Origin of the sequence: Paenibacillus xylaniclasticus (assembly GCF_004001065.1) — a bacterium.
GTDB lineage: Bacteria > Bacillota > Bacilli > Paenibacillales > Paenibacillaceae > Paenibacillus_T > Paenibacillus_T xylaniclasticus.
The window spans coordinates 230,686-288,356 of record NZ_BIML01000004.1 but is presented as its reverse complement, the minus strand read 5'-3'; the positions used below and the strand labels follow the sequence as shown (position 1 = coordinate 288,356).

Here is a 57,671-nt window from a genome sequence, read left to right as displayed (position 1 = left end):
ACCAAATCCAGGTACGACAATCCCGATGACGCTTCCGCTTCCAAGAGGTGCTGTTCGAACCGCCAGCTCAATCAGCTCCGCCGCGCCATTGCCACACAGTATTCGATCTTCGTAAAGCCCGTGTTTTCGGGCCAGCTTGCTGCGCAAGCCTCGTACTGCAGGGTCTGGATATCGTTCAAGCTCCCGCCATCTCGCTTCGATAACAGAATGGACCGCATCTGGCGGTCCGAACGGGTTCATATTCGAGCTGAAATCGATGAATTGATCGGCAGGAATGCCGTACAGTCCTGACGCCGTTACCAAATCTCCGCCATGTCCATATCGCTCTAGCATTATCGTTTCCTCCTGCTGTTAGAGATGTGCATCGCTGGACGAGTTCGTTATAACGTCCAGCTTGTACACAACAAACATATGGCTATAAGACCAGCCGCTTCTGACGCTTCATTCATGGCCCCGTACGTATCGCCAGTCAAGCCGCCAAGCTTGCGGCCGAGCCATATCGCAAGCAGCAGACCTACTGCTGCTGCCGCACCTGCGATAACGGCAACAGCCACCACACTTTGAACCACTTCCAGTCTTAACATTGCAGCCACCGCCACGGAGACGGCAATTGCCATAACGGCAGCTCCTGCTGCATGCTTCGAGCTAGCGGCTCGAAACATCGCTCCCATACCGCCTTCTCTAGCACTTGGCCATATAACGATTGCCGCAGTCATCCACCAACGACTCCATACTGGACCAAGCGCGAGCATCATCCATACAGAGGTGCTGTCTGTCCTCTCGAACAGTGTGACAAGCGCGGCGAATTTCACAAGCAGAAGCATGAAACCAGCGATGACGCCCATCGCCCCGACGCGGCTGTCCTTCATAATCTCAAGCATTTGCTCGCGGGGACGACCGCTGAGCACACCGTCCGCCGTATCCATCCAGCCGTCCAGATGAAGTCCGCCCGTGAGCGCAATCCACCAGCCGAGAGTGAGCGCTGCAGCCAGCAGTGGCATGTCCAGCAGTTGAAACAGTGCCGAAGCCCCCGCCGTCAACACGCCAATCAGCAGACCCGCGAGCGGAAAAGAGAGCAAACTGACTGCAAGCGTCGGCGGATCGAATGGAACCTGCACCGGCAGCGGAACTCTGCTTAACAATTGAACGGCAGCTACTAGACCGTTCAATCCTTTTCTTAACATACAAGCCACCATAACGCGAGCACTCCTATCAGCGTCAGAATACAAGTCAGATATAACAGCCTGACGGTCTTCACGATATCGTCCGCTGTAAGCGGACGCAGCGGCCAACCGAGTCGTGCCCGCTCGCTTACCTGCCCGAAATACTGGTTGACGCCGCCGAGCTCGATGCCAAGTGCTCCTGCCGCCGCAGACTCAGGAATGCCGCTGTTCGGACTTGGATGCCTACGGGCGAATACGAATACAGCATGTATCGCACGCTTTCCCGACATGCCGCGAAGCAGCAATGCTGCAAGCGGTAACATAATAGCACTTAGTCTCGCTGGAACATAATTTAACACATCGTCCAGCCTCGCCGAGCACCAGCCAAAAAAGCGGTATCTCTCATTGCGGTAACCAACCATGGAATCAAGCGTATTCGCTGCCCGATATGCCATAGCAAGAGGCGCCCCGCCGAGTAGTGCGAACAGCAATGGCGATAAGAACGCGTCAACCGTATTCTCCGCGACAGTCTCTACGGCCGCCCTCGCTGCTTCCGATTCGCTCAGTTGATCCGTATCCCGGCTGACAATATATGCTGTATATTGGCGTGCCTGTGCCAAATCGCCGGCAGCAAGCGGACGATACACGAGCATCGCCGCATCCTTCAGCCCCTTTACCGCGATTGTCGTAGAAATAAACCAGACATTAACGATGTAACCAAGCCACGGATGTATAGCATCCGCTGTGAATACGATAATCGCAAGCACCGTATAAGCCGTTATTACAGTCGCGATTGTCAATATGATACCACGCAGTCGCAGGCCGCGGCCGGTATACCTGTTACCTTGCTCCACTTTATAGAGCCATCGCTCCAGCAGCTTAATGAGCTGGCCGATTCGGATAACTGGATGAGTAGGCCATCTAGGATCACCGACGATCAGATCGACGAGTATTGCTGCCGCAGCCATCCAGAGAAGCTCCTGCCAGCTGTACATCCAACCGATCATAGCTCGTCCAGTGACACCGCAATCCGGCTCAGATCGACCGGAATGCCGCTTACAACGAGAAAAGTCCGCTCACATGCGTCAGCCATGATGCGATTCATCCGGCCAGCCGCATCTCGGAACGTCCGGCCAAGCGGATAAGCTGGCACAATCCCGCTGCCAACCTCGTTCGTAACCAGCAGCAGCGGATAGCGGTAAGCCGCAACCGCTTGAGCCAGCTTATCGATTTCCTGTTCCAGCCTCTCGATCGGTTCATGCTCATAGGCAAGCAAATAATTCGTCAGCCATAGCGTCAAACAATCAACGAGAACGACGGGCGGCTCTCCTCCCGCAGTATCGATATCACACATAAGAGCATTCAATCGTTCAGCCAGCCGCCTCGGCTCCTCGATCGTAGTCCACTGGAAGCCTGACGATTCGCGCTGCTGCCGATGCCGACCAATACGCTCCGACATTTCGTCGTCTTCCACCGTCGCCGTAGCCACATAGAATCCTCGCTTGGCCAATCGCGCGGCATAACGCTCCGCGAAAGAGCTTTTGCCGCTTCTTGCGCCTCCTGTAATCAGAAATGCCATCTTATTCATGAGCCTCCAGTAGTTCAGCAGTTCAGCCTCGCGATACGCCAGCGCTGTCGAACGTCGCCATCTCCTTCATGATCCGTTGTGCAGCCTCGATAAGATGAAAGCAAAGTGCTGCCCCGGTTCCTTCCCCTAGACGCATCTGCATATGGATAACCGGCGACAGTCCAATTGCGTCTAGCAGTTGTCCGTGGGCCTGCTCCTCGGACAGATGCGATCCGATCATATAATGAACCGAATCCGGCGACATCCTCGCTGCTACTAATGCAGCAGCAGACGATATAAATCCGTCAATTACGACCGGACAACGCTTCGCCGCTGCTCCGATAATGACGCCAGCAAGACCAGCAATTTCGAGTCCCCCTACCTTCGATACCACATCGAACGGATCTTCCGGATTCGGCTTATTCGTATCGATCGCGCGGCTGATGACGTTAATTTTATGTGCCAGTCTCTCATCGTTAATACCGGTGCCTCTTCCAACCGTATCCTCGGGCGAGCAGCCAGTCAGCACCGTCATAACCGCCGAGCTTGCCGTCGTATTGCCGATTCCCATCTCACCGGTCCCGAACAGCCTGTAGCCTTCACGATACAGCTCATCGACGACTTCGATGCCGACAAGCATCGCCTGCACAGTCGTTGCATGGTCCATTGCCGGACCATGCGCCATATTGTTCGTGCCGTACATCAGCTTGCGCTTATACAGGTCCGGATGGTCAAGCTCTGCGTTAACACCGATATCGACGCATCGGACATCGGCTCCTGCATGTCTGGCCAAGACGTTAACGGCCGCACCGCCCGACAAAAAGTTCATTACCATCTGCGGCGTTACTTCGGCTGGAAACGCACTGATGCCTTCCTCGCAGACACCGTGATCTGCCGCCATAACGATAATCGCCTTCCTCGACAAATCCGGATGAACTTCACCTGTAATGCCTGCCGTTTGGCGTGCAATTGCCTCCAGTCTGCCCAAGCTTCCTGGCGGCTTGGTCAAATTGCCCAAATGGATGTCCGCCAGGTTCATCGCGTCCTCGTCCAACGGACGGATTCGTCCGATTATATTGGCAAGTAATAAACAATTGTCGCTAATCTGTGTCATCTTAAACTTCCTCTCTTATGTAACTTGAACGATTAAAACAAGAAGAACGGAAGAGACATCCGTCTTCTCCGTTCATCTCATCATGGATAGCTGGACTGCACGTTCCGCTTGCTGACGCATGAACGAAGCTGCAGGGGAACGACGGAGCACGATTTGCGGAGCTTCCCCATCAGGATGAGCAATAACGTCAGCCTCCGCGCCATATACACTGCGAACGAGCTCGCTCGTTACGATCTGCTCCGGACTGCCAACAGCATACAGCGCCCCTTCCTTCATAACTACCAGCTCGTCGCAGTAAAGCGAAGCGAGATTCAAGTCGTGAAGGACGGTAATGACGATCAAATCTCGTTCTCGCTGCCATTCCAGCACAGCCTCAAGAAGCTGCAGCTGAAACCCAACATCTAAGTATGTTGTCGGTTCATCAAGCAGGACGATCCGTGGATTTTGAACCATCATTTGAGCTAATGCCACCCTTTGCCGCTCGCCGCCGCTAAGAGTGTCCAATGTTCGGCTGCTTAGATGCATAAGCTTCATTCGATGCAATCCCTCTTCAATTATCAGACCAGCGTCTTCCTTCTCGTCACCGAACCAGCCTTGATACGGATACCGGCCCATTGCAACTGTGTCCCGAACAGAATAAGCAGCCGGCGGCAGTCCGCCCTGCTGCACGACTGCCATCGTTCTCGCAAGCTGTTTCCGCGGCCATACGCTGATTGACTTGCCGTCGAGCAGCACCTCGCCCTCCGTTGGGCGTTCTACACCGGAGAGCAGCCGCAGCAGCGTCGTTTTGCCCGCTCCGTTAGGTCCGATAATACCATACATTCCCGGTTTCGAGAATGCTATCGATATATTATGTAATATTACCGAGCCAGCTATCGTCCGGCCTAACCGCTTTGTTTCGATCATGTTTTCAAGCCTCCACGTCCCGACTTGTGGCGATACAGCAGCAAAGCAAAAAAAGGCGCACCGACGATCGCCGTAACGATGCCTAGCTGAATTTCCCGCGGACTTAGCAATGTACGTGCCAGCGTATCAGCCCATAGGACGAAAATTCCCCCGCCTATTGCAGACAGCGGAACCAGACGCCGATAGTCCGAACCGATCAGCAATCGAAGCAAATGCGGAACGACAAGCCCAACGAAGCCGATAACACCTGCTACAGACACAGCCGCTGCAGTCAGCAGCGTCGCGCCAATCAATACAATAAGCTTCGTCCTCTCCACATGAACACCGAGATGCGCTGCATGCCTTTCTCCGTAAGCAAACAGATTGAGCCGATGCGCATGATAGATAATAAGGGGAATTCCGATCATTGCAAAAGGTAGCAGCATATACGTATGCTCCCAGCTTCGAAGCGCCAGACTGCCCATGAGCCAATATAACACTTGGTTCACGACGCCTTGCGACATGGACACCATGAACGAAACGAATGCTCCAAAGAACGACTGCACAATAACACCGGCTAGAATGAGCGTTTCAATCGCCATCACACCTTTGGACCGTGCGAGCGCAAATACAGCGAATAGCGTTACCGCACCCATTATGAAAGCGACGATTGGAATTGTCCACAGCCCGATCAAGGATTGAAAGCCGAATAAAATGATAAATGCAGCCCCGACTGACGAGCCGGAAGCAACACCAAGTGTATAAGGATCAGCTAGCGGATTGCGCAGCACGCCTTGGAAGCCCGCACCAGCTGCAGCAAGGCAGGCGCCGACGAGCAGCGCCAGCACGACGCGTGACAATCGGAGCTCGATGACGATCGCAACATCGCTCGGCGACCAATGTCCGCCTATCGTTATGCCAGTCGCCTCGTGCAGCAGAATGCCCCACACGTCGGACAGCGACAATCCGGCTGAACCGATAGAGACACATAAGCCCACAGAAACGAGCAGGAGGAGCAGCGATACTCCTCCATATACAGCTGACATTGGTCTCATCGGTTATTGGAACAGGTCCGGATGGATCGCCTTAGCCAAATCCATCAAGCCTTCGGATAGTCTTGGTCCGACACGTACAAGCGGGTCATTCGCAACCTCGACGAGTCGATTGTTCTTGACAGCGTCGATCTCTTTCCATGCCGGACGTGCTTTAATGCCTTCAAGAATTGCATTCGGCTCCTCAAACCAAGACGGATAGATAATCACGCTTGGATTACTCGTAATAATCTGCTCGGCGTCAAATTCATACCATCCGTTGCCCGTTGCAACGTTATGCCCACCGGCAATCGTCAGCAGCTCATCTAGAAATTCTCCTTTGCCTACCGTATAACCTGGCGAAAATTCAAGAAATACGCTCGGCTTGTCTGCGTTCTTCACCTTCGCTTCTACCTCGTCCTTCACTTGCTGCATATGCGCCACCACTTCCGCTGTTTGCTTCTGTGTATCGGTCAGCACGCCGATCTGAGTCATTTTGTCCATTACGGCTGCGTACGTTTTCGGCTCCGATGCATATACGTTCAACTTCAACTGTCGCAACTGCTCGATGGCTTGACCGTTCATCGTGACGGAAGCCAGAATCAGATCCGGCTTTAACGCGGCTACCTTCTCAACATCAACCGTCATATCGCCAATCTTCTCAATCGAGGCGACCTGCTCTGGATAATTGCTGTTCGAATCAACACCGACGACTCGATCGCCCGCTCCAACTGCAAAGATTGCTTCCGTCTCGCTCGGCGCAAGCGTAACGATACGTTCTGGAGCCTTCTCGAGCGTGATCGTCACACCTGAATCGTCCGTAACGGTCAATGGGTATTGGGTTGCTGCTGGCTGGCCGTCATCTTTCTGCGAGGTTCCGCTGTTGTCCGTCGTTTGCTGCTGCTCGTCCTGCGGCTTCTCCGTCGTTGCTGTATCACTGCTGCCGCATGCCGCTAACAGAGCGAGCAGGAGTACCGCTCCCAGCAGACCGAGCAGCTTCAGCCATTTCTCTGTTCTCATTACAAGGTTGTTCATGATATGTTCTTCCTTTCATTAGACCATAATAAATATACCCAAAACAAAAAAAGCATTCCCGTCGTTATAGATCGGAAATGCTGGATGACGACTCGCCGCCCATGCCGGCATATCGGCAGACGCCAACAATCGTACGTGCTTAACGCTTATCCAACTCCTCCCCTAATTCCACGTAGGTAGCAGTGTTATCGAGGCAGGCAGGTATCCTGACTTAAAGCCCGCAGCCGGCGTCTTCCCAGTATAAACCAGTGACAAATGCCGAAGCGGTTGCTCGTCTAAGCTTTAGACAAGCGCTTCTTACAGTGGCGGGTCCGTGCCGGATTTACACCGGACTTCCCTTTTAAGCTTGCATGGCTGGAGCAATCGCCAGCTTGCAAAGCACCTGCTCGAATATGCTATTCATTTTTTGACTTTGTTAATATACCACCAGTTTGTCGGATTTGTCCATCATGTTCCTGCCCAATCGTTCCATATATTCGCAGGTTACGAAACGTACTATGTTTGATATCTTTATTACGAGGGTAATACGTTTAACTTGCACTTCTTAGGAGGACGAATATGAAAATTGCGAAAAGTATTGTATCTCTGGCGGTAGCCGCTGCCCTTATTGTGCCCGTTATGCCTGCTCACAGCAGTGCTGTTAAGTATACAGCTATTAACAATGGATTGCTGCAAAATAACCGGATGCTCATACCGCTTCGCGCAGTTGCTGAACAGCTAGGCGCTAATGTCGACTGGAACAATTCTACCAAAACGGTTACGATATTCAAAGGAGATGCAATGATCGAGCTAACGGTTAATTCCGACACCGTGTACATCAACGGCATGGAGATGACTATTGATGTGCCGCTCGTACAACGTTCCAGTGTAACCTATGTTCCGCTCCGGTTCGTCAGTCAAGCGCTCGGTGCGAAGATCGAATGGAATCAATATCTCAAACGGGCGACCGTCTTCTATAACGGTGATCGGATCGACATTACAGCTGAGAAGCGTCATAGCTAAGCCTGCTCGGCTATTGGCCAATCATTCTCAGCTTCCAACGAAGCCGGATGGCATTGCTAACGACAGACAGTGAGCTGAGCGCCATCGCGGTTCCGGCCATCCAAGGCTCCAACTTACCAATTACCGCGCTCGGAATAACTGCGGCATTATAGATGAAGGCCAGAGCAAGATTTTGTCTTACATTGCGCATTGCATGTCTGCTTGCCATCAACGTGTCCGCTACACCGGTCAATCTGCCATGAACAAGTGCGACTTGACCGGCTCCCATAGCGGCGTCTGCCCCGCCTCCGATGGCAAAACCGACATCGGCGGCCGCCAATGCAGGCGCATCATTCCAGCCATCGCCAACCATCGCAACGGCTCCACGCGCTTGCTGGAGTGACCGTATGAGCGCAAGCTTCTGCTCCGGCTTCAACGATGCATGTGCCTCATGAATCCGCACCTTTGCACTAACCGCATTAACAGCCGCTGCTCGGTCACCTGAAGCAAGCAGGACTCGAATGCCGAGCCTTCTTAAGCTGGCGACAGCTGCGGCCGCTTCCGGCCGAATCGTGTCAGTTAACGCGATTGCTCCGGCGCAATGCGCTTCATCAAATACATACCAGATCGTATCCCCTTTCCGCTCCCTCTCTTCAGCAAAGCCGCGAATCTCCTCGGATATGCTCCAGCCTCGCTCTTTGACTAAGTCATATCCACCGACCACAATATTTCGACCGTTCAAATTTGCAGACGCATATGAAGTTAAATCCAATCGATGCGCTCGGCTCGGCCTAGTCCCATAACCGCTTCCTCGATCGCCGCTTGACTTAGCCGCAGCGCTCCGTACGGCTGAGGCGAACGGATGCGAGGCATTCGCCTCAGCCGCAGCAGCAAGCCGAAGCAGTGCCGCAGAGTGCACCACCGGTGAATATACGGCGGACACCTCTGCACGGCCTTCCGTTAGCGTACCCGTTTTGTCGAAGACGACAGTCTTCAATCGAGCCAGCAGCTCCAGCGCATCCGCCTGTTTGATCACAACGCCCCGCTTAGCAGTTGCTGCTGCTGCTGCAGCAAGCGACAGCGGCGTTGCGAGCCCAAGTGCGCATGGGCATGCTGCGAGTAGAACAGCAAGCGCTCGCAGGAACGATGCTTCACTCTGATAGCCAGTCCACCAAAAATAATTTATGACAAACGTGATAGCTGCCAGCATAAGCATAATCGGAACAAAAATTCCGGCGAGTGCGTCCGCTTTACGCTGTATCGATGTTTTGGAGGCGAGCGCCTCCCGCATCATCGCGTTCAAACGAAAAAGCGCTGTCGATGAGCCGCTAGACTCAACGATGACAATTACCGAATTTCGTAAATTCATTGAGCCAGCATAAACCTTGTCACCTTGCTTCTTAAGCACAGACCTGCTTTCTCCGGTCAGCAGCGATTCGTCCGTCTCCGCATCATCACTCCATAACGTACCGTCAGCTGGAAATCGTTCACCAGGGGCGACCACAACCCGATCACCAGGCGTTAGGGCATCGGCTGCTATCTCAGCCGTGGTCTCTCCTCGAACTATTATCGCCGTCCTCGGCTGAAGCGCAGTATATCCGCTTAGCTCCGCAGCCGTCCTGCCTGCCGCCGTGGCTTCAATCCATTTGCCTATTAGCACAGCAGTAATGACGACAGCCGAAGTCTCAAAATATAGCCCATTGGCGCCGCCATGGAACATCATGTAATGACTATACAAATAGGCAGCCGTTGTGCCCGTGACGACCAACACGTCCATATTGGCAGATTTTTGCTTTATTGCGTAGTAAGCTCCGTAATAGAATGGCGCAGCAGGTACGAATTGAATAACTGTCGCCAGTGCAAGTTGAACCCAACCATTCATCAGCCAAGTGGGAATAGGAATGAACGATAACGCTTCATAATGATGAGCCATCGGTAGCAGTAAAGGAACAGTGAACAGCACAGACAGCAGAACGCGGGTGAGCAGCATACGCCTCTCCCGCTCGTCAAAGGCTGAATTCGTCCCTGATACACAGTGGAAGCCAAGCTTGCGGATTGTTGCATGAATGGCAGTCTCTGTCACTTGATCAGGCCAATAGACGATCCAAGCCGACCGTGAAGCATAGCTGACTGCGCTCTGCAGTACGCCGGGCAGTCTCCCGACCGCCTTCTCGATCCGGACTGCACAAGCTGAGCAGTGCATCCCTCCAATCCGCAGGTGAAGCGCAGTTGGTTCATATAAGCCTCCGCCCTGCATACTCTCTACTTCGATATCTGAGCCCTGATCGGGATGCAAATCGGCAGGCGCCTCGAGCATCTGTTTCGTCATGGAGGCCAACCTCCTTTATGGCTTTACGGTGCATCTAATCCGCTTCAACCATTGTATGAGCGTCAGAGAGCGGTCATGCCATCCTGTCCAATAGAAAGAAGCACGTTATCGAAAGAAGCAGCAGTTCTCCCCCATAAAAAAAGATCTTGATCCGCTTGTTTAGCTGATCAAGATCTTTATTTCTAATCATACTATTCGCCTTCAACGACACTTCCATTCCAATTCAGCATGCCGCCCTTGACATTCACAACCTCGAAGCCTTGTGCCGCCAAATATTCGCATGCGCGGCTGCTTCGATTACCGCTCCGGCATATGATAATATAAGGCTCTTCGCCTTTTGTCGTCAGCTCGCCCAGCTTAACTGGAAGCTGCGACAACGGGAAATTGACCGCTTCTGCGATATGGCCGCCCTCCCATTCGTCCGGCTCCCGGACATCGATCAGGTACAGCTTATCCCCTTGCTCCAGCTTGCTCCGCAGTTCGTCTGTGCTGATTTCTGTATACATGCTCATCTCTCCTTCGGCTTGCTACTAGATCAGTATTTCTTTGTCGCATTGTTTTACTCTTTATTGTCGTACCTTGTGAAGTATACATGTCTCAGACAATACCCTCTAGTCGTCGCTACTCGATCACATCCAGACACACGGCATAGTGTTTTCTCAAGTTTAGCGTAATTCTCAGATTCCACAATGCTAAATATATCCGACACAGGTCGATCAACAAACTCAGCCATCTTTACCGCAACAATATAGGATGGAGCTGTATTCTTCAGCTTCATCTGTGAAATTGTCGACGGTGATACTCCACAATACTCCGCAATATCCTCATACATATCACTATATTTCATACCTTGCTGCTCATAATGCTTTATATAATGCTCCGCAAGAACTTGCTTTACATGCGACACAAGCTCATACCGCATGTTTTTCTTTTTAATCTCCGTCATTTCCATATCTCCATACCGACAGGCTATGAATGACCTTCCTAGTCACCCATAGCCTTTCATGTTGATAGCGGATTGGACTATGCAATCCACTCACTGTGATTCTATATACAACTATTAATCTGCCGTTCTATCCTTAAACTTCCGTTTGCGGTTAATGAGCTCATAAACCATAGGTACAAAAATGAGCGTCAGCAGCGTCGAGCTTGCCAGACCGCCAATAACGGTAACGCCAAGACCTTTGGAGATGAGGCCGCCGGATTCGAAGCCAAGCGCAAGCGGCAGCAAAGCCCCAATCGTGGCAATTGCCGTCATCAGAATCGGACGTAGGCGCGTTCCGGCTGCTTCGATCAACGCTTCGCGTACTTCCAGACCTTCCTTCTGCTTCTGGATAACGCGGTCGATCAAGACGATTGCGTTCGTAACAACGATACCGATCAGCATAAGCATGCCGATCATTGCCGTTACGCTAATCGTCTCACCAGCAATGAACAAACCGACCAACGCACCAATAATGGTGAACGGAAGCGAGAACAGAATCGTGAACGGTGTTGCCGCTCCACCGAACGTAATGACAAGCACGAGATATACGATCGCAACAGCCGCTAACATCGCGAGGATAAGCTGCGTGAACGCTTCTATCATATCTTCTGTCGCACCGCCCATCTCCGTCGTAACACCAATTGGAAGCTCCATGGCGTCGAGCTCCTTCTGCAGTGCATTCGCCACCTTCGTCAAATCCGCTTTCACCGCATCAGCCGTTACTTCCGCATACACTTTATCGTCACGGCGTGTAATCGTGTTCGGCGACTCGCCTTCTTCAACTTTTACAACATCCTTCAGTGCAACCGGAACGCCAAGCGGCGATTGAAGCGTCTCGTTCTTCAGATCTTCAATGCCGTTATACGTTTTCTGCTCAACATGAATGTAAACGTTCAGCTTCTCGCCATCCTTCTCAATCGTCGTGAGCTGCTGCTGTTGACGAACTGGAGACAATGCCATAGCAACTTGACCGGCCGTGAGACCATATTGACTCAGCTTCGCTTGATCTGCGACAAGCTTATACTGCTTGTAAGTTTTCGCCAAGCTTGTATCGACGTTCGTCAAATCTGGGTTGCTTCTCCACTTCTCCTCAATTGAACTAACAACCGTTTGCAGCGTCTCCATGTCTGGTCCGTATACGATGAGCGACATTCCGCTGCCGCCAACCGAGCTAGTCCCGCTAAAGTCCTGCTGCTTCCATTCTCCTTTGCCGCCGAGACCGAGGAGCATATCGATGACCGCTGTTTTCTCATCGTCGAACTTCGGTGTATCTTCATCATAGGTCAAAAATACGAGCGCCTGCTTCGATGCACCTGGGTTCATCGGATTGCTGCCGCCAACCGTGTATTGAACCAAATTAACTCCGTTACGTTTAAGCAGCTCGGTCTCCGCCTTCGTGGTCATCTCAACCACTTGCTCCAACGTCTCACCAGGGGCCGGGTTATAGGTGATGATCATCGATTTGTCTTCTTCGTCAGACAGGAAGCTAAATCCGATAAGCGGTGTTAGCAAGCCGCTGCCAACAAGGAGCACGATTGCAATTAATGACGTAATCAGCTTATGATTTAGCGTCCAGCGAAGCAAGCTGCGGTAACCTTGGGCAAGGCGACCCGGTCTATCCTCGTGATGCTTCACATTTTTGAGCCCTTTGCGGAACATCATATGAGCCATCATCGGCACAACTGTAATTGCAACAAGCAGTGAGGCAAGCAGCGAGAATACGATCGTAAGCGCGAATGGCATAAAGATCTGGCCAATAACGCCCGTTACAAAGCCCATTGGCAGGAATACTGCAATCGTAACGATCGTTGACGACAGAATCGGAATAAACATTTCTCTCGTCGCGGACAGAATCAACTCTTTACCCTTCAGCTTCTCATTTACGAGCGACATCCGGCGATAGACGTTCTCGATTACGACAATCGAGTCGTCGATAACGCGGCCAATTGCGACCGTCATCGCACCGAGCGTCATAATGTTAAGGGTAATATCCATACTGTTCAGGAACAACAGCGCAATAAAGATCGACAACGGAATCGAAATAACCGCAATAATCGTAGAACGAATATCGCGCAGGAACAACAATATAATGACAATGGCGAACGCCGCACCGACAAATGCTTTGCTCACCATCGTGTTAACGGAATCCTCGATCGGTTCGCCTTGATCGAATGCCGTAACGATCTCGAGCCCTTCGTTCTCGTCCATCAATTTCTTCGCGATGTCCTTCACGTTGTTCACGACATCAACCGTATTATCATCCGCGCCTTTCACGACGGAGATGCCGATTGCGTCTTGTCCGTTCGTACGGGAAATCGACTCCGCACTGCCAATGATGTCCAGATCAGCAATTTCAGAAAGTTTCACCGTTGGAAGACCTGTCGAAGAAGCTACCTGCTGCCCATCTCCCGCTCCACCAGTAACCGGAAATTCAAGTGCTTTCAGTTGTTCCTCCGTCCAGACGTTACCGTCGACAACGACCGTATTTTCTTCGCTGCCGAATGTGAACAATCCAAGCGGAGCGGACATTGCCGAGCCTTGAATGACACCTTGAACCGTCTCCTGCGTCAACCCGTATTGCATCATTTTATCCGGCTTGAATGTCAGCTCGGCTGATTTCACATGCTGACCTGAGATTTGTACCGATGCTACGCCTTCAGCCCCTTCGATCTTCGGCAGCACCTCCGACTCGACAAGCTTCGTTAGCTGTTCAAGCGTCAAGTTTTTGTTGGAAACAGACAGTGACAAGACTGGGAACGCATTTAAGCTGAGACGGGAAATCTCCGGCTGCTCAACCCCTTCTGGGAATTTCAGCCCGCTTAGCGCCTCAGTGACTTCAGCTTTCGCCTTCTCCATATCTTTGCTGAAGTCATACTGAATAACGACCGACGACGCATTCTCCATGGAAGTAGACGTTACGAGGTCGACTCCGTTAAGATTGCGTGTACGCTGTTCGATCTGCTTCGTCACATCGTTCATCACTTCTTCTGGCGAAGCTCCAGGATAAACCGTCGTTACGCTGACGATCGGAATTGTAATGTCCGGAAGGATCTCCATCTTCATCCTTGTTCCGGAATAAATACCAGCAAACAATACAATAATCGTCATAATCCATAATGCAAACTTGTTGTTTAGTGAAAAACGGATGATACTTGACAAACACTTCCACTCCTTTTCTTTTCTGTTTTTACATGAATCGACATAATATCAGTCTAACGAATAAATCTACTGATATCATAACGTTCATTGATTAGCAATTTCCAACACATTTCTTACAACTTTCTTAACGATTCGATTCGTAAGTAAGGACACGAATATTACAACAACAGAGAGATAATGCCCAGTTAATACCGATCTAGTGTTCAATTGGTGTTAACACTAAACCGAAACGAGCAGCGGCTAATGAAAGAAAATCAAGCTTTAATGCCCACATCAAAGTGAGCATTAGCGTAACAAGTATCAAGCCGAGGCTCAACTGCTGCGCTTTATGGGTTAACACCATGATCGAAATTGACGCCACACCGGCAGCCGCTGCCGAAAATGGTGCAACAGCCCATACATGTAACAGATATGGCGACCACATGCTGCTTAGCTTAACAATCAATACAGTAATCCCGATGATACCGACTCCCGCCCAGTGAGCGATCCATCCATATTGGAGATCGAGTTTTCTCGTCCTGTATGTATCGACTCGGCTCCAATATTCTTTTCGCCAGCGAATCCAGTCCCTATACAACCATGCACCAATTAATCCCGCCCCGATAACGGAAGTCAGATATTGAAGCCATTGAAATATGTAATCCCCCATAATAGGTTGCCTTAGCCATACAATATGCTGGACGAACCAGCCAGACCGATGGGACCAGGCATCCATAAATAAATGGGTACCGAAGCCTGCGGTTGATGTCCGATCTTGCCGACAGCCTCCATCCTCACGAAATATTCCAGATCGGGAGCCATACTCCCGAGCACGATGCCTGGCAGCACCAGCTTGCCCGGTAACAGCCTGCGAAATGGCACTGCGAAGGCAGGGTGGAATAACGTAAATGGCATACTACACGCTCCAATTCGACTTTAATCGATAGGATTCTGCTGTCCAGTACTTTCATTACTATCTAAGCTACCCCATATACGAAAGGCAGGAGCGAAAAGATTCATTTATTCCTGACAATCTGCCATTTCCGTTGTAAAGTATAGGATAGATCAACACTAGGCAGGAGGCATTCATTTAAGATGACAACCGGTAATCGCAGCAGCAATACAAAACAACGGATTTTATTCGGCATAATGACGGTATTATATTGGACATCCATGTATATGTATGTTCCGATATTATCCCCATATCTGTCATCTCTCGGCCTATCTCTCAGCATTACCGGCATCATTCTAGGGAGCTACGGCTTTGTCCAGATGCTCGTCCGTTTCCCAATTGGATTATGGTCGGATACGATTGGTCGACGCAAGCCGTTTATCGTGCTTGGACTCGCTGCCGGCGCATTGAGCTGCCTGCTGTTTATTATTCCCGGGGGATATGGCTGGCCACTGGCAGGCCGAGTAGCTGCCGGGGTATGCGCATCGACTTGGGTTGCGTTCACCATTATGTACGCTTCAATGTTCGAGCCTGGCGAATCATCCACCGCAATGGGCCAAATAAGCGCGATGACAGTGACAGGCCAGCTAGCCGGGATGGCGCTAAGCGCTCCGCTAGCGGACAGTGTCGGCTGGTCCGTACCATTTCTTGTCGGAACCGGTGCAGCTCTAGTTGCTCTTCCGTTCGTGTGGAGCATACGTGAACAACCGGTATCGGCGGATGAACGTCCGCCCATGTCACTCCAATTGCTAGGCAATGTCGTGCGTGAGCCTACATTAGTGCGCGCTTCGATTCTTTCCATTCTGGTGCATATGATGCTGTTTATTTCGATGTTCGGTTTTACGCCGCTTAAAGCGAAGGAGCTCGAAGCAGACGGCTGGCTGTTAACGGCTATAGTATTCGCATTCATGGTCCCGCACGCTTTGGCTTCGCTCATGATGAAGAAGCTATCCGTTAAACTCGGAGAATGGCGTCTGCTGCAGCTTTCCTTTCTATTCGGCGCAGCGGCCACTATTATGATCTCGTACAGTCCTTCTCTCGGATGGCTAGCCGCGACGCAAGCAATCAATGGCTTCATGCAAGGTCTCATTCTGCCGATGCTGCTCAGCCTTGCGATTCGGGATGCACATCCTCGTGAACGGGCTACAGCGATGGGCTTCTATCAAGCCGTCTATTCGATCGGCATGTTCGCCGGTCCGTTCGTCGCCGGCTGGATCAACGACGAATGGGGGATCAATAGCGGGTTTTGGCTGGGCGGATTAGCAGGTACCGCAGCCGCAGTTCTATCCCTCATTTGGGGGATCGCATCACATCGGCAAGCCAAGACGGCAATACGAGCCGAATAGAGCAGCAAAGATTCACGTATCCAACCATAACAGAAGGATCTGCAAAGGCTGGCGACTGCCTTATCGGGTCCTTTTGTGTTTAAGACACTACGGTTTGAAGCATGAACATGAAAGCAAACAATAAAGTAAACAATACCACCATAATATAGTCAGCTTTCGTCCATCTTAGGATGAGCGCTCTTGTCGGCGTAATGCCTACTCGTCCGAAGCCTCTTGCCTCCAGCGCATTGGTCAGCTCATCCGCACTACGAAGCATCCCATGCAGGAATGGCGCTAATACGGTATAAATCATCCGCGCCGGCAGTCTGCCAGGTCTAGTCGCCAATTTCCCCCTTGCAAGCGCAATCCGGACGAATCGATCCCATTCGTTAATGAGCATCGGTACGAACCGAAAAATAAGCGCAATCGTCAAAGCGGCTTGTCTAACCGGAACGCGGAACCGTTCCAGCCACCCAAATGTCTGCTCCAGCGCTCGCTGAAGCCGTAGCGGCGTTACCATTGCCGTGATCGGAAGCCCTGTCACCATAATGACGAACAGCTTGCTAAGCCGGAAGCCGGTGATGAGAGCGGCGTCAACGCTAAAGCTTAGTGGATTAATGTTAATACCAGCGAATAGCACGAAAATCATAATCATCCGAATATACATGACGACGGCTCCACGCCATGGCGCAATCGCTGATGAGAGCGGCCTCCATACGAATAAATAAGCGATAAGGGTGACAGCGAGCAAACCGTACCAGCTCTGCTGAAGCAGCGCTCCGGTTGCGAATAAATAATAACTAACAATAATCGCTCTCGGATCATACCGGTCATCCCGAACGGGAGCAGACGGCCACCAAAATGATCGCCACATACTCCTTCCCCGATCTGGTATGACCTTGGCAGCTTGCGAAGGTTCGGCGGGCGGAACGAAACTCTCCATGGAGTGCTCATCTAGTGATGTTTCATTCTTCGTGATATATAGCTTCTCAGATGAAGCTGTACACGTTTGGTTTCCGTGCAGCTTCGACGCTAACGCTGTTGCTAGCTCACGGGGCGCCGCCCAAGGCGGACCTCCTCCGTGAACTTCAATCCCTGACTCGCGCAGCTGTCGGGCTACCGCAAGTGGCTGGGGCATGCAGGACTCTGCTGTACCTATAATCTTAGCATGCTCGATAGCCGTCCTAATCGCGCGAATTCGTCCCGCTTCCACAATAATAACGGTATCCGCAAGTGGAAGCAGCGCTTCGATATCATGGGTGACGATTAAAGCACCGCCTCCACGAGCACGGTGGGCGGATAAGATGGATCGCAGCTGTGTTACGCCGGCCATATCTAGACCCGCTGTCGGCTCGTCCAGCAGCAGCCATTCCGGCTCCGTAGCGAGCAGCATAGCGAGCGCCAGCCTCTTCTGTTGCCCGCCGCTCAGCGTCCTCGGATCACGGGTCAAGAACGGCAAAGAGGCTTCCAAACCGGCTGCCTCAAGTGCCTTCATCATTCGCTCATGCAATGCTGGCTCTTTCGCAGCCAGACGGTAAGGGCGGAGCGAATACCGAAATTCTTCGGCTACAGTCGGCAAAAACCATTGCGACGACGATTGCTGGAATGAGATTCCTGTTCGGAGCAATACGTCTCGGTTCACTCGGCGTCCCTGTATAAGCGGCAGCCCGCCAAGCGTTATTGTCCCTTCCTCTACTCTTCGCAGACCGGCAATCGTTTCAAGCAGCGTCGTCTTGCCGGCTCCATTCGGACCGATTAGTAGCGATATCGTTCCGTAATCCAATGAAGCGTCTATTCCGTTCAAAATATCAGTGCTGCCTGCTCGGACCCGAAGACCCGTTATGCGCCAGCTGTTATTGACCATAGCTCTTCACCGCTTTCGCTAGCTCGGATGCCGTAAGCGGCATTGACGGCTGCAGAACGATACCCTCGGCCTGAAGCGCCCATACCGTTTCTACAATATAAGGTGCTTCGATCCCAGCCTGCTCGCAAGCGCTTGGCATGTTCACGCTTGGACGGATGAAGAACTGTTCGGCCGAACCATCATAGGTTATTCGTCCGTCTTTGAGCGAGACGATCCGATCGCCCGGGCCAATCTCCTCAAGCCGCTGCGTCACCCATATGACGGTCGTGCCCGAGTGATGAAGCGCCCGAACGGCCTTCAAGACCGTGTCAGATGCATCGGGATCGAGCATCGAGGTCGGTTCATCGAGCAGCAGCGCATCAGCCCCGCTAGCGATACACCCGGCTATCGCGGTCAGCTGCTTCTGTCCGCCGGACAATCGCGCAATGGGCGATGCTTGATGCGCCTCTATTCCTGTCCTCCGGAGCGCAGCCTGAACACGAGGGGCTATTTCTTCTGCCGGTACCCCTAACTGCTCCAATAACAGCATCGCATCCTCGCCTGGTGTCATCCCGACCAATGATGCTTCCGGGTTCTGCATTACAAGCGGAGTGAAGGAAACAGCTTTACTGCTTTCGTATGCATGATGTCGAGCGCGAATCGAGCCTGTCGCTCGCCAGCTGCCATAACCAGCGAGCAGCCGCGCCAACGTGCTTTTGCCGCTGCCGTTCGCACCAACAAGAAACACCCACTCGCCCGGTTTAATCGTTAAGTTGATTTGATGCAAAAGCTGTCGTTCTTCTACCGGCTTTCTGTCCGCGTCTTCTATTCTAGCATTCGGAATAGAACCCTCTATTAGGGACGGTGCATGCACGAATAAATCGACATCTTCCAATTGCCATCGGAAATCGTACAAAAAAATTCACCTAGCCTCTTCCTATATAAGCAAACGTGTGCTATGATTCTTTTTGTTAACCAACAATATAATAAATAGGTTAACATATACTTTGATACTGAGGAAGGTGCGTCATGCAAAACGGATCGATTCGTAGTATTGTTTACACAGCCCTGTTCTCTGCACTCTTCATCGCTTTAAGCTCTGTTTCATTCAAGTTAAGCTTCAGCACCGTACCCATCACGCTCCAGATGCTCGCCGTCATGCTTGCCGGCGCATTTCTAGGTCCCCGGCTCGGCTTTGCCAGCATCTTCATCGTCCTGCTCTTAACAGCTGCCGGACTTCATCTGCTGCATGGCGAAGGTGGAATTGCCTACATAACTGGACCAACTGGCGGCTATTTAGTCGGTTTTCTGCTTAGCACCATTACGATTGGCTGGCTTGTCGGCAAGCTGCTCAATAGCCGATACAGCAGCAATCGCTTAGCTCTGATGGTCGGTCTGTTCCTTATCTTCGAGGTGTGCGGCTCGCTGCTATGCTATGTACCGGCTATACCTTGGCTCATGCATACAGTTGAGACGTACTCCTTTAACAAAGCAATGGTCAAGGGCTGCTTTATTTTCTTACCTGGCGATGCTATCAAATCCGTATTGGCGACGGCGCTCACCATGTCACTGCTGCCCGTCGTGAAGATGATACGTCCCCGTAATTCATACGAACCAATTCCTTACCAAAAACAAACAGGGATGAGCCACTAACCGGCTCTCCCTGTTTGTTTATATACCGGGTGCCGAATTACAGAGACATCCGGTAAATGTTCATGACGTCTTCCTTTGTCAGCTTACGGAAATTACCGCGTGTACCTTCGCCTACCGCTTTAAGAGCCATTTCTTCGAAACGGCTGTCGTCGATATTGTAATCGGACAATCGTGATGGCGCGCCGATCGAATTCCAGAAGCTGCGAAGCGCCTTAATGCCCTCTTCTGCGATCTCCCGGTCGGAACGTCCGTCCTCACGAACACCAAATACGTTAACAGCGAACTGCCGGAACCGAGCAACATTATCGTCAAGTACATATTGCATCCAGTTCGGGAACAAAATCGCAAGTCCGCCCCCATGCGGGATGTCATATACGGCAGATAGGGCATGCTCCATATCGTGATTCGCCCAATCGCCGACTGTCCCCATCGCCAAAATACCGTTCAGCGCCATTGTACCGCAATAGAGAATCGTTTCACGGTACTCTAAATTGCCCAAATCGTTAACGAGCTTCGGCGCTGTTGCAATTACTGCACGCAATATCCCTTCCGCTAGACCATCTTGAACCGGCGTATTGCTGTCATGATGGAAATACTGCTCGAATACATGCGCCATCATATCAACCATACCGTAGACGGTATGATCCTTCGGCGTCGTGACGGTATTCTTAGGGTCCAGGATCGAGAATGCCGGATATACATGCGGGCTTCCCCAGCCTACCTTCTCCACCGTCTCCTCATTCGTAATGACGGAGTTTAAATTCATCTCCGAGCCGGTTGCCGCAAGCGTCAATACCGTACCAAGCGGCAGCGCTGACTTAACCGGTGCTTTACGCGTAACACAATCCCAGAAGTTACCATCATAATGAGCAGCGGCTGCAATCGCCTTCGCGCAGTCCAATGTACTGCCGCCGCCTACTGCGAGCACCCATTCAATACCGTCACGTCGAATTATTTCCGCTCCCCGATGAACGGTCGATAGACGCGGGTTAGGCTCTACGCCTCCCAGCTCACTAACAGTGCAGCCGCTTTGCTCGAGCTGCGCCATTACTTCGTTATACAACCCATTACGTTTTATGCTGCCGCCGCCATAGACAAGCAGCACCTTCTTACCATATTTCTCAACCTCATCCGCGAGGTATCTAAGCGTGTTCGCTCCAAAATACAATCGAGTCGGATTATGAAAGACAAAAGGTTTCATTCTTGATCGTTCGCTCCTCTCCATATCGAAAGCTCAAATCAACTTCCATTATATACGAATTGCTCGGAAAAGCCCAAGCGTTACACTCATCGTTCTAAATTCTACACCCTATAAAAAAGACAAGTCCTGCTCCAAAGGAAGGTCCTCGGATAGAACTCGTCAAGTAATCTTGTGCTTAATTGCTGCAGTCCGCTGGCTCTTCCGCAGCGCTTGCACCTTCGACCTCAAGCTTCTCCGCCACCGTATCACGAACGATGCCGATTACAAGCTGGAGCAGGTAGTTAATGTCCGATTGCGATTGCTGGAACTGGGCAACGACCGGAATGCCGTCCAGCTCATCCTGCAGTTCTTCCATCTCCTGCTCAATTTTTTTCACCATGGCTTCATTCTTGAACGTCTTCTCGAATGCAACAGCTTCCTTCTGCTTCTTCTTCAAGAGCGCCATAATTTCTTGAACGCGTTCGTGACCCTGAATGAGCTTTTCCGCTTTACGGTAACGCGTTACTTCCTCAGACGAATAAATCAAATCGGCAAGCTCCTTTGCCTTCTCCATCACGTCCTTACGGACAATCAAATCCCGCGTATGAAAGCTTGGAATGCCGCATCCGCCACTGTGTTCGTGGTCGTGGCCCCCGCATTGATGCGCATGCTGCTCTGCCATTGATAATCGCTCCTATCGTCGTGTGTCGTATTAGGACACCGCTTCACTATTTAATATTGGTTCAGCTTTAATATACCAAGTTTGCGGCTCCGTCACCCGAACATGGATCAGTTGGCCAATCCATTCCTTCGGTCCTTCGAAGTGAACGAGTTTATTCGTTCTGGTACGCCCCGACAAAACCGCGGAATTGTTCTTGCTCTCGCCTTCCACGAGCACTTCTACGATCTGACCGCGAAGCTTCTCGTTACTTTTACGTCCGAGCTCCGCCATCAGATCGTTCAGACGGGTTAAGCGCTCTTTCTTCACTTCAATCGGTACGTTATCTTCCATACCGGCTGCCGGCGTGCCTTCGCGCGGCGAATAAATGAAGGTGTAAGCCGAATCAAAGCCAACCTCACGGACAAGCGACATCGTCTCTTCGAATTGTTCATCTGTCTCTCCAGGAAAACCGACAATGATATCCGTTGTTAAGACAACATCCGGGATCGCAGCTTTAATCTTCTTCACGAGCTCCAAATAGGTCTCACGGGAATATTTCCGGCTCATCCGTTTAAGTATGGCTGTGCTGCCCGATTGTACAGGCAGATGAATATGCTCCACTAAGCTGCCGCGACCTGCCAGCACTTCGATCAGATGATCGTCAAAGTCGCGAGGATGGCTTGTCGTAAACCGAATGCGCGGAATATCGATCTTCGCGATGTCTGCCATCAGGTCACCAAATCGGTACTCGATATCTTCGAAATCTTTGCCATACGCATTCACGTTCTGCCCAAGCAGCGTAATTTCCTTATAGCCCTCGCGCGCCAGCTCGCGCACCTCGGCGATCACGTCCTCCGGACGGCGGCTCCGCTCCTTACCTCGTGTATACGGCACGATGCAATACGTACAGAACTTATCGCAACCATACATAATGTTGACCCAAGCCCTCAGCCCTTCACGCTTCTTCGGCAAATTCTCGATGATGTCGCCTTCCTTCGACCATACTTCAACGACCATCTCTTTGTTGAAATATGCATTCTGCAGCAGGTAAGGAAGTCGATGAATATTGTGCGTTCCGAACACGATATCGACGTGCTGATGCTTCTCGAGTATTTTGCCGATGACAGACTCTTCCTGAGACATGCAGCCGCATACGCCCAGCAGCAAATTCGGACGCTCACGCTTCAGCGTCTTCAGGTGTCCGAGCTCGCCGAATACTTTATCCTCTGCATTCTCACGAATCGCACACGTATTAAGCAAAATCAAATCGGCTTGCAAACGGTCGTCCGTCTCCACGAACCCCATTTGCTCCAGCATGCCTTTCATGACCTCAGTATCGTGCTCGTTCATCTGGCAGCCATAGGTTGTAATCATGTAACGCTTGCCTGCACCCAGTCCGCTTACTTCCTCCGCAATAGTGAAATCACGGTGCACGAGAATATCCTCTTTGCCCCGCTTCTTCTCTTCACGATAGTTCGGCGCCGAGTTAATTTGAATATTGCGGCCGTTAATTCGATAAGTCGTCGAATGCTCGTCCCGGTTCACAACTTTCGCGTTGCTGAAATCAAAATATTTGGAGTAGTCCTTCGTCGTCTCCTTCGTCATGGTAGGATTCACTTCTCCTCATCTATACAATCATAAATTACGAATATGATAAACGGATTCACCATCATGAAATTATACCATTACGACAAAGGAATATCCATAAAGTTTAAATGACAGTTGTAAAACTCTTTCCAGTGTCCAATCAAAAAAAGCCGCATTAAGGTCATATAACCGTTAATGCGGCAGGTTCGCTGCTCTATGTATCGTGCTAATCGATAATTTCCGCCATCTGTCCGTTCTCTACACCAGCTGCATTCGCTTCATCCGTATCGATATGCATGTCCAATGCAAAATCCGGCGATACGCGCGCGATGACGTTCTCGAACACGACTCCACGATCTCCCCCAACACGGACACGTAGCTTTTGCTTATCTGCAATGCCCCACTTCTCCGCGTCGCTCGTATGAAAATGAATATGGCGGGCTGCCACGATAACGCCTTCTTCAATCGTCACTTCTCCCGCTGGACCTTGTATCGTAATGCCGGCCGAGCCTTTCGTATCGCCCGATTCACGTAATGGCGCCTTCACACCTAATGCAACGGCATCCGTGCGGGACACTTCGAGCTGCGTTGCTTTACGTGCTGGACCAAGAATACGTACTTTCGGGAAAGATCCCTTTGGTCCGATGACCGCTACTGTCTCATTCGCGGCATATTGTCCTGGCTGTGACAGCGGCTTCAACTCCGTCAGCTGATAGCCTTGACCGAACAACAGCTCGACATGCTCCTGTGATAAATGAATATGCCTTGCCGATACGCCGACTGGAACCTGCTTACTCATAGTTATCGCCTTCTTTCTACCTTCTTCATCCATATTCGCCCTCATACAAGTAAAAGGCATACGCCCAACGTAAATGGCCGTATGCCTTATTATACTGATAATTATTTGAACTCGGCAACCAGCTGATCGAATGATTCACGGCTAATATTAAGCGACTGGTGTGCCAACGGCTCTTCCTTGAAGCCTACGATCATGTCCTCATAGCATTTACGATCCTTATTCTGGTAGATCAGTCCAGTCAGCATGCCGCCCGTCTCCATAATCTTCGTCATGGCAGCAATACGGTTCAACGGATCGTAATCTGGGAATTCATTCAAATTAACGATATGTTCTTTAAACCAATCGTACGTATTGATCTTGTTAAACGTTACGCAAGGGCTGAATACGTTGATCAGCGAGAAGCCCTTGTGCGCTATAGCCTGCTCGATAAGCGAGGTCAGCTGCTTCAAATCGCTGGAGAACGACTGTGCGACGAAGGTTGCGCCTGCAGACAATGCAATCTCAAGCGGCGACAGCGTGGACTCGATTGAGCCTTCCGGCGTCGACTTCGTCTTAAAGCCTTCTGCGCTGCGCGGAGAAGTTTGACCTTTGGTCAAGCCATAAATTTGGTTATCCATGACGATATACGTAATGTCAAGATTACGACGGATCGCATGAATTGTATGACCCATCCCGATAGCAAAGCCGTCACCGTCACCACCAGACGCGATTACAGTAAGATCACGATTTGCCAGCTTCACGCCTTGCGCGATTGGCAGAGCCCGACCATGTATGCCGTGCAAGCCATATGCATTAATGTAACCTGAAATCCGTCCCGAGCAGCCGATCCCTGAAATAACTGCAAGATTTTCCGGTTCCAAGCCAACGTTAGCCGCCGCCCGCTGAATTGCAGCCTGAATCGAGAAGTCGCCGCAGCCTGGGCACCAGTTCGGCTTAACGTTATTACGGAAGTCTTTGAATGTTGCCATCTATTTCAACTCCTTGCATGCTTTATACACTTCAGACGGCAGGAACGGATTACCGTCATATTTAAGAAGGTTATGAATTTTGTCAGCGTAACCGGCATGCATCTTAATTTGTGAAGCGAGCTGCGCCGTAGCATTATTCTCTAGGACAATTACCCGTTTGGCGCCGTTCAAATAAGCAGACAGCTCCTCAGCCGGGAATGGTGCAATCTGGCGAATCATCACATGGTTTGACGTAATGCCATCCGCTTCGAGTCTGCGTCGTGCTTCATCAATCGTGCCGCCCGTCGAGCCCATCCCGATGATCAGCAAATCCGGATTCGAATGCGTTGCATCTACCCGAATCGCATCGCGTATACGCAGACCATTCAGCTTGTTAAGCCGTTTATCCATCATTTTCTTCCGGTTAACCGCGCTCTCGGAAGGGCGTCCGACCTCGTCATGCTCGACGCCGGTCACATGGTGAAGACCACCCTTCTCACCCGGAAGCACGCGAGGTGAAATTCCGTCCTCTGTCAGCTCATAGCGTTTGAACAGTGCGTTATCTTCAGACACGGGCACATTCGTTACGAGCTTGCCGCGGTTAATATGAATCGAATCATAATCAAACACTTCACACGATTGCTTACCGAGCGATAGCTGTAAATCCGTCATGACGATAACAGGCACTTGATATTGCTCCGATACGTTGAATGCCTCAATCATGTCATAGAAGCAGTCCTCGATCGACGCTGGGGCGATAACGACCTTCGGAATTTCGCCGTGGGTTCCGTATACCATCGCGTTCAAATCGGATTGCTCCTGCTTCGTCGGCAAGCCCGTCGAAGGCCCGCCGCGCTGCGTATCGACGATGACAAGCGGCTGCTCCGTCATGCCGGCTAGACCAATCGCTTCCATCATCAACGACAGACCAGGACCAGCCGAAGCCGTCATCGTCCGTACGCCGGCATAATTCGCACCGATTGCCATCGTAACAGCTGCAATTTCATCCTCTGTCTGAATGACAGTGCCGCCGAATTTAGGTAGCTTCTTAATTAGATATTCCATTATTTCCGAAGCGGGTGTAATTGGGTAAGCAGACATAAGACGGCAGCCTGCTGCGATCGAGCCGAGACCAATCGCCTCGTTACCGATAATAAACAGCTTCTGCTTACCGTCTGCTTCCTCCAGCTTAAATTCATCCAGCGGTCCGCCCGCTTGCTCAAGTATGAACTCAGCGCCGCGCTTTACTGCCTCAACGTTTTTCTCAACGATTGCCTGACCCTTGCGTCCGAATTCTTCTTCTACCGCTTTATTAAACACTTCAAGCGGCAGCCCAAGCAACGCCCATGACGCTCCAGAGGCCACCATATTCTTCATAAGCGAAGTGCCGAGCTCTTCGGCGATAGCCGTAATCGGCACCGCGAATAAGCGCGCGTCGATGCCTTCAGGTATAACAGGATTAAATTTCGCATCCGCTACGACCACACCACCCGAGCGAAGCTCATGCGCGTTAAGATCAATACTTTCTTGGTCGAATGCGACAAGTATATCAAGATCATCGGAAATGGCACGAATCGGCTGTGTACTGATTCTAATTTTGTTGTTCGTATGCCCACCTTTAATACGCGAAGAGAAATGGCGGTAGCCATACAGGTAATAGCCAAGGCGGTTAAGCGCTGTGGAAAAAATACGGTCTGTACTTTCAACGCCTTCCCCTTGCTGTCCTCCTATCTTCCAAGACAATTGACTAATCAAAACGTCCATCTCCTCTTTGTTAAGAACGCAACTGCATTCAAAAAGTTCAAAAAAATTGTTTATTAATAATGAATATCATTTAAATTTTATGAGAGGTGGAATGAAAATGCAAGTTATGCACTCGAATTAATTTATCATTCTTTTCGATGCTGTTCATATGGATTCGACATCTAACTTGCCCATCACTCCCTTTATCCGTGCGGCAATCGGTCCTCAAGAAAACGAATCGCATTACGGGATGTAACGTCGCGTACCATGCTTTCCGGAAAAGCTCGAAGCATTGCATCAATAAGCTTGGACACATCACCGGGGCTGCGAAGATGATCCACGTATTGATCAATTCCGTCAAAATCAGAGCCAAGCATGAGATGACGAGCCCCACCAAGCGACGCGATATAGTCCATGTGGCGGATAACATCATCAATCGCTGCCCCTCCACCATCCTTCACGAAGTACGGAACATAGGTTACCCCAATTCGTCCGTCTATCGCGATAAGCGCTCGAATCTGATCGTCGGTCAAATTACGAGGATGCGCGCAAAGCGATCTCGCATTGCTGTGAGAAGCAATAAATGAGCGCTCCGCCAGCTCGGTAAGCTCCCAGAACCCTTTCTCCGAAAGGTGGGAAACGTCCAAAATAATGCCAAGCCGCTCACATTCCTCAACAAGCTTGCGCCCCTTTGCCGTTAAGCCGCCCTGACGGGGCTCCATGACGCCATCAGCTGCCCAATTGGCATGATTCCAGGTCAAGCCGAGCGCCCTCAGCCCCAGATGGTATAGCAGCCGCAGCATCGTAAGATCGCCCTGCAGGCTGTCGACACCTTCCAATGACAATAACGCGCCGATACGGCCGCCAGCTACTGCGGCTTTCAAATCAGAGGCTGTTCGAATTAACGTAAGATGCGGATTTCTTAATATTTTTCCATAAAATAAGTCAACGCTTTTCCAGATCGACTCTTTATCCGCAAGTCGATCAGGCACAAAGATGGCAAACGTCTGAAGCACCGTATCTGAAGCAATCAGCCGATCAGGTGTTACATCCAGCAGACCGTTCTCATCTGTCACAAAATCAAGCTCCTCATGCTCAAGCAGCTTCCAGAGCGCATCGCAATGAAAATCGACGACAGGCAGCTGCGGATTGCTCTGGGTAGTCATACGGCACTCTCCTTTTTAATATGCGATATGCGCATTGTCATACATGCAAAAAACCTGCTTACAGCGTACGTAAACAGGTTCATCCATCACACTTCCACTTCCATCCAACTCTATTGACTACCTATTCATCTTGGCTCCACAATCAATTTAATGGCCGTCCGGTCTTCTCCATCAATTACGATATCTGTGAAAGCGGGAATGCAGATCAGATCTACCCCGCTCGGCGCGACGAAGCCCCTTGCTATCGCCACCGCCTTGATCGCCTGGTTCAACGCACCAGCCCCGATAGCCTGCAGTTCGGCGCCGCCACGTTCTCTCAACACACCCGCCAGCGCGCCAGCAACAGAGTTTGGATTGGACTTTGCTGAAACTTTTAATACTTCCATGAAAAAGTACCTCCTCGGGAATGATGGATGGATTCCACTAATTATAAATATTCGAGGGAGGCAGAAAGATTCCTTCTTTTATGGCTTGCACTTTGCAAAGTATTCCGAATTGTTAGACAATTGTCAGATTGAACTAAAAAAACATTAGCGTTTCTTCTGTCTGGCGTATCTTTACAATCGATGTCGCTTTCCCGGTCGCCTCATCCGTCTCTACAAGCACGGCATGGAAATGCCAATCCCCTTCATCGACGATGAAGCGTGAAGGCAGCTGAGTCAAAAACTTACGGAGCACAGCTGTCCGCTCCATACCGAGCACGCCGTCTCGAGGGCCGACCATTCCGACATCCGTTAAGTACGCTGTCCCTTCCGGCAATATCCGGTCATCATTCGTTTGTACATGCGTATGCGTACCGACAACGAGCGTCGCTCTCCCGTCCAAATGCCAGCCCATTGCAATTTTCTCTGATGTCGCCTCAGCGTGGAAATCGACGAGAATATGGTTCGTCTTCGATCGCATCTCCTCGATCAGTTCGTCTGCCTTGCGGAACGGACAATCGATTGGGGGCAGGAACGTCCGGCCTTGCAAATTGATGATCGCAAGCGATTTGCCGTTAGCTTTAATGAGTGCGGCACCTTGCCCCGGCGCTCCTTGAGGAAAGTTAGCCGGGCGGACTAGACGCGGCTCGTCATCGATCCATTCGAACAGATCTTTATTGTCCCATGTATGATTACCCATTGTAATGCCATGTACACCTGAATCGAACAGTTCCTTCGCAATAGATGCTGTAATACCTCTCCCTGCTGCCGAATTTTCCGCATTAGCAATAATAATGTGCGGATTATATTTCGTCTTTAACGCAGGCAACACTTTTTTGACTGCAGCTCGTCCTACACTACCGACGATGTCTCCAATAAACAAGATTTTCACTTGGAAATCCCTCCATAAATATTAGGGAATGGGTCCCCTTAAACTCCTTACTCTACCCTCAGACAAAGCTTCCTACTAGCAACACCTGAGGCTAGTATGTACGAACAAGCGTCCATACAAACGACGAAAGTGGCTGGTTAGCAGCCACTTTCGTCGTTTGCACCGATTCAATTATTTGGCGTATTCGACCGCGCGCGTTTCTCGAATTACCGTAACCTTGATGTGGCCCGGATAATCGAGCTCGCTCTCAATCTTCTTCGTAATATCGCGTGCTAAGCGGAATGCTTCCGTATCGTCGATCTTATCAGGCTGAACCATGACACGTACTTCTCGGCCAGCTTGGATAGCATACGATTTCTCAACACCTTCGAACGATTCGGAGATATCCTCAAGCTTCTCCAGACGTTTAATGTATGTCTCCAGCGTCTCACGACGTGCTCCTGGACGTGCTGCTGACAACGCGTCAGCTGCTCCGACGAGCATTGCGATGACCGAGGTCGCTTCGCAATCACCGTGGTGGGAGGCAATACTATTAATAACTACCGGATGCTCTTTATACTTCTTCGCTAGTTCAACACCGATCTCAACGTGCGAGCCTTCAACCTCATGGTCGAGCGCTTTGCCGATGTCATGCAGCAAGCCAGATCGCTTGGCGAGTGTAACGTCTTCGCCGAGCTCCGCTGCCATCAGACCCGTCAAATAAGCGACCTCCATCGAATGTTTAAGCACATTCTGACCGTAGCTTGTACGATATTTCAATCGACCCAAAATTTTGATCAAATCCGGGTGCAGCCCATGTACACCAACCTCGAAGGTAGCCTGTTCCCCATATTCGCGGATACGTTCGTCCACTTCCTTACGGGATTTCTCGACCATCTCCTCAATACGTGCCGGGTGAATTCGTCCATCAGCTACAAGCTTCTCCAAGGAAGTCCGAGCGATTTCTCGACGGATCGGGTCAAAGCCCGACAATATGACCGCTTCCGGCGTATCGTCGATAATGAGATCGATACCGGTCAATGTTTCCAAAGCGCGAATGTTTCGACCTTCTCGACCGATAATACGGCCTTTCATTTCTTCATTCGGCAACGCAACAACCGACACGGTCGTCTCCGCCACGTGATCCGCCGCACACCGTTGAATCGCCAGCGAAATGATGTCGCGCGCCTTCTTATCCGCTTCTTCCTTCGCTTGCTGCTCGATCTCTTTAATCATTTGCGCCGTTTCATGGCGCACTTCCTGCTCGACGTTGGACAAGATGATACTGCGTGCATCCTCCATCGTAAGGTTAGAGATTCGTTCGAGCTCGGTCACTTGCTGCTTGTAGAGAACATCGATCTGCGATTGTGTTTCCTCGATACGTTTCTCCTTGTTGGCTACTTGCTCTTCTTTGCGCTCAAGCGCTTCTAACTTTTTATCCAACGCCTCTTCCTTCTGCTGAAGACGACGCTCCTGACGCGATGCTTCGCTGCGCCGTTCGCGGATGTCACGCTCAGCTTCGGAACGGAGCTTGTGGACTTCATCTTTCGCCTCAAGCACAGTTTCCTTCTTCAGCGCTTCCGCTTCTTTCTTAGCACTGTCAATAATGACAGTTGCGGCATGCTCAGCGCTTTGAATTTTGGCTTCGGCGATCGATTTGCGAATGAAATAACCAATCCCAAAGAAAATCGCACCAACAACGAGAACGATCAAGATCCATACAGCCGTGTGCATCTTGTTCACCTCCTCGTTGCATACCAAGTTCAACGCTTGGGATGATATTTTGTTTTCTTAGCCGGTTCCATACCGAATAATCGACTAAACTTAGTTGAAATAATCTGTTCGAATCAATTTTTGGAAGGAAAATCGATTCAAAAAGAAAGAATACAAAATCATTTTATCTTTTGACAAAATCAATTGTCAAGCCAAACTGAATCATCGTCATCGAGTTCGGCCTCCGCTGCCTTCATCGCGCGCTTAACAGCTCGTCTTACAACTTCTCCAGGAAATCCGCGCCGAAGCAGAAATTGTGTTATTTTGCGGTACTTATCGGAAGACTCACCTGATATCGAACGCCAACGCTTCTCTGCAATCCGATCGGCGGCCGACTGCTCTGCTTCTTGATCAATATTTGCGACTGCGGAATCCGCTGTTCTTCGGTCCACTCCTCGCAGCGTAAGCTCCTGTTTAATCAGCAGCCTGCCCTTCCCTCCGGCTCTTACACGGCTCCTCGCGAATCGGTCTGCATAATCCGCATCATCGATAAGCTTCTCCTGCTTGAGCCGCTCGATTGCATATGCAATCGATTCTTCTTCGAGCTCTTTACGAGTTAAGTAACGTTCAATTTCTTTGCTTGTCTTTGGACTAAAACCTAAATAATATACAGCAAGTGCATAAGCACGATAACGGTTATCATCCCGGATAATATCGGCCACTGCTTCGGGCGATAGCTCCGTACCTTTGAACAATCGATAACGGATCAGCAAATCTTCATGGATAGACAAAGCCGGCTCCACTCTGCCATCCACATAGATGAGATAACGTTTCCGGTTCTTGCTGTCCAGTTCGACGGATGTAATCGTGTAGTTCACTGCATCCTCCTTGCGAATGTAGAAAAGGCACCTTATACAAGGTGCCATATCTATATCCGTATCCATATCATTCCTAACCCATGGACACAAACTATATTAGACCAGTTCATCAAAAAGTGGCTCTTCCTCTTCTTCACGCTCGGCAGCTTCAGCAGCAGCCTTAAGAACCGTCTCCGACAGCTGCGTCGCTTGACGAATTTGCGAATCGATCGCAGCCGCTACTTCCGGATGGTCCTTCAGGAACTGCTTCGCATTCTCACGGCCTTGACCGAGACGGTCGCCGTTATACGAGAACCAAGCACCGCTCTTCTGAACGATATCAAGCTCAGTACCGATATCGATCAAACTGCCTTCACGGGATATGCCTTCGCCGTACATAATGTCCATCTCTGCTTGCTTAAACGGAGGCGCTACTTTGTTCTTTACAACTTTAACCCGCGTGCGGTTACCGACAACGTCGTTGCCTTGCTTAATCGACTCTACACGGCGAACGTCAAGACGAACGCTGGAGTAGAACTTCAATGCGCGGCCGCCCGGCGTCGTCTCAGGGTTACCGAACATAATCCCAACCTTCTCGCGAAGCTGGTTAATGAAGATCGCAATCGTCTTCGACTTACTAATCGCACCGGACAGCTTACGAAGTGCCTGCGACATGAGTCGTGCTTGCAGACCAACATGCGAATCGCCCATCTCACCTTCGATCTCCGCCTTCGGGACGAGCGCTGCTACGGAGTCAATAACGATAATGTCAACCGCACCGCTCCGTACGAGTGCTTCCGCGATCTCAAGCGCCTGCTCACCTGTATCCGGCTGCGATAGGAGCAATTCATCAATGTTGACGCCAAGCTTGCTCGCATACAGCGGATCGAGAGCATGCTCCGCATCGATGAAAGCTGCCTGTCCGCCAACCTTCTGCACTTCAGCGATTGCGTGGAGTGCAACCGTCGTCTTACCGGAAGACTCCGGTCCATACACTTCAATAATACGACCACGAGGAAATCCCCCGATGCCGAGGGCAATATCTAAAGCAAGTGCGCCGCTCGAAACGACCTCGACTTGCATATGCGTCGATTCGCCTAATTTCATGATGGAGCCCTTACCGAACTGCTTCTCAATCTGACGGAGTGCCATTTCTAACGCTGCGCGACGATCTGACAACTAACTCACATCCCTTTACTATTTATAGATTTATAATAGCTTATTTCGAATCGGTTGCCAAGCATTTTTTCGAACATACATTCGCTTTTTTATTTCCAAGCCCAGCAGACAGTCATTCAGAAAATAAAAAAACCGCAGCAAATGATCCATTCGCCACGGTTCTTCCGTCAACTTCTTCTACTATATCATGCTTGTATCATACTTGTCTAGATTGATCAACACTACGAAGCAAACGCCACAACCGATACAGCGCCGACTTTACGGCGCGTATCCGAATAATCTCTCTTGAACCGCTTAAATGCATCGTATGCACCTCTGCTGATTTGCCGCGCTCCGCAATCGCGTAATAGACAAGCCCGACCGGCTTACCCTCTGATTCAGCAGGTCCGGCAACTCCCGTTATCGAAACGCCGTAATCCGCGTCCGCAAGCTCTCTTATCCGCTCCGCCATTAGCGCTGCGGTCGATTCGCTAATCGCACCAGGCGCCCCCTGCCCTTCGAGCTGTGCCATCGGAATGCCAAGCAGCCGATGCTTCATTGCATTCGTATAGGTGACGACTCCACCCGCGTATTCACCACTGCTTCCCGGAATATTCGTAATGAGTTGCGCGAACAATCCGCCGCTGCAGCTTTCAGCGGATGCGACAGTGCGGCCAGAGGAGCGTAGTAGGCGAACAACCGCTTCTTCGAGCGGAATATCCTCTTGAGCATACAAATACTCCCCTACACGCTGCCGAATCTCTGCAACGGCTGCATCTAACTTAGCCTGCGCTTCTAATCCGTTAGATGCTTTAGTTGACAAGCGTATCGCCACTTCACCTTCCTTCGCGTAAGGAGCGATTGTCGGGTCCGTCTGTCCGTCAATAAGGTCAAGCAGCTTGTCCTCCAGCGTTGACTCGCCAATCCCTGCGAATTTCAATAGTCGCGAATATAGAGGTATAGACTCTCCCAGCTCATTCAAAAGCCACGTAAGCGCCGGACCTTCAAACATCGGCTTCATCTCGCGTGGTGGACCCGGAAGCAAAATATACCGTGTTCCGTCCACGCTAATTGCATTGCCGACCGCCAGTCCTGCATCGTTAAATAAAGCTTGCGCACCAGTAATGGTCGTCGCTTGCCTTTTGTTGCTTTCGACCATATGAACGCCGCGTGAATCGAAGAATGCCACGATCTTCGCCATCGAAGGCTCGTCATAAGTTAGCTCCAGCCCCAAGTAATTGGCCAGCACATCCTTGGTCAAATCATCCTGTGTCGGTCCTAGACCTCCCGTAAACACGAGCAGATCAGCACGGCTTCGCGCAGTTTCGATGGCGCTGCGAATACGGTGCGGGTTATCACCAACAACGGTCTGATAATAAACATCAATCCCAAGGTCCGCCAAGCGGCGGGATAAATATTGCGCGTTCGTGTTGACGATTTGTCCAAGCAGCAGTTCGGTTCCGACCGCAATCAATTCTGCTTTCATTCGGTTGCCCCTTTCACGTACTCCATGTAAAGCTGCATAGTAAAGGAAGGACATCTTCCAATAGGAAGATGTCCGCATTATTTAAGCAATCGGTATCAGATTCTTGTTCTTAATGAAGTAGTCAATGCCGGAATACACGGTAATAACAGCCGCAGCCCAGCTGACAATCAGATCGAACCGCACATCAATGAATGTGAATGGGAAATTGTTGAGCAGCAAAGCGATGATCATCGTAATCTGAACAGCTGTCTTCCACTTGCCCCATTTACTCGCCGCAATAACTTGATTCTCAAGCAAAGCGATTTGACGAAGGCCTGTTACCGCAAACTCGCGGCAAATGATGACAACTGCAATCCACGCATCCAGCTTGTCCATCTCCACAAGTGAAATTAGCACAGCGGCTACAAGCACCTTATCGGCAAGCGGATCGAGCAGCTTTCCTAGATTGGTTACAATCTTGTTCTTGCGAGCAATATAACCGTCCAACCCATCGGTACTGGCAGCGATAATAAATATTAATACAGCCACGATTTGGTTATATGTAATCGAAAAATCTTCAAAGCGGATTGGCTTTACATCCATATTCACCAGCAGAAAAAACATAATGATTGGCACGAGAAATATACGCGCCAACGTAATTCGGTTCGCTAAATTCATGACTATCCCCCAAATCTGACTGCGACAAGCTATCGAATAAAGTATAATACATACCCTATGACGTGTCAAAATCAGACGATCACGCCATCAAACTCAACTCTTGCGCTCATCCCATTAACGAAAGTTTGTAAATTGAAGCTCTAAAGGCAGGTCCGCACCGCGAAGCATCGCGATCACCGCTTGAAGATCATCCTTGCTCTTGCCGGTTACACGAATTTGATCACCTTGAATTTGGCTTTTAACTTTCAGCTTGGAATCGCGAATAAGAATGTTAATTTTTTTCGCAACGTCTTGGTCAATCCCGGTCTTAAGCTTAATTCGTTGTCTAACCGTCGATCCGGCTGCAGGCTCGATCTTGCCGTATTCCAGGTTCTTGATCGGCACACCGCGTTTAACCATCTTCGCAAGCAAAATATCAATCAACGCTTGCAGCTTAAAATCGTCGTCAGAAGCAACGACCAATTCCTCTTTCTCGAGTGCAATGCTGCTCTTGCTGCCCCTAAAGTCGAAACGAGTAGCAAGCTCCTTCTCGGCTTGCGTAATGGCATTATTCAACTCCTGCATGTCTACTTTCGAGACAATATCAAATGCATTCTCATTACTCATGTCCGTCATCGCTCCTTATAACGTTTAACATTAGCTTCATACGTTTGTAAGACCTACACTATTTCTTGTGCCGTATTATAACTGAAACGTACGGCAAAGAAAAGGCGTGCGCTCCTTCGCGGGCGTACGCCTTGTCGGTTGTGCTATGTTAATTAGTAGAAAGTCCTTCATTGCTGTTAACCGTTCCTGTATTGCCACCTTCAGTACCGCTGGCATTGCCCGTCGTTCCCGCTTCAGCTGTTACTGGATTAAACTGCATCTTCTTCGTGCTCGTACGGTTACCATCTTCCACCAAAACACCGTCGATAGTAATTTCAACCAGATCGGCACGGCCGACATTCACGTATAGCGGTTTATCAAGCGTGTACGTTTGTTCTGTGCCATCCGTCGCATTTTTATAAAACAGCTTATTGCCTTGATTACTGTTCTCGCGAACCTCCAGCCAGTTCGTGCCGCCTTTGATCGAAATTTTCAACGTATGTGCTCCAGCAGGTCCAACATCATAATGGTCAACTCGGCCAGACTTATGCGACAGCGTAACCGTCGTCTGCTGCGGAGGGGTTGTGTCGATTACTTGATCGTTCGTAGGCGTATTATTGTCTGGAGTCGTCGTATCTGGAGCGGATGGCTGCTGCTCCGGTTCTTTAGGAAGCTCTGTCGAATCGGTAATTTTGGTCTGATCATCTGCCTTCGATACGTCATCGCCATCGTTGTTCTTGATCGCATATATCCATACGACAGCCGCAATGACGACAATGAATGACAGCATGATGCCTGTAAATCCGAATTTGCTCCAGCGGTCCGAAGATGTTTGCGACGCCTTCCGCGGCTGTCTGACAATCGGTTCAACTACAGACTCAGGCGCAGCTTCAGGTATCTCGTGTTTATACAGTCGAAGCACGTCATCAGGATCAAGACCGACCTCTTCGGCGTATGTCTTCACAAACGCACGAACATAAAAGGTGCCCGGGAGCACTTTATAATCACCTGACTCAATCGCTTCCAAATACCGTTTGCGAATTTTCGTTGCTTCCTGTATATCATCGAGCGAAAGTCCGCGTTGTTCCCTAGCCTTCTTAAGCAATTCACCCAATTCAGACATACCTTCACCTCCTGATGTTCATCTTTTATTCATCTGCCCGACCTTTGCTTAGTATCTATAATCCTAAAAATCATGTATGCTGTTCGTGATCGCCTCATACGATATCTCTTCATCCGGCGTATTACGCAATTCGATAATTGTATCAAAAGTGCTGTAATCAAAATGGGATTCTTGAACAAAGATATCCGGGTGCTCAATAATCTTCGTTGACGGCATGGCCATCAGCTCTTGAATCAGGGCATAATGCTTCTCATTGGAGCGCATTGTGCTGACGATACCATCAATGATGAATATACTATTCGGATTCATCTCTTCTTCAGATAGTTGACTGCGCACCGTCTGTCTTAACAGCGTGGAGGATACGAATGTCCAGCGCTTGTTCGAGCATACGCTGCCCGCAATAATGGATTCCGTCTTGCCTACGCGAGGCATCCCGCGAAGCCCAATGACTTGATTACCTTCCCGTTTAAAAATTTCCCCAAGAAAATCAACAAGTACTCCAAGCTCGTCACGCGTAAACCGAAACGTCTTCTTATCGTCCGAATCTCGTTCGATGAACCGTCCATGCCGCACTGCGATGATGTCGAGAAGTGTCGGAGGGCGTAGTTTATTGACCGTAATATAGTCCATCTTCGCCAGCATTTTACCGAGAAGATCGATCTTTCCATCGTCATCTGTCTCCAAAAGCATACCGCGAGTCCGATCCTCAACACCGTTAATCGTTAAAATGTTAACGCTCATCATCCCGAGTAGAGAAGCAATGTTACCAAGCAAACCGGGACGATTCTTATGTATCTTGTACTCCAAATACCACTGCCGCTTTTCCATCATTCCACCGTCCCCTATGCCTTTCGTACTACAAATTTTAATTCTACAATTTTCGCCACTTTCCTGCAAGTATACTATCGTAATATTGAAAAGAATAAATCAGGAAGTGCAAGCGATCGTCACCGAAAACGGAACCAAAAAACGATTCGCAGAAAAGCCCCCGTGAAGGGAGCCTCTCTGGCTTGCGTTTACTTGTCTACGAGCTTACACATAATTCGTGCAAGCGTTTTGCGTTCATTCTCGTCGCCTGCGTCCCATAAGTCTTTCAGGACTCGCTGCTCCTCATTCTTCGGATCGACGCGTTCATCAAGGAAAGAACCAATCTCATAAGCGAGATTCGCAATCGTATCCTCCGAAAGTCCCATTTTCTTACCTTGTTCCAAACGAGCGGCTAGAAACTGTTTCCACGATTCGAAATTAGAAAGGACGGTTGACACGGTTGTACGCCTCCTTCAATTGTTGAATCACCTTTGGTGTTCGTGAACAACATTTGTAGTGTGCGTAAGTATTCGCCCTTCTATACGACGATTAAACGATTTGTAAAGTTTTGAACCAGTTGCGCCGCGAATCGATTCACTTAAGTCATCCATCCGCCGTTAGGGCTGATGATCTGTCCGGTGATATATGCCGATTCCGGTAAGGATAAGAAATAGACGAGCGAGGCGATTTCATTAGGCTGAGCGAATCTTCCTATCGGAATTTCCTGTTCCAGTGCCTGCTTCTCATCTTCGTCTAGCTTATCCAGCATTACGGTATCGACAGCTCCCGGTGCAACAGCATTTACCGTTACGCCGGATGGAGCCAGCTCTTTAGCAAGCGCTTTGGTAAAAGCGTTCATGCCTCCTTTGGTTGTGGAGTACAACACCTCGCATGAAGCGCCCGACATTCCCCATACGGAAGAAACGTTAATGATCCTCCCGAACCGCTGTCGAATCATGTCTCCCATGAACAACTGTGTTGTTAGAAACATTCCTTTCAGGTTGACATTCATAACGTCGTCCCATTCCTGCTCCGTGACATCCGACAGCATACCATAATGGGCGATTCCCGCATTATTGACGAGAATATCCGGAATCATGCCGTGGTCTGCCAGCTTGTCCTTCATACGCATAAGCTGCTCCTTCGAGCGCAAATCTGCCGATACGGTCATCACGTTCGAGCCGAGCCTCATACAGCGGCGCGCCGTCTCGTTCGCGGATTCATGGGATTGCAAATAATGGATCACAATGTTCATCCTCTCCGCGGCGAAGCGCTGCGCGATCGCAGCGCCTATTCCACGGCTTCCCCCTGTGATGAGCACCGTCATCTCATGAAGCGGCTTGCTCAACTGGATTGCTGCTCCTTCGATTCAACGATAGACACAGCCAGCTGGTTCCAGTCAAAATGCTCCCGAAGACGATCATTAACTTCAGCAAGCGTGACCTGTTCATAATGCTGCAGCTGAGAGAACAGGTCTCCGCCGCGAAACCGGTAACGAGTAAATTCTCCAGCTATTGCTTCAGGGGAATTAAGCATACGTAAGTAACCACCAATTTTCTTACGGCGTGCACGTTCGAATGCAGCCTCTGATATGCCGGAAGCGAGCAGCTTGTCGATTGCTTCGCGCACTTTCTGAAGAAGCGCATCCGGGTCCTTGGTCTCGCCTCCAATAACAGAGAACGAGTATTCAGGAGAAGCGTTGTATTCATGCGAGAATGAATCCGAAATCAATCCATCGTCATACAAAGCTTGATAGATCGGAGAGCTGGCTCCGAGCACCGCATCGAGCATAATACGAGTAACGGCCTCTCGCTTTTGCAGAACCTTTCCTGTAAACCCGACCTTCGTCTCCTTAAAGCCGAACATACATTTCGGCAGGGAGACCGGCAAGTTAATGACTCTTCTTGTCTCTTTCACAGAAGCCGGTTCAGGGTCGAACGAACGAATAATCCTCCCTTGTTGAGGGAACGACTTGCGCGCCTGGTTCTGACGTACAAGCTCCAGCACTTCCTTCGCATTGACGCCTCCGACCACGAATAGAATCATATTCGTCGGATGATAGAACGTTTCATAACAGCGGTATAACGTTTCTTTGTCGATCTTGTAGATCGACTCAACCGTTCCTGCAATATCAATATGGATCGGGTGTGCGTGATACATTGCATCGAACAAGCCGAAATATACGCGCCAATCCGGATTGTCTTGATACATTTGAATTTCTTGCTCGATTATCCCCTTCTCTTTCTCCACGTTCTCATCCGTGAAATACGGGTTCTGAACGAAATTGAGCAGCGTCTCCAAATTAGCTGGAATCTGTTCTGTAGCTGAAAACAAATATACGGTGCGGTCAAAGCTCGTATAAGCGTTAGCGGATGCCCCTTGCTTTGAGAACGTAGCGAAGATATCGCCTGTCGGTTCTTCAAACATTTTGTGCTCCAAGAAATGGGCAATACCATCAGGTACGCGAATGAGTGGAGTCCCTTCGACGCCAAAGCGGATATCGACAGAGCCGTACTTCGTGGAGAAGGTCGCATACGTCTTCTGGAACCCTTCCTTCGGCAGTACGAATACTTCTAAGCCGCCTGGCATCACTTCCCGATACAGCGTTTCTTGAACGCCCGGGTAGGACAAGGTTTCAATTGGCATCGGTTAAGCCTCCTTCCTATCGCGCAAAAAGTAAATCGTATCAAGCTGAATCCCTTTCGCAACCCGTACAACATCGTCAATGGTGACCGATTTCACCTGTTCGATTAGCTGCTCCCTGGTACGAGTGCTTCCAGAGAATAAAGCGTTGAAATCGTAGCCGATCATTTCATAAGCGGAGTCCTGTATTTCCCGCACATGATTAAGAAGCATCGCCTTCGTCTGATCGACCTCAAGCTCGCTAATTTGACCAGCCTTAATATCCTCTAGCTGCTTACGAATAATCTCTACTGCCTTCTCGTACTTGTCGATCTCAATGCCCGATTGAATCGTCATTAATCCCTTATGGCCATCAAGACGAGACGACGCGTAGTAAGCCAAGCTCGCTTTCTCCCTAACATTAATAAACAGCTTAGAATGCGGATAGGCACCCAACACGCCATTATAAACAAGCAGCGTCGCATAATCATCATCCGCATACGCAATACCCGTACGAAGACCGAGATTAAGCTTACCTTGCTTAACGTCCATCTTCTCAACAACCGTCTTCAGTTGACCCGCCTCGGCCCGAACCGGCGCAGCCTTATAAGTGCCAGTCTCACCTGCAGGGAGCTTAAACGATTCCTCAACGAGCGACCGGACCTCCTCGTAAGTCGTATCTCCGGCCACATACAAATCGAATACCGCTTCATTCATCCATTCATGATATCTCTCATATAACGATTCCGCCGTAATACTAGGCAGATCGGCGCGATTCCCAAGCGCATGCAGCCGATAAGGATCACCCTCGCACATCTCTTCAACGCACCGCTCTGCTGCATAACGAATTTTATCGTTAATAATCGATTCCAGACGCTTGCGAAGCGTATCACGCTCCGACTGCACATACTTCGTTAGAAAATGACCATTCTCCAGAGCAGGCTCAGTCACGACCTCTCCCATATACCGAAGCGAAGCGGCGAGCAGCGACTGGTCGGTTTTAACGAACACATCATTAATAACATCCATTCGGAACTGGATAAATTGATTGTCGCCCCGCTTAAATACGTCAAACCCAAAGCCTGCGCCATACAGATCGTCCAGCCTTTCACGCAGGGCGATTGTTTCCGGTGTCCGACTCGTACCTCTGCGCAGCACGAAAGGCAGCAGCGCTGTTGCCGTGACACGATTCTCCTCCAGTGGAATGCCGGCGTACAACGAAATCGCGAATGTTTTGAACCTTTTGGTCGGCATGACATGCAACCGGATTCGGTTCACCTGTCCGCGTTCGAATTTGGTGGAACTCATCCTTCCAGCCCCTTCCCTATCAACAGCTAAATTCAACGGTGTCCAATAGTCAATCTATTCCAAGCAGCCTTATTCAATACCATTCTACCGGATTGGAAAAGGCAGAAGCAACCTGCGCCTAATACGGCGGGCTGCTTCTGACTGTGCTGATCGTTGTTACATACAAAATATATGTTTGCCAATCGTCTTCACCTGCGGCCTCGACCAAATCCATTTGGACGTTGCCGTCGACGGGTTGAAATAATAGATGCATCCGCCGCTCGGATCCCAGCCGTTAATGGCGTCCTGAACCGCCTGCTGCGCTCTCGCATTCGGCGTCAAATAAATTTGGCCGTCAGCTACAGCCGTAAATGCACCCGGTTGAAAGATAACGCCTGATACAGAGTTCGGAAAGCTAGGCGATTTCAGCCGGTTAAGTATGACAGCAGCGACTGCTACTTGTCCCTCGTAAGGCTCGCCTCGTGCTTCACCATATACGGCATTGGCCATAATTTTAATATCGTTAGCCGTCAGCCCAAGCTTGTTAGACTTACCAATTACGCTTGCGCTTCCGGCAGATGTTGCTTTCTCTCCGCCGGACGATTTGGCGGGAGCTGTATTACCCGACGGTGCCCACTTCTTCGTCGCCTCCCACAGCTTGAGCTTCGATTTCGCCCCGACAATACCGTCCGCCTTCATACCGAACTTCCATTGAAACCATTTTACGGCATTAAGCGTAGCTGAACCGAATTGACCGTCGACGGGTCCGTTATAGAAGCCGAGATATTTCAGTCTTCCTTGCAGCTCTAACACATCCTTGCCGGAGGAGCCTAGCTTGATCGTCGCGCTGCTGAACGTTTCTTCGGTTTTGCCATGGTCCGAGAACCGCAGCGAGTAAGTGCCGAACAGCAGCAGTACGATCACTACCGTCATCCAAATCAAGCGATTTCTCATAGGTCGGATCTGCCTTTCTCATGCTAGTTAGTTCGCTTATCAAGCGTATCCTGTCGGTAGTATGAGAAACGGAAGGATATTCTATTCACGGAAACCGAGTGCATTCATAATGTGTCAATGGGACGGCCGAGCAACAAAAATGGTGATGCAGGAGTGAACTCCTGACACCACCATTGAATAAATTGCAGCAGACTTCAAGTGGGTCTTATCCGCCCGTACGACTGCCAGGGTAATCCTGAGATATAAGCACCTCTCGAGGCTTACTTCCTTCATAGGGGCCAATGATACCTTTAGCTTCCATCTGATCAATGAGACGTGCAGCTCGCGTATATCCTACCCGCATTCTGCGCTGCAGCAAAGAAACGGATGCCTGCTTCGCTTCGACGACAATTTGAACCGCTTGATCGAACAGCTCGTCAAGCATTTCATCATGATCGCTGCTTGACTCTTCAATCTCGGGTACAAGCTCCGGCTTATACTCCGCCTCACCCTGGGAGCGCGCAAATGAAACTACCGCCTCCACCTCAGGATCCGATAAGAATGCGCCTTGAACCCGAATTGGCTTCGACATTCCGACCGGCAGGAACAGCATATCTCCCCGCCCAAGCAGCTTCTCCGCTCCAACCATATCGAGAATCGTGCGGGAGTCGACCTGGGACGAGACGCCGAAGGCAATGCGAGAAGGAATATTCGCCTTAATGACGCCTGTAATAACGTCAACCGATGGACGCTGTGTCGCGATAATAAGATGAATGCCAGCAGCCCGCGCCATCTGGGCAAGCCGCGTAATCGAATCCTCAACATCATTCGCCGCAACCATCATTAAGTCGGCAAGCTCATCGACGATTACGACAATATACGGAAGTACAGCTGCTGGATTGGATTCCATCAACGTGTTATAGCCTTCGATGTTGCGAGTACCCGATTTCGAGAACAGCTCATATCGTTTCTCCATCTCGACGACGATCTTCTTTAGCGCCAGTGACGCCCGACGAGGGTCGGTTACAACCGGCGCCAGCAAATGCGGAATGCCGTTATACATATTAAGCTCGACCATCTTCGGGTCGATCATCATAAACTTCACTTCATCCGGCTTCGCCTTGAATAAAATGCTTGTAATGATGCCGTTGATACAGACCGATTTGCCTGAGCCGGTTGCACCTGCTACGAGCAAATGGGGCATTTTGGCTAAATTACCGACAATCGACTGGCCTGATATATCCCGTCCGAACGCGATGGACAGCTTGGAGCTCGAATTCTGAAAAGCCGCTGACTCCATCACTTCCCGCATTGTAACGACCGATACCTCTGAATTCGGAACCTCGATGCCGATAGCCGACTTACCAGGTATAGGCGCCTCCATCCGAATATCCTTGGCGGCAAGCGCAAGTGCAATATCGTCTTGGAGACCGACAATTCTGCTGACCTTAACACCCGTGGCCGGCTGCACCTCGTACCGCGTAACCGCTGGTCCTTGTACGACATCGAGCACTTTCGCTCGTACGCCGAAGCTTTCGAGCGTCGCCTCCAGCTTGCGCTGCGACTCGATTCGGTCTGCACCGTCTGCTCCTTTGGAACCGCCTGACGGCTTAGCAAGCAGCGACAGCGGAGGCAGCTTATACGGCTTCGGCTTCGGAATCGCTTGCTCATCTGCTTCGTTTTGTAATAACGAGGTTGTACCGACATCAGATTCCATGCCTATAGCAGCATGATCCTCATCTTCCGCAACATCCTCTAGCAACTCCGAATCAGCAGTATTTGGCGGTCCCGACGATTCGATCTCATCATCTCCGTCCTCAAAAGCGGGAGACAAGGAAGATGGAGATACCCGCCCTCTCTCGCTGAGAGCTTCGTTCAACTGATCGTCCACATCCGCATCTTCATTAAATTCGCTATGCTCTTGCATCCACGGAGTAGCCTCTTCGCTATCATCGCTATGCAGGTCCATATCATGCGATGCTAGTTGAGATGCCGCTTGCTCTTCACTCTCATTCCCTTGCACAGCTTCAGCCGCTCTTGTCGCACCCGGCTTACCAGCTCGGCGAAGCATACGGCTTAGCAGCGATTCATTCTGTGAATCAGAAGCAGCTTCGTCATCCGTCTCCTGCTCTTCCGCACGACGATTCGACTGCAGCCGAACAACAGGTGTTCTCGTACGCGAGTGCTTCTCTTCTTCCTCGTAATCCAAGGTCCATTCGTTGTCTTCTGACGGCTGATGATTCGGCGCTAGAGGCTGTTCTCTCATCCAAGGGAACAAAAGCGTACGCCGGTTGGACACTGCTGCTTCTTCATCGAAGTCTTCATCCTCATCCATATCATCGATCGTTCTTCGAGCAAGGGACGAGCTAGTCGCTGCGTGACCATTAGACCGTGATGAGACTGCGACAGTACGCGGACGCCGCCCTGCATATTTAGCTCTGAGCAGTATTATCAATCGACCGATGCTTTTACGTACAGCACCGAGTATATCCACATAAGAACGCCCTGTAACAAGCATAAGTGCAATCAAGTACATGACAATCATTATAAACTTCGAGCCGTAGTTGCCGAACAATGTATACAGTATCGTATATTGTACGGCTCCCACATATCCGCCAGCGATGTCTCTATTCATTATAGGACCACTTGGCGCATCAGGAGACAGCAATTGACCTTGAAGATCGCTACCCAATTGATGAAGAATATCACTCGCCTTCAAATCGATTGCGCTTTCAACCGGATCGAATTTGCGGCCAATTTCGGCTATAGAGCTTGATAATGTTAACGCCAATACGAGCACCAGCAAGCCTGTCTTACGATTCGACCAGCCCTTAGGCCATGCTCTCTTCACCATGACGGCAAGCCCTACATAAATGCCGACAAGCGCTATGACAAAATAAAATTTACCAAGCATGAGTCCGAACAGCTTCGACAGCGATCTGCCAACTGCCGCTTCCCCAGATAAAGCAATTACAGACAATGTAATGAGCAAAATGCCGTAAATCTCATACTTTAAGCTTTCGCCGATCGATTTGCTTCGTCTACGTTTATGTTTTCGTTTCGCCATCCTGCTCACCTCTAATATATTATTATATCATAGGTGGACAATTGTTCCTATTGAACGACAGGACTAAAAACCCGACCTCTTAAGGAGAGGCCGGGCTGTAAACGATCATAGACCCTGGCTGAAATCGAGGATTCAAATAATGCTGGAGCGGTGCATGTACAAGCCTGACAACCCGGCCGATACCGGGAGCTAGTGGTACGAGTTGCAGCAAGGCTCCTTCTACTTCCATCTCAACGTATGGCTCTCTTTCCTCATTCATCCCTTCAAGCACAAGCTCTAATGGCATATTCGTATATAGAGTCATGAAGGAAGCGCTCCCTTCGGCATAACTCCCGTACGCGTACGTCTCTCATCCATCAATTTATTGAGAGCAGCTAACGCTTGACCGATACCGCCTACCTCGTCAATCAACCCGTATTTTACAGCATCAGGCCCGATGACGGTTGTGCCAATATCGCGGGTCAATTCTCCCGTCTTAAACATCAGTTCCTTGAAATGTCTCTCCGATATGTTCGAATGAGAAGTCACGAATCTTACGACCCGTTCCTGCATTTTATCCAAATATTCGAATGTCTGAGGGACGCCAATGACAAGTCCGTTCAAACGAATCGGATGAATCGTCATTGTAGCCGTTTCAGCTATAAAAGAACGATTCGCCGACACCGCAATTGGCACACCAATCGAATGCCCGCCCCCAAGAACAAGCGTCACCGTCGGCTTCGTCAGCGACGATATCATCTCGGCAATAGCAAGACCCGCTTCAACGTCACCCCCTACTGTATTAAGCACGATTAGAATGCCTTCAATCTTCGGATTCTGTTCTGCTGCAACAAGCTGAGGGATAAGATGCTCATATTTGGTCGTCTTATTTTGCGGAGGAAGCACGAGATGGCCCTCCACTTGACCAATGATCGTCATACAGTAAATATTCGACTCGTTCGGCGTCGGTGTAGACGTCTGCCCGAGCTGAGTAATCGTATCAACGACTGAGGCCGCTTTTCTCTTCTCGTCTGCTGCTGGAGTCGTCTCTGGCTGCTCGGATCTCATATCATCAAACTCATCATTCATTGTGCTTTACTCCTTTACATGCACTAGATGGGGCTCATCATAGTATGGTAAAAGAGACGACGAATATACTTAGGCTGCATCCGGAAGCACAAAAAAGGATTCGGCTCAGCATTACTGTCAATGCGGAACCGAATCCGTATAGCTCGGAATAGGTTAGACTTCCATAATAATTGGCAAAATCATCGGACGACGGCGCGTCTGCTCATACAGGAAGCGGCCAAGTGCATCCTTCACATTCGTCTTCAATGATGCCCATTCATTTACATTGTCGCTCATCAGTTTATGCAGCGTCGAGGTGACAATGCGATTCGCTTCATCCAGTAAACCTTCCGATTCGCGTACATAGACGAAGCCTCTGGAAATAATGTCCGGACCGGACAAAATCGTTCCGTCTTGCTTGCTCAATGTAACGACGACGACTAGAATGCCATCCTGCGACAGCAGTTTACGATCGCGAAGCACGATGTTGCCTACATCGCCTACTCCAAGTCCATCGATCAGCACATTACCTGCTGGTACCTTCGAGCCTTTGCGTGCGGTTCCGTTCTGGAATTCTACCGTGTCGCCATTATCAAGGATGAAAATATTCTCACGCTCAATACCTACAGCCTCACCCAGCTGCGCATGCAAACGAAGCATCCGGTATTCCCCGTGAATCGGAATAAAGAACTTAGGTCTAATGAGGTTAAGCATCAGCTTCAGTTCTTCTTGACTGCCGTGACCCGAAACGTGAACGCCCGACACGGAGCCTGGTCCATAAATTACGTTAGCACCGAGACGGAACAGCTCGTCCACTGTACGGCCTACATGTCGCTCGTTACCCGGAATCGGCGTTGCAGCGATAATTACCGTATCGCCCGGCAAAATATCGATCTTACGGTGAGTCGAACGCGCCATCCGTGTCAAAGCGGACATTGGCTCACCTTGGCTGCCTGTACACAAAATGACGACGCGGTCAGCCGCCATTTTGTTTACTTCCTCCGGCTCTATGATCATGCCTTCTGGAATGTTCAAGTAACCCAATTCACCGGCAATAGATACGACGTTCACCATTGAGCGGCCTACGACTGCAATCTTGCGGCGAGTTGCAGCTGCGGCATTAATGACTTGCTGGACACGGTGCACGTTTGACGCGAATGTCGCGATAACGACACGCTGGGTGGCTTTCTTGAAAATTTCTTCCAAGTTAGCGCCTACAATGCTTTCGGAAGGCGTATATCCCGGACGTTCCGCATTCGTACTATCCGATAGCAATACCAGAACGCCTTCTCTTCCAATCTCAGCAATACGCTGCAGATCAGCAAATTCGTTGTTAACTGGCGTGTGATCGAACTTGAAGTCGCCCGTATGTACGACTCGCCCTTCCGGCGTATCCAAGCAGACGCCAAGCGAATCTGGAATACTGTGATTCGTCTTGAAGAACGTAGCCGTAATCGAGCCGAGCGGCACTACCGAATCAGCATTAATGAGAATACGTTTCGTCTCGCCGAGCAAGCCGGCCTCCTTCAGCTTCCCTTCAATTAAGCCGAGTGTCAGCTTCGTACCGAATACCGGTACGTTCAAGTTCTTTAATACGAATGGCAAGCCGCCAATGTGGTCTTCATGACCATGTGTAACGAGAATTCCGCGAACCTTGTCACGGTTCTCGAGCAAATATGAGATATCCGGTATAACGATATCGATGCCAAGCATGTCCTCTTCCGGGAACTTCAGGCCCGCATCAACGATGACGATATCATTGCCATATTGAATGGCATACATATTCTTGCCGATCTCCCCAACGCCACCTAGCGCAAAGATCAACAATTTATCTTGATTATTCTTCTTCGACAAATGAATCTATACCTCCTAAAGCTCTGCGTAAGCGTAATCAGCTTCGTAAGCAAATATATGGTGAAATAGGTGGAACGCCGCTCTCACGTTATTCGGTTTATTACTATTAAATTGCCGCACCGAGTCACTTGTACTTCATTATACATGATGCAAAAGCTGGAATACAAGTGAACGAATATTGCCTTATGCTATAGACTTCCCCATTAACAAAAAACCGATGCTTAGCCAGCAAGCAAAGCTTGAGGCTGATGCACCGGTTTTAATCCCTCTTTAGATCGGCTTATGACTGCCGATTAAACAAGTTGGCGCAAGTATTCGCCTTCCGCATCCGTCAATGCGACGAGCGGTAGACGGAGGCCGCCGACCGGCAGGCCGCTAAGTGCCAAAGCGTATTTGACCGGTGCTGGGCTCGGGTAATCGAATAAGCCTTTGAATACAGGCAGACATTCAGCGTGTAGCTGGGCTGCCCTACGAACGTCTCCATTTAAGTAAGCATCAATCATATCCTTCATCTTACTGCCGATAATATGGCTGGAAACACTGACGATGCCATATGCACCGACTGCAATTGCTGGCAAGGTAACGCTGTCATCGCCACTGTATACGCGGAAATGAGCAGGAGCTTTCGAAGAAATCTCTGTTAGCTGCTCAAGTGATGCGCAATCCTTTGTTGCAACGACATTTGGAAGCTCTGCTAGGCGAAGCGTCGTCGCTGCTGTCATACTAATACCGGTACGTCCAGGTACGTTATAGAGCATGACTGGAAGCCTGGTTGACTGCGCCACTGCTTTGAAGTGCTGATACAAGCCCTCTTGACTCGGTTTGTTGTAGTACGGCGTTACTAGCAGAATACCGTCTACCCCAGTCGTTTCGGCGAGCTTCGTCAAGTGGATCGTGTGAGCGGTATCGTTGCTGCCCGTACCGGCAATGATCCGAGCTCTTCCGCCTGCGCGTTCGACGACGAAACGGAACAGCTGCTCCTTCTCCGTCTCCGTTAACGTTGGTGACTCTCCTGTTGTTCCTGACACAACGAGACTGTCGGATTTCTGTACATCAATTAAATAGTCGACGAGTCGGCCTGTCGTTTCCCAATCGATTGCGCCCTCCGCATCGAAAGGGGTTACCATCGCTGTAATTAATCTGCCAAAGTCCATGACGATTCCTCCTGCTCCGTTGAAACCGCGAATTTATTTGAATGTATAATCGGGACTTGCGGCTAATTCGCTCGTCCCGCCATTGTCGCTATAGATGTAACTCAAACTTGGCGTGCAGTGCTCGTAAAGCTGCAGCCATATCCTCTTGCCGAACAAGAACCCATATCGTCGTATTCGAATCCGCTGATTGCAGAATCGGAATACTCAACTCGGCAAGCGCTTCTACAATTCTTGCCATGACGCCAGGCACGCCGTTCATGCCTCCGCCGATTACTGATACTTTCGCACAACCACTAATAATTTTTGGAACATACCCTAGACTTCCAAGCACCTGCACCGCTTTCGGTGCATCGTGGTCAAATACCGTGTAAACGGCTCCCCCCGGCGTCACATTAATAAAATCGACGCTGATGCCGTGTCGAGCCATCGATTGAAATACTTGAAGCTGAACATCCGCTTGCCCCTCTTGGGCATAAACGGATATTTGGGTGACGCCTGCAACATGCGCAATGCCAGTCACATGTTTATCATGAACAGTACCGCCAGCAGGCAACCGTTCATCTGTTACGAGTGTCCCTTCTTCTTCAGAAAAGGTGGAACGAACACGTAGCGGAATACGTGCCTGCTGGGCAATCTCAACCGCTCTTGGGTGAATCACTTTAGCGCCTTGCCTTGCCATATTGCATATCTCCGCATAGCCAACCACTGAAAGCGGCTTCGCATCCGATACGATGCGAGGATCCGCCGTCAGAATACCATTCACATCGGTATAAATATCGACTCGCTCCGCATGCAGCGCAGCGCCGAGCGCTGTAGCAGACGTATCGCTGCCACCTCTTCCGAGCGTCGTCAGTTCGCCTTGCTCCGTCCGGCCCTGAAAGCCAGCCACGATGGCAACCTCGCCTTGTTTAAGTGTATCAAGCAGCGAACCGGTTCTAACGTCTACAATTCTCGCCTGCCCGAAAGATGAATCCGTTACAACGCCGGCTGCTCCGCCGGAAAATCCAGATGCCGGAATTCCGAGTGAACGCAGCTTGCTGCAAAGAACAGCTACCGAAATTAATTCTCCGCAGCAAAGCAGCATATCCTTCTCTCTTGCAGGCAGCGAATCTACGTTATCGCCTATTAGCCCAAGAAGAGTATCGGTTGCGTACGGATCACCGCTTCGCCCCATTGCGGAGACGACAACTACGATTGCATAACCCAACTCGCGTTCTCTTATAATGTGACGAACGACGAAATCCCTCGCTTGCTCTGTAGCAAGCGAGGTGCCCCCGAATTTCTGGACGAGTATCCGCATGATGACTGTCCCCCATTGAAGTAATAGAACAGGACAACTTAGCGACGGGAGCTTATTGCTGTATTCGAGTCGTACTTAACTCCAACTTTGTACTGTTAACGAATAAAACATATGTCAAACGATATGAAATGCTTAGTAGGGCAAGCCTCCGACAAACACAATCATCTTGTCAGGAGTCTCATCAACCGTTCCATTAGGGTTCAGCCCATCATGCAGCGAACCGAACGTTCAGCAACGTACTGGAACGATAGCATTCATAACGGCACACATAACGAATATTCAATAACCTGAATTGGTCAATACTTATACACCATATTGAAAACGTTCAATTAGCATCGGCTGGAGCTGCTTGCCGTTAAGCGCAGCTTCGCAGGCTTCAACAACAAGATCCATACGCGCAACAAGGGAGTTCGGCTTTTGTTCGGGATTGTCTTGACCAAATGGCACAAAATAAATATTCTTCGCCACAAGCAGCTTCGCAATGTTAGCCGCATTCAATCCAAGACCGTCATTCGTCGAAATCGCAAGCACGACAGGCCGGCCGTTGCGCATCTGCGCTTTGGCAGCCATCAGCACCGCACTATCCGTTAGTGCGTTCGCAAGTCTGCTTGTCGTATTTCCTGTGCATGGGGCGATCAGAAGCACGTCGATTAATTTCGACGGCCCGAGCGGCTCAGCTTGAACAATCGTCGAAATAATTTCGTTACCGGTAATTCGTTTCAATTCCGACTGCCAATGCTCCGATGTGCCGAATCTCGTATCCGTCGTCATCAACGTATGTGAAGCTATTGGAATAACATTCGCTCCAAGATCGACAAAACGTTGAATGTGCGGCATCACTTCAGCAAACGTGCAATGAGACCCCGTCAAAGCATACCCGACCGTTTTCCCCGACCAGTTCATGGTCTCTCCCCCCATAGCTTCGCATTGTCCATAATAAGCTGACTTAAGCAATCCGCTATGATTCGTCCCGCCGTCTTCGGCGCGACGATGCCCGGGAGACCGGGTGCCAGCATCGCCTTCATGCCACGCTTCTCAGCGAACCGAAAATCCGTTCCGCCGGGCTTCGAGGCAAGGTCGATAATGACCGCCCTGGAGGGCAAATTCGCAATAATTTGCGCTGTGATAATCATAGTCGGAATTGTATTAAAAAGCAAGTCAATGTTACCAACTTCATGCATCAGCCGGTCAGTGTAAAACGGGATAAAACCCATTTCCCAAGCGCGCGCATAGTGCTCATCACGTCTTACGCCGACCTTTACTTTTGCACCTAATCCTTGAAGCGTTCGGGCCAGCGTCATGCCTGTTCTGCCAATACCGAGCACCATGCAGTTCGAGCCGTGAATCGTAATATCCGTATTCTGAATCGCCATCATTATGGCACCCTCAGCCGTCGGAATGGAATTATAAATTGCAACGTCATCGCGTTCGAACAGCTCGAACAGTGTAATGTCGTGCTTTGCACAAAGCTGAACCAAATATGGCTTCGCCATTCCCGCATATACGGCTGCATGTTTCGGCAATCGAGCGATCTGTGCGTCGGTCAGCCTCAATTCCTTGTCGCTGAATACAGCCGTGATCAGACCGTTGTCATCGGTCCCGACAGCAGGCAGCAGCAGCGCGTCTGCTGTATCGAACAGCTCGTCGCGCAGCTCAGCATGGACAGCTCCATCCAGAGACGTATGCAAACCTTCGAAGCCGACCACCGTAACCATGGCGTCAAGCTCCGTTAGCTTACGGATTACTTCCAGCTGCCGGGCGTCGCCTCCGATCAGCAGCACTTGAACGCCGGTGAGCATGAAGGCCTCACTCCTTTCTGCGCTCATAAGATATAGAGCATCTTATGCGATCGCCTATAAGGGGGTGAATGAAATTGTTTTGATTGGTGTATCCCCAGACACATATTGCCAAAATTTACACTTGGCCAAACCCAAGAGTCCCTTTCAAACTTTCATAAAAAAAAGCACGTTCCGAATATTTAACGGAACGTGCATTATGATCTTTTTTATACACCTGTATGGCCGAAGCCGCCTGCACCGCGAACCGTATCCGGCAGCTCGTCGGCAATGGAGATGGATACAGCCGGGACGGTCTGAAACACCATCTGGGCAATACGCTCACCACGAGTAATGACGAACGGTTCTTGACCAAGATTAATCAACAGCACTTTCACTTCACCGCGATAATCGGCGTCAATCGTTCCGGGCGAATTCAGGCAGGTGATGCCGTGTTTAAAGGCTAACCCGCTTCGCGGGCGGATTTGCGCTTCTAATTGCTCGGGCATGGCCATAGCGAAGCCGGTCGGAATCAGCTTACGTTCGCCTGGCGAGATTGTAACCGGCTCGATGACAGCCGCATGCAAATCGAACCCTGCCGCCCATTCCGACATCCGTTCCGGCAGCTTTACATCCTCATTGCCGGGCAGACGCTTAAACAGTACCTTATACAAACTGGTCCCTCCTCAGCTTAGCCGCCGCATTGTCATTCGTTCCAACTACCGCAGCTGCAAATGGGACGCTGAGCATCCGTCTCGTCATATCGGCGATATCGGACATCGTCACCTCATCGATCCGCTCCAGCAATTCATCGAGCGTGTAATGTCGACCAAGCATCAGCTCGTTCTTCCCGTTCCGATTCATCCGACTGCTCGTACTTTCAAGACTTAGAATTAAGCTTCCTTTCAACTGCTCCTTACCGCGCTGCACTTCCGCTTCCGTCAAGCCTTTAACCGAAAGCTCTCCCAGTATGTCCATCGTAATGTCAAGCACTTCCTTCGTCTGCTTGGGCGCCGTTCCGGCATATACGGTGAACAGTCCCGTATCCGCGAACGCTGTATGATAAGAATAAACCGAATAAGCAAGACCGCGCTTCTCGCGAATCTCTTGGAACAAGCGTGAGCTCATCCCTCCACCAAGCGCATTATTAAGCAGCACCATAGCATACAATTTTGGATCAGCAATCGAACAGCCCGGGAATGTCAAGCAAATGTGATTTTGCTCCGTTTTCTTCTTAAAAAACAAATAGCCGCCATCGAATCTTGGAGATTCAAGCGTCTCTACCGTACCACTATTTTGGAACGATCCAAAATGCTTCTCCAGCAGCTCAAGCAAGCTTTGCTCTTCCACATTGCCTGCGACGCTGATCACGACATTGTCTATTCGATATTGTCTTCCCATATAGGAGCGCAAATCGTCGCTTGTCATAGCCTTCAATCGATCCTGCAATCCAAGTATCGAATAGGCAAGCGGATGGTCGCCGTATGCTGCACGCGCAGCATCATCATGCACTTTATCATCCGGCGTATCTTCGTACATCGCAATTTCTTCTAATATAACGTTCTTTTCTTTCGCAAGCTCCTCCTCATCCAGCTTGGAATGAAAGAACATATCCGCAAGCGCGTCAACAGCAATCGGCAGATGATTATCCAGCACCTTGGCGAAATAACAAGTATATTCCTTCGACGTAAAAGCATTAACGTTGCCGCCAATTCCATCGAACAGATCGGCGATATCCTTCGCCGTATGTCGCTCAGTACCTTTGAACAGCATATGTTCAATGAAATGGGATATGCCGTTATCCTGCATCGATTCGTGTCGCGAGCCGGTTTTGACCCAGATGCCTAACGATACCGATCTGCAGGTTGGTATCGTCTCTACGACGACGCGAAGGCCATTGCTAAGCGTATATTTATTCACTCGGAATCCTCCTTCTTCTGGACGGAGCATAGACGTGTATCACTTGAGGATCAGTTGTCTCGCCGTTCGATCATGATTAGTAAACACTATAACAAATTCAGGGAAACAAATAAAGGGAGCCACATCCCCCCTGCTTAAGAATCCACTCTAGCTGACGATAGCGTCTCGCTAACTGTACCAAGCTGATAGCCCTTCGACTTAATGACGGAGATAACATCCGCAAGCGCATCACGCGTCGATGCAGTTGGATGCATCAATATTAAGGCGCCAGGCTCCAATTTATTGCGCACACGCGAGACGATCGTAGACGGCAAAGGCTTACGCCAGTCGATCGTATCAATCGTCCATAAGACTGTACGGAGTCCGAGATTATGCGCAATCTGTACCGTCAGTTGATTAAAATCGCCGGAAGGCGGAGCAAACCACCGGTTATCCTTTACGCCAAGCACCGACTCAAGCAGCTGCTGCGTCTTTTCAATTTCCCGGAGCTGAGCATTTCTGCTTAACTGGCTCATATTCGGATGGCTGTAAGCATGGTTGGACATTTCGTGGCCAGCCTCCTGAATTTGTTGGGCAAGATCTCGATACTTATTCAACCAACTTCCATCAAGGAAAAAGGTTGCCTTCACCTTTTCCCGCTTCAATGTATTTAAAATAGGCTCTATGTACTCGTTGCCCCAGGCAACGTTAATCATCAAAGACACCATGCGTTTGTTTGGGTTTCCCCGATACGTCGGCTGCGCTCCAAGATCGTTAAGTCCGATCTTAGGCACGGTCTCCTTATAAAATAATTGAAGAGGCTCTCCTGCCGGTCTGCCTGCATTCGCCTCATATGTACGGTCAATATCAATTTCTAATCCATTATAGCCGGGGATCGCTTTCCAGACTCGGTCGACCTTTGCATCGATCGGCGGAATACGCCGTTTCTCTGCTTCGGCTTGAATTACGCCTAGCAGCTGTTCATCCACTACTGCCGCTGCCAGCGTGCTTACCGATTCAGCTGATCTGTCTGACGACTTTAAAGCGTCAATATATTGAGCAAAAGGCTCGTTCCACTGCGCCAGCGCAACTACCGCAAGCATGCAGCCTGCCATGGTCATCACTTTACCGACCTTCATCCCGTCCACCCACCCTTCCATCACATATGTATGAGAAGCTGGACGAGATTATTCGGTAGTCTCCGCAACATAAAAAGAGACAGATAGCATCTGGCTCTTCATGGGCGCGTATTGCAATATTGTTCGAAAATGACACTGCGTGAGTCCGGCTAACAGCCGTTAATCCCACGCAGGCCGATTATTGAGAAGCTGTTTCTGATTGCTGTGTCAGGACGGCTTTACGGGACAGATTAATTCGACCTTGCTGATCGATCTCCGTAACTTTAACCGTAATTTGATCTCCGATCTTTAGGACGTCCTCAATCTTCGCAATCCGTTCCGTCGATACTTGCGAGATGTGCACAAGACCATCTTTGTTCGGAAGAATTTCGACGAATGCACCAAACTTCTCGATTCTCTTCACCGTTCCAAGATAAATCTCACCGACGACGACTTCCTTGACGATGCCTTCGATAATCGAGCGCGCTTTCTGGTTCATCTCTTCATTCGAAGAAGCGATGTATACCATGCCGTCCTGCTCAATGTCGATTTTGACACCTGTCTCCTCGATAATTTTGTTAATAATTTTGCCGCCAGCACCAATAACATCACGGATCTTGTCCGGGTTGATGCGAAGCGTCAAAATTTTCGGAGCGTATTTGGACAAGTTTTTACGCGGTTCACTAATTACTTCCATCATTTTGCCCAGAATGAACATCCGGCCTTCGCGTGCTTGCTCCAACGCCTGCGTCAAAATCGCACGGTCGATGCCGTCGATCTTAATATCCATCTGAATTGCTGTAACGCCTGCAGCCGTACCTGCAACTTTGAAATCCATATCACCAAGATGATCTTCCATGCCTTGAATGTCAGACAAAATCGAGAAATGTTCTCCGTCCTTGATCAGCCCCATCGCGATACCTGCAACTGGCGCCTTGATAGGTACGCCGGCATCCATCATCGCTAGTGTGCTGGCGCAAATACTTGCCTGCGACGTGGAACCGTTCGATTCGAGTACTTCAGATACGAGACGAATCGTATATGGGAATTCCGATTCAGGTGGAATTACTTTAGAAAGTGCGCGCTCGCCAAGTGCACCATGTCCGATTTCGCGACGGCCTGGCGCACGAAGCGGACGTGCCTCACCAACAGAGAACGGCGGGAAGTTATAGTGATGCATGAAACGTTTCGATTCTTCCGGCGAGATACCATCAAGAATTTGTACGTCACCAAGTGCACCAAGCGTACAAACGCTAAGCGCCTGCGTCTGACCCCGAGTAAACAATCCCGAACCATGTGTACGAGGGAGAAGCGACGTATCGCACTCAATCGGACGAATTTCGTTCAACGCCCGACCGTCAGGACGAATTTTGTCATGTGTGATTAAGCGGCGAACCTCTTCCTTCACGATGTCGTACAGCACTTCTTTCACATCGCTGAGCAGCTCCGGCGTCTCCGCATATACTTCCTCGAAGTGAGCTACCGTCTCCGCGTTGATCGCATCAATCGCATCCTGACGAGCATGCTTCTCCGGAATACGGATCGCTTCCTTCAGTCGTTCCGCAGCGTATGCCCGTACCGCTTCATTAACGGCACCATCGACAGCATGCAGCTTCACTTCCATTTTCTCTTTGCCCGCGATGGATTGCAGCTCCTCAATCGTCTTCACGATGCTGCGAATCTCTTCATGTCCGAACATAATTGCCTCAAGCATGACGCTCTCTGGAACTTCGTTCGCCTCAGCCTCAACCATCATAATCGCGTCGCGAGTACCTGCAACGACGACATAAATATCGCTTGCCGCTTCTTGCTCAACAGTCGGATTAATAATGAACTGACCGTCTATACGACC

General features: G+C 50.2%; 53 protein-coding genes and 1 riboswitch (2 of these 54 only partly in view). Of the genes, 3 read left to right on the top strand and 50 right to left on the bottom strand.

From position 1 onward, the window contains the following. The 8 genes from cobD to PXY01_RS06760 all read right to left on the bottom strand — a co-directional run. Window positions 1-333: the 5' end (the start) of a threonine-phosphate decarboxylase CobD gene (cobD, locus tag PXY01_RS06795; RefSeq protein ID WP_127568591.1), read on the bottom strand. Its footprint begins 759 nt before the window's first position; 333 of the gene's 1,092 nt are visible here — the first part of the coding sequence; it begins with the start codon at window positions 331-333; its stop codon lies beyond the left edge, outside the window. A gap of 47 nt (window positions 334-380) precedes the next feature. Continuing rightward, window positions 381-1,184: an adenosylcobinamide-GDP ribazoletransferase gene (gene cobS, locus PXY01_RS06790; protein ID WP_127568589.1), complete on the bottom strand. Its 804-nt coding sequence runs from the start codon at window positions 1,182-1,184 to the stop codon at window positions 381-383. Then, on the bottom strand, window positions 1,178-2,131 hold the full coding sequence (gene cbiB / locus PXY01_RS06785; RefSeq protein WP_373864278.1) for an adenosylcobinamide-phosphate synthase CbiB: 954 nt from the start codon (window positions 2,129-2,131) through the stop codon (window positions 1,178-1,180). Before cbiB ends, cobS begins: the two co-directional genes overlap by 7 nt. A gap of 35 nt (window positions 2,132-2,166) precedes the next feature. Next, window positions 2,167-2,742 (bottom strand): bifunctional adenosylcobinamide kinase/adenosylcobinamide-phosphate guanylyltransferase, encoded by a 576-nt coding sequence (gene cobU / locus PXY01_RS06780; protein ID WP_127568585.1) that lies wholly within the window; start codon window positions 2,740-2,742, stop codon window positions 2,167-2,169. Window positions 2,743-2,773: 31 nt separating this feature from the next. After that, a complete protein-coding gene (gene cobT, locus PXY01_RS06775) occupies window positions 2,774-3,844 on the bottom strand; it encodes a nicotinate-nucleotide--dimethylbenzimidazole phosphoribosyltransferase (protein ID WP_127568583.1) in 1,071 nt (356 codons plus the stop codon). Between the two features lie 72 nt (window positions 3,845-3,916). Further along, window positions 3,917-4,750: an ABC transporter ATP-binding protein gene (locus PXY01_RS06770; protein WP_127568581.1), complete on the bottom strand. Its 834-nt coding sequence runs from the start codon at window positions 4,748-4,750 to the stop codon at window positions 3,917-3,919. Then, window positions 4,747-5,784 carry a FecCD family ABC transporter permease gene (locus tag PXY01_RS06765; protein ID WP_127568579.1) on the bottom strand — a complete coding sequence of 346 codons (1,038 nt, stop codon included), beginning with the start codon at window positions 5,782-5,784 and terminating at the stop codon, window positions 4,747-4,749. Before PXY01_RS06765 ends, PXY01_RS06770 begins: the two co-directional genes overlap by 4 nt. Window positions 5,785-5,787: 3 nt before the next feature. Further along, window positions 5,788-6,795: an ABC transporter substrate-binding protein gene (locus PXY01_RS06760; protein WP_127568577.1), complete on the bottom strand. Its 1,008-nt coding sequence runs from the start codon at window positions 6,793-6,795 to the stop codon at window positions 5,788-5,790. Window positions 6,796-6,974: 179 nt separating this feature from the next. After that, window positions 6,975-7,196, bottom strand: a riboswitch (cobalamin riboswitch). Between the two features lie 157 nt (window positions 7,197-7,353). On the opposite strand from PXY01_RS06760, the gene PXY01_RS06755 reads away from it, so the two are divergent. Beyond that, window positions 7,354-7,797, top strand: a complete 444-nt coding sequence (locus PXY01_RS06755) for a stalk domain-containing protein (protein WP_127568574.1) — start codon at window positions 7,354-7,356, stop codon at window positions 7,795-7,797. Window positions 7,798-7,807: 10 nt separating this feature from the next. On the opposite strand, the gene PXY01_RS06750 is transcribed toward PXY01_RS06755, so the two are convergent. The 6 genes from PXY01_RS06750 to PXY01_RS06725 all read right to left on the bottom strand — a co-directional run bounded on the left by PXY01_RS06750 (window position 7,808) and on the right by PXY01_RS06725 (window position 15,143). Then, window positions 7,808-10,105, bottom strand: coding sequence for a heavy metal translocating P-type ATPase (locus tag PXY01_RS06750; RefSeq protein ID WP_127568573.1), 2,298 nt, complete (start codon window positions 10,103-10,105; stop codon window positions 7,808-7,810). A gap of 191 nt (window positions 10,106-10,296) precedes the next feature. Next, a complete protein-coding gene (locus PXY01_RS06745) occupies window positions 10,297-10,611 on the bottom strand; it encodes a rhodanese-like domain-containing protein (protein ID WP_127568571.1) in 315 nt (104 codons plus the stop codon). Window positions 10,612-10,664: 53 nt separating this feature from the next. After that, on the bottom strand, window positions 10,665-11,051 hold the full coding sequence (locus PXY01_RS06740) for a helix-turn-helix domain-containing protein (protein WP_164744320.1): 387 nt from the start codon (window positions 11,049-11,051) through the stop codon (window positions 10,665-10,667). 114 nt (window positions 11,052-11,165) lie between these two features. Continuing rightward, on the bottom strand, window positions 11,166-14,249 hold the full coding sequence (locus tag PXY01_RS06735; RefSeq protein ID WP_127568567.1) for an efflux RND transporter permease subunit: 3,084 nt from the start codon (window positions 14,247-14,249) through the stop codon (window positions 11,166-11,168). A 196-nt stretch (window positions 14,250-14,445) separates the two neighbouring features. Further along, window positions 14,446-14,964 carry a DUF4184 family protein gene (locus PXY01_RS06730; RefSeq protein ID WP_127568565.1) on the bottom strand — a complete coding sequence of 173 codons (519 nt, stop codon included), beginning with the start codon at window positions 14,962-14,964 and terminating at the stop codon, window positions 14,446-14,448. After that, entirely contained in the window at window positions 14,910-15,143 is a 234-nt protein-coding gene (locus PXY01_RS06725) for a DUF4184 family protein (protein WP_127568563.1), read from the bottom strand. Before PXY01_RS06725 ends, PXY01_RS06730 begins: the two co-directional genes overlap by 55 nt. A 180-nt stretch (window positions 15,144-15,323) precedes the next feature. Between PXY01_RS06725 and PXY01_RS06720 the strand changes: the two genes are divergently transcribed. Next, window positions 15,324-16,526 carry an MFS transporter gene (locus PXY01_RS06720; RefSeq protein WP_127568560.1) on the top strand — a complete coding sequence of 401 codons (1,203 nt, stop codon included), beginning with the start codon at window positions 15,324-15,326 and terminating at the stop codon, window positions 16,524-16,526. A 79-nt stretch (window positions 16,527-16,605) separates the two neighbouring features. On the opposite strand, the gene PXY01_RS06715 is transcribed toward PXY01_RS06720, so the two are convergent. Both PXY01_RS06715 and PXY01_RS06710 read right to left on the bottom strand, forming a co-directional pair. Next, entirely contained in the window at window positions 16,606-18,369 is a 1,764-nt protein-coding gene (locus PXY01_RS06715; RefSeq protein WP_127568558.1) for an ATP-binding cassette domain-containing protein, read from the bottom strand. Continuing rightward, window positions 18,359-19,135, bottom strand: a complete 777-nt coding sequence (locus tag PXY01_RS06710) for an energy-coupling factor ABC transporter ATP-binding protein (protein WP_164744319.1) — start codon at window positions 19,133-19,135, stop codon at window positions 18,359-18,361. Before PXY01_RS06710 ends, PXY01_RS06715 begins: the two co-directional genes overlap by 11 nt. Before the next feature lie 242 nt (window positions 19,136-19,377). On the opposite strand from PXY01_RS06710, the gene PXY01_RS06705 reads away from it, so the two are divergent. After that, window positions 19,378-20,001 carry a biotin transporter BioY gene (locus PXY01_RS06705; protein WP_127568548.1) on the top strand — a complete coding sequence of 208 codons (624 nt, stop codon included), beginning with the start codon at window positions 19,378-19,380 and terminating at the stop codon, window positions 19,999-20,001. A gap of 37 nt (window positions 20,002-20,038) precedes the next feature. Here the strand turns inward: PXY01_RS06705 and PXY01_RS06700 are convergent, their stop codons facing one another. From PXY01_RS06700 to pnp, 34 genes are all read right to left on the bottom strand, one after another. After that, the gene (locus PXY01_RS06700; RefSeq protein WP_127568546.1) at window positions 20,039-21,202 is read right to left on the bottom strand and encodes an iron-containing alcohol dehydrogenase; all 1,164 of its coding nucleotides are present in this window, start codon (window positions 21,200-21,202) and stop codon (window positions 20,039-20,041) included. Window positions 21,203-21,377: 175 nt separating this feature from the next. Next, the gene (locus tag PXY01_RS06695; RefSeq protein WP_127568544.1) at window positions 21,378-21,863 is read right to left on the bottom strand and encodes a YlbF/YmcA family competence regulator; all 486 of its coding nucleotides are present in this window, start codon (window positions 21,861-21,863) and stop codon (window positions 21,378-21,380) included. A gap of 30 nt (window positions 21,864-21,893) precedes the next feature. Continuing rightward, window positions 21,894-23,447, bottom strand: a complete 1,554-nt coding sequence (gene miaB / locus PXY01_RS06690; RefSeq protein ID WP_127568833.1) for a tRNA (N6-isopentenyl adenosine(37)-C2)-methylthiotransferase MiaB — start codon at window positions 23,445-23,447, stop codon at window positions 21,894-21,896. 208 nt (window positions 23,448-23,655) lie between these two features. Beyond that, window positions 23,656-24,228, bottom strand: coding sequence for a phosphate propanoyltransferase (gene pduL / locus PXY01_RS06685; RefSeq protein WP_127568542.1), 573 nt, complete (start codon window positions 24,226-24,228; stop codon window positions 23,656-23,658). A gap of 101 nt (window positions 24,229-24,329) precedes the next feature. Beyond that, the gene (locus PXY01_RS06680; RefSeq protein WP_127568540.1) at window positions 24,330-25,196 is read right to left on the bottom strand and encodes a 2-oxoacid:ferredoxin oxidoreductase subunit beta; all 867 of its coding nucleotides are present in this window, start codon (window positions 25,194-25,196) and stop codon (window positions 24,330-24,332) included. After that, window positions 25,197-26,930 carry a 2-oxoacid:acceptor oxidoreductase subunit alpha gene (locus tag PXY01_RS06675; RefSeq protein ID WP_127568538.1) on the bottom strand — a complete coding sequence of 578 codons (1,734 nt, stop codon included), beginning with the start codon at window positions 26,928-26,930 and terminating at the stop codon, window positions 25,197-25,199. It lies immediately after the preceding gene. Between the two features lie 191 nt (window positions 26,931-27,121). Continuing rightward, complete coding sequence (locus tag PXY01_RS06670; protein WP_127568536.1) at window positions 27,122-28,084, bottom strand: dipeptidase; 963 nt, start codon at window positions 28,082-28,084, stop codon at window positions 27,122-27,124. Window positions 28,085-28,209: 125 nt separating this feature from the next. Next, window positions 28,210-28,470, bottom strand: coding sequence for a stage V sporulation protein S (locus PXY01_RS06665; protein ID WP_006211249.1), 261 nt, complete (start codon window positions 28,468-28,470; stop codon window positions 28,210-28,212). A 133-nt stretch (window positions 28,471-28,603) separates the two neighbouring features. Further along, on the bottom strand, window positions 28,604-29,398 hold the full coding sequence (locus tag PXY01_RS06660) for a TIGR00282 family metallophosphoesterase (RefSeq protein ID WP_127568534.1): 795 nt from the start codon (window positions 29,396-29,398) through the stop codon (window positions 28,604-28,606). A 171-nt stretch (window positions 29,399-29,569) separates the two neighbouring features. Then, window positions 29,570-31,111 carry a ribonuclease Y gene (gene rny / locus PXY01_RS06655; protein WP_127568532.1) on the bottom strand — a complete coding sequence of 514 codons (1,542 nt, stop codon included), beginning with the start codon at window positions 31,109-31,111 and terminating at the stop codon, window positions 29,570-29,572. A gap of 179 nt (window positions 31,112-31,290) precedes the next feature. Continuing rightward, window positions 31,291-31,968: a RecX family transcriptional regulator gene (locus tag PXY01_RS06650; RefSeq protein ID WP_127568530.1), complete on the bottom strand. Its 678-nt coding sequence runs from the start codon at window positions 31,966-31,968 to the stop codon at window positions 31,291-31,293. Between the two features lie 96 nt (window positions 31,969-32,064). After that, window positions 32,065-33,126 (bottom strand): recombinase RecA, encoded by a 1,062-nt coding sequence (gene recA / locus PXY01_RS06645; RefSeq protein WP_127568528.1) that lies wholly within the window; start codon window positions 33,124-33,126, stop codon window positions 32,065-32,067. Window positions 33,127-33,322: 196 nt separating this feature from the next. Then, window positions 33,323-34,591 (bottom strand): competence/damage-inducible protein A, encoded by a 1,269-nt coding sequence (locus tag PXY01_RS06640; protein ID WP_127568526.1) that lies wholly within the window; start codon window positions 34,589-34,591, stop codon window positions 33,323-33,325. Between the two features lie 81 nt (window positions 34,592-34,672). Further along, on the bottom strand, window positions 34,673-35,248 hold the full coding sequence (gene pgsA, locus PXY01_RS06635; RefSeq protein WP_127568524.1) for a CDP-diacylglycerol--glycerol-3-phosphate 3-phosphatidyltransferase: 576 nt from the start codon (window positions 35,246-35,248) through the stop codon (window positions 34,673-34,675). A gap of 114 nt (window positions 35,249-35,362) precedes the next feature. Further along, window positions 35,363-35,854 carry a YajQ family cyclic di-GMP-binding protein gene (locus PXY01_RS06630; protein ID WP_127568522.1) on the bottom strand — a complete coding sequence of 164 codons (492 nt, stop codon included), beginning with the start codon at window positions 35,852-35,854 and terminating at the stop codon, window positions 35,363-35,365. Window positions 35,855-36,002: 148 nt separating this feature from the next. Beyond that, window positions 36,003-36,956: a helix-turn-helix domain-containing protein gene (locus PXY01_RS06625; protein ID WP_127568520.1), complete on the bottom strand. Its 954-nt coding sequence runs from the start codon at window positions 36,954-36,956 to the stop codon at window positions 36,003-36,005. A gap of 63 nt (window positions 36,957-37,019) precedes the next feature. Beyond that, complete coding sequence (locus tag PXY01_RS06620; protein ID WP_127568831.1) at window positions 37,020-37,784, bottom strand: DUF3388 domain-containing protein; 765 nt, start codon at window positions 37,782-37,784, stop codon at window positions 37,020-37,022. 188 nt (window positions 37,785-37,972) lie between these two features. Next, entirely contained in the window at window positions 37,973-38,221 is a 249-nt protein-coding gene (locus PXY01_RS06615) for a DUF3243 domain-containing protein (protein WP_127568518.1), read from the bottom strand. 140 nt (window positions 38,222-38,361) lie between these two features. Next, entirely contained in the window at window positions 38,362-39,090 is a 729-nt protein-coding gene (gene ymfI / locus PXY01_RS06610; RefSeq protein ID WP_127568829.1) for an elongation factor P 5-aminopentanone reductase, read from the bottom strand. 17 nt (window positions 39,091-39,107) lie between these two features. Then, the gene (yfmH, locus tag PXY01_RS06605; RefSeq protein WP_373864277.1) at window positions 39,108-40,409 is read right to left on the bottom strand and encodes an EF-P 5-aminopentanol modification-associated protein YfmH; all 1,302 of its coding nucleotides are present in this window, start codon (window positions 40,407-40,409) and stop codon (window positions 39,108-39,110) included. A gap of 3 nt (window positions 40,410-40,412) precedes the next feature. Further along, complete coding sequence (yfmF, locus tag PXY01_RS06600; protein ID WP_127568516.1) at window positions 40,413-41,693, bottom strand: EF-P 5-aminopentanol modification-associated protein YfmF; 1,281 nt, start codon at window positions 41,691-41,693, stop codon at window positions 40,413-40,415. Window positions 41,694-41,849: 156 nt separating this feature from the next. After that, window positions 41,850-42,626, bottom strand: coding sequence for a spore cortex-lytic enzyme (gene sleB, locus PXY01_RS06595; RefSeq protein WP_127568514.1), 777 nt, complete (start codon window positions 42,624-42,626; stop codon window positions 41,850-41,852). A gap of 205 nt (window positions 42,627-42,831) precedes the next feature. Further along, window positions 42,832-45,672: an FtsK/SpoIIIE family DNA translocase gene (locus PXY01_RS06590; protein ID WP_127568512.1), complete on the bottom strand. Its 2,841-nt coding sequence runs from the start codon at window positions 45,670-45,672 to the stop codon at window positions 42,832-42,834. A gap of 79 nt (window positions 45,673-45,751) precedes the next feature. Beyond that, window positions 45,752-45,976: a YlzJ-like family protein gene (locus tag PXY01_RS06585; protein ID WP_127568510.1), complete on the bottom strand. Its 225-nt coding sequence runs from the start codon at window positions 45,974-45,976 to the stop codon at window positions 45,752-45,754. Then, window positions 45,973-46,740 carry a ClpP family protease gene (locus PXY01_RS06580; protein WP_281277870.1) on the bottom strand — a complete coding sequence of 256 codons (768 nt, stop codon included), beginning with the start codon at window positions 46,738-46,740 and terminating at the stop codon, window positions 45,973-45,975. Before PXY01_RS06580 ends, PXY01_RS06585 begins: the two co-directional genes overlap by 4 nt. Before the next feature lie 153 nt (window positions 46,741-46,893). Next, a complete protein-coding gene (locus PXY01_RS06575) occupies window positions 46,894-48,573 on the bottom strand; it encodes a ribonuclease J (RefSeq protein WP_127568508.1) in 1,680 nt (559 codons plus the stop codon). A 293-nt stretch (window positions 48,574-48,866) separates the two neighbouring features. Further along, the gene (gene dapA / locus PXY01_RS06570) at window positions 48,867-49,727 is read right to left on the bottom strand and encodes a 4-hydroxy-tetrahydrodipicolinate synthase (RefSeq protein WP_127568506.1); all 861 of its coding nucleotides are present in this window, start codon (window positions 49,725-49,727) and stop codon (window positions 48,867-48,869) included. 88 nt (window positions 49,728-49,815) lie between these two features. Further along, window positions 49,816-51,027 carry an aspartate kinase gene (dapG, locus tag PXY01_RS06565; protein WP_127568504.1) on the bottom strand — a complete coding sequence of 404 codons (1,212 nt, stop codon included), beginning with the start codon at window positions 51,025-51,027 and terminating at the stop codon, window positions 49,816-49,818. 303 nt (window positions 51,028-51,330) lie between these two features. After that, a complete protein-coding gene (locus PXY01_RS06560; RefSeq protein ID WP_127568502.1) occupies window positions 51,331-51,930 on the bottom strand; it encodes a dipicolinate synthase subunit B in 600 nt (199 codons plus the stop codon). Continuing rightward, a complete protein-coding gene (gene dpsA / locus PXY01_RS06555; RefSeq protein WP_127568500.1) occupies window positions 51,927-52,826 on the bottom strand; it encodes a dipicolinate synthase subunit DpsA in 900 nt (299 codons plus the stop codon). Before dpsA ends, PXY01_RS06560 begins: the two co-directional genes overlap by 4 nt. A gap of 206 nt (window positions 52,827-53,032) precedes the next feature. Continuing rightward, window positions 53,033-53,476 carry a dUTP diphosphatase gene (gene dut / locus PXY01_RS06550; RefSeq protein ID WP_127568498.1) on the bottom strand — a complete coding sequence of 148 codons (444 nt, stop codon included), beginning with the start codon at window positions 53,474-53,476 and terminating at the stop codon, window positions 53,033-53,035. Continuing rightward, window positions 53,469-54,722 (bottom strand): M16 family metallopeptidase, encoded by a 1,254-nt coding sequence (locus PXY01_RS06545; protein ID WP_127568496.1) that lies wholly within the window; start codon window positions 54,720-54,722, stop codon window positions 53,469-53,471. The genes dut and PXY01_RS06545 overlap by 8 nt, the downstream gene beginning before the upstream one ends. A gap of 134 nt (window positions 54,723-54,856) precedes the next feature. After that, a complete protein-coding gene (locus PXY01_RS06540) occupies window positions 54,857-55,840 on the bottom strand; it encodes a polysaccharide deacetylase family protein (RefSeq protein ID WP_127568494.1) in 984 nt (327 codons plus the stop codon). A gap of 178 nt (window positions 55,841-56,018) precedes the next feature. Continuing rightward, window positions 56,019-57,671 carry the 3' portion of a polyribonucleotide nucleotidyltransferase gene (gene pnp, locus PXY01_RS06535; RefSeq protein ID WP_127568492.1) on the bottom strand. Its footprint extends 453 nt past the window's final position, so only the last 1,653 of its 2,106 coding nucleotides appear in the window; its start codon lies off the right edge, out of view — the gene reads right to left on this strand; the stop codon is at window positions 56,019-56,021.

Excerpts from the sequence above, each read along its gene's own strand:
- PXY01_RS06695 (WP_127568544.1), bottom strand. The coding sequence starts at position 21,863 with ATGGCAGAGCAGCATGCGCATCAATGCGGGGGCCACGACCACGAACAC.
- PXY01_RS06705 (WP_127568548.1), top strand. The coding sequence starts at position 19,378 with ATGCAAAACGGATCGATTCGTAGTATTGTTTACACAGCCCTGTTCTCT.
- sleB (WP_127568514.1), bottom strand. The coding sequence starts at position 42,626 with ATGAGAAATCGCTTGATTTGGATGACGGTAGTGATCGTACTGCTGCTG.
- PXY01_RS06755 (WP_127568574.1), top strand. The coding sequence starts at position 7,354 with ATGAAAATTGCGAAAAGTATTGTATCTCTGGCGGTAGCCGCTGCCCTT.
- pgsA (WP_127568524.1), bottom strand. The coding sequence starts at position 35,248 with ATGAATTTAGCGAACCGAATTACGTTGGCGCGTATATTTCTCGTGCCA.
- PXY01_RS06620 (WP_127568831.1), bottom strand. The coding sequence starts at position 37,784 with ATGGAAAAGCGGCAGTGGTATTTGGAGTACAAGATACATAAGAATCGT.
- PXY01_RS06640 (WP_127568526.1), bottom strand. The coding sequence starts at position 34,591 with ATGAAAGCAGAATTGATTGCGGTCGGAACCGAACTGCTGCTTGGACAA.
- PXY01_RS06700 (WP_127568546.1), bottom strand. The coding sequence starts at position 21,202 with ATGAAACCTTTTGTCTTTCATAATCCGACTCGATTGTATTTTGGAGCG.
- PXY01_RS06720 (WP_127568560.1), top strand. The coding sequence starts at position 15,324 with ATGACAACCGGTAATCGCAGCAGCAATACAAAACAACGGATTTTATTC.
- cobT (WP_127568583.1), bottom strand. The coding sequence starts at position 3,844 with ATGACACAGATTAGCGACAATTGTTTATTACTTGCCAATATAATCGGA.
- PXY01_RS06730 (WP_127568565.1), bottom strand. The coding sequence starts at position 14,964 with ATGGATGCCTGGTCCCATCGGTCTGGCTGGTTCGTCCAGCATATTGTA.
- PXY01_RS06740 (WP_164744320.1), bottom strand. The coding sequence starts at position 11,051 with ATGACGGAGATTAAAAAGAAAAACATGCGGTATGAGCTTGTGTCGCAT.
- PXY01_RS06715 (WP_127568558.1), bottom strand. The coding sequence starts at position 18,369 with ATGGTCAATAACAGCTGGCGCATAACGGGTCTTCGGGTCCGAGCAGGC.
- PXY01_RS06750 (WP_127568573.1), bottom strand. The coding sequence starts at position 10,105 with ATGACGAAACAGATGCTCGAGGCGCCTGCCGATTTGCATCCCGATCAG.
- PXY01_RS06745 (WP_127568571.1), bottom strand. The coding sequence starts at position 10,611 with ATGTATACAGAAATCAGCACAGACGAACTGCGGAGCAAGCTGGAGCAA.
- cobU (WP_127568585.1), bottom strand. The coding sequence starts at position 2,742 with ATGGCATTTCTGATTACAGGAGGCGCAAGAAGCGGCAAAAGCTCTTTC.
- PXY01_RS06770 (WP_127568581.1), bottom strand. The coding sequence starts at position 4,750 with ATGATCGAAACAAAGCGGTTAGGCCGGACGATAGCTGGCTCGGTAATA.
- pduL (WP_127568542.1), bottom strand. The coding sequence starts at position 24,228 with ATGAGTAAGCAGGTTCCAGTCGGCGTATCGGCAAGGCATATTCATTTA.
- PXY01_RS06680 (WP_127568540.1), bottom strand. The coding sequence starts at position 25,196 with ATGGCAACATTCAAAGACTTCCGTAATAACGTTAAGCCGAACTGGTGC.
- cbiB (WP_373864278.1), bottom strand. The coding sequence starts at position 2,131 with ATGGCTGCGGCAGCAATACTCGTCGATCTGATCGTCGGTGATCCTAGA.
- PXY01_RS06590 (WP_127568512.1), bottom strand. The coding sequence starts at position 45,672 with ATGGCGAAACGAAAACATAAACGTAGACGAAGCAAATCGATCGGCGAA.
- PXY01_RS06630 (WP_127568522.1), bottom strand. The coding sequence starts at position 35,854 with ATGAGTAATGAGAATGCATTTGATATTGTCTCGAAAGTAGACATGCAG.
- PXY01_RS06560 (WP_127568502.1), bottom strand. The coding sequence starts at position 51,930 with ATGAACTGGTCGGGGAAAACGGTCGGGTATGCTTTGACGGGGTCTCAT.
- PXY01_RS06585 (WP_127568510.1), bottom strand. The coding sequence starts at position 45,976 with ATGACTCTATATACGAATATGCCATTAGAGCTTGTGCTTGAAGGGATG.
- ymfI (WP_127568829.1), bottom strand. The coding sequence starts at position 39,090 with ATGACGGTGCTCATCACAGGGGGAAGCCGTGGAATAGGCGCTGCGATC.
- rny (WP_127568532.1), bottom strand. The coding sequence starts at position 31,111 with ATGCACACGGCTGTATGGATCTTGATCGTTCTCGTTGTTGGTGCGATT.
- PXY01_RS06665 (WP_006211249.1), bottom strand. The coding sequence starts at position 28,470 with ATGGAAGTATTAAAAGTTTCAGCAAAGTCCAATCCAAACTCTGTTGCT.
- dapG (WP_127568504.1), bottom strand. The coding sequence starts at position 51,027 with ATGCGGATACTCGTCCAGAAATTCGGGGGCACCTCGCTTGCTACAGAG.
- PXY01_RS06725 (WP_127568563.1), bottom strand. The coding sequence starts at position 15,143 with ATGCCATTTACGTTATTCCACCCTGCCTTCGCAGTGCCATTTCGCAGG.
- PXY01_RS06580 (WP_281277870.1), bottom strand. The coding sequence starts at position 46,740 with ATGAATGATGAGTTTGATGATATGAGATCCGAGCAGCCAGAGACGACT.
- dapA (WP_127568506.1), bottom strand. The coding sequence starts at position 49,727 with ATGGACTTTGGCAGATTAATTACAGCGATGGTAACCCCTTTCGATGCG.
- PXY01_RS06670 (WP_127568536.1), bottom strand. The coding sequence starts at position 28,084 with ATGACTACCCAGAGCAATCCGCAGCTGCCTGTCGTCGATTTTCATTGC.
- cobS (WP_127568589.1), bottom strand. The coding sequence starts at position 1,184 with ATGTTAAGAAAAGGATTGAACGGTCTAGTAGCTGCCGTTCAATTGTTA.
- yfmH (WP_373864277.1), bottom strand. The coding sequence starts at position 40,409 with ATGCCAATTGAAACCTTGTCCTACCCGGGCGTTCAAGAAACGCTGTAT.
- dpsA (WP_127568500.1), bottom strand. The coding sequence starts at position 52,826 with ATGCTCACCGGCGTTCAAGTGCTGCTGATCGGAGGCGACGCCCGGCAG.
- miaB (WP_127568833.1), bottom strand. The coding sequence starts at position 23,447 with ATGACGAAGGAGACGACGAAGGACTACTCCAAATATTTTGATTTCAGC.
- PXY01_RS06540 (WP_127568494.1), bottom strand. The coding sequence starts at position 55,840 with ATGAAGGTCGGTAAAGTGATGACCATGGCAGGCTGCATGCTTGCGGTA.
- PXY01_RS06765 (WP_127568579.1), bottom strand. The coding sequence starts at position 5,784 with ATGAGACCAATGTCAGCTGTATATGGAGGAGTATCGCTGCTCCTCCTG.
- PXY01_RS06760 (WP_127568577.1), bottom strand. The coding sequence starts at position 6,795 with ATGAACAACCTTGTAATGAGAACAGAGAAATGGCTGAAGCTGCTCGGT.
- PXY01_RS06625 (WP_127568520.1), bottom strand. The coding sequence starts at position 36,956 with ATGTCTGAATTGGGTGAATTGCTTAAGAAGGCTAGGGAACAACGCGGA.
- yfmF (WP_127568516.1), bottom strand. The coding sequence starts at position 41,693 with ATGAGTTCCACCAAATTCGAACGCGGACAGGTGAACCGAATCCGGTTG.